This is a genomic window from Paracoccus sp. (in: a-proteobacteria) (genome assembly GCF_047605025.1).
Taxonomy (GTDB): domain Bacteria; phylum Pseudomonadota; class Alphaproteobacteria; order Rhodobacterales; family Rhodobacteraceae; genus Paracoccus.
In genome coordinates, this window is sequence record NZ_JASGGO010000001.1 from 172,526 (window position 1) to 227,930 (window position 55,405).

A 55,405-nucleotide genomic window follows, 5' to 3' on the forward strand; every position below is an offset into this window, starting at 1 on the left:
ATTCGAACACCGCTTTCCGCTCTGGCCGCCTTGCTTGAAACCGGCATAGCCGCCAGATTGATGGCACAAGCATTTCCCGCCCGGCCATGGGCGGCCGGATCAAGGATGCAATCATGACCAAACCGAATATCGCCATCATCATCGGCTCGACCCGCGCCACGCGCTTCGCCGACAAGCCCGCCGCCTGGCTGCTGGAAAACGCGCAAAAGCGCGACGACATGCGCTTTGAACTGGTCGACCTGCGCGATTACGACCTGCCGCTGTTCAATGAGGCCGCCTCGAACCTGTGGATGCCGTCCTCGGATCCGCGCGCGGTGAAATGGCAGCAGAAGCTGGCCGAGTTCGACGGCTATATCTTCCTGACCGCCGAATACAACCACTCGATCACCGGCGCGCTGAAAAACGCGCTGGACCAGGCCTACAAGGAATGGAACCGCAAGCCGGCGGCGGCCATGGGCTATGGCGGCGTGGGCGCCGCCCGCGCCATCGAGCATCTGCGCGGCATCGCGGTCGAATTGCAGATGGTGCCCCTGCGAAATGCGGTGCATCTGGGGGGCGGCGATTTCTTCAAGGTCTCGCCTCTGGGCGGGAATGGCGAGATGGCCGAGGTTCAGGCGAACTTGATCTCCTCGCTGAACGCCATGCTGGACGAATTGCTTTGGTGGGCACAGGCGACCGTGGCGCAGCGCGCCAAGACCGCCTGATCCCGGTCGGTGACCCGCAGCCGGGCGGTCCCGCAGGGCCGCCCTTTTCCCGTCAATAGGTTGCCCGTCCGCCCGAAATGTCGAAGACCGCCCCGGTCGAGAAGGCGCAGTCCTCGGAGGCCAGCCACGCGACCAGCGCCGCCGCCTCGGCGGGTTCCAGGAAGCGGTTCATCGGGATCTTGGCCAGCATATAGTCGATATGCTCCTGGGACATCTGGTCGAAGATTGGCGTGCGCGCCGCCGCCGGAGTGATCGCATTGACCAGCACGCCGGTCCCGGCCAGTTCCTTGCCCAGCGATTTCGTCAGCGCGATCAACCCGGCCTTGGACGCCGAGTAATGCGCCGCATTGGGATTGCCTTCCTTGGCCGCGATTGAGGCCACGTTGATGATGCGGCCATAGCCGCGCGCGATCATGCCCGGCACCAGCGCGCGGCAGATCACATAGGGCGCGTTCAGATTGACCTCGATGACCTCGCGCCAGGTGGCGGGGTCCAGATCCCAGGTCTTGCCATTGCCGCCGGTGATGCCGGCATTGTTGACCAGGATATCGACCGGCCCGGCCGCATCGGCCGCCTGCCTGATCTGGGCATCGTCGGCCAGTTCGACCGCGCGGCTGCGGGCCGCGTCGCCCAGCGAGGCCGCCGCCCTGGCCGCCCCATCGCCGTCGCGGTCCCAGATGACGACCCGCGCGCCGCTTTCCACGAAGCGTTTCGCGATGGCGAGGCCAAGGCCCTGCGCGCCGCCGGTGACCACGGCCAGGCGGCCGTTCAGATCGATCTGGTTCATCTCTGCCCCTCCTCCAAGGCGCCTCGGCCGGGTCGCCTAGACCAGGCCGCCATGGCCCAATGACCGGGCCAGCAATTCCAGCTGCTGCGCATCGGCGCGGTCGCGATGGGCGGTGTGGCGTATCCGGGCCAGATGCCGATCCCCCGCAAGCACCGCCTCAAGGATGCCGCGATGCTCGCGATCGGAATCCACGGGCAGGGGGCGCAGCGGCAGGATCATCATGCGGGCGCGATATTGCTGGCCCCAGAAGGCGCTGATCGCATCCTGCAAGCGGCTATTGCCGCAATGCAGGACGATGCGAGAGTGGAATTCGTCGTCCAGGTCCGACCAACGGGCGATGTCGCCCGCCGCCGTCGCGGCCTCCATCTCATCGGGCATGCGGATCAGCGCGGGAATCTCGGCCTGGGGGATGCCGCGCGCGGCGGCCAGTTCCACGGCACGCACCTCAAGCGCCGAGAACACGTCCAGGATATTGCCGAAATCCTGCAAGGACAGCGGCTTGACGGTGACGCCATGACGGGGACGAACCTCGACCAGGCCCTCTTCCTCCAGCTTGATCACGGCCTCGCGGACGGGGGTGCGGGACAGGGACAGAAGCCCGGCAAGCTCGGTTTCCAGCAGCGTGGTGCCGGGCGCAAGCCGCCCGGTCAGGATGCGGTAGCGCAGGTCGTGATAGGCGCGGTCGCGCGCGGGCATCTCGGCCAGGCCATGCAGGCTTGGGGCGGGACGCGCCGCGCGCTGGCGTCTGGGGGGAACCGGATCACGCGGCCGCATCTTCGCTGTCGCGGATATGGGCGCGGATGATCGACTGGAAATCCGGGTCCGCGGCGAAGCCCGCCGCCAGTGCGCGCTCGGGCGCGAAATCCTGCGGCCAGCCCGCGACAATGGTGCGGATGGTCTGGTCGGGTTCGCGCCTGATGCGGGCGACGGCGGCATCGCCCGCCACCGCGCGCAGCGCCTCGATCATGTCGGTGATGCTGACGCACAGCCCCGGCATGGTCAGGCAGCGCCGCACGCCAAGCTGGCCGGTTTCCATGGTCGCTGCGTGCAGCAGGAAGCCCACCGCCGCGTCGGGGCTGGCGACCCAGTGGCGCACGTCGTCGTCAACCGGAAGCACGGCGTCGAGGCCGGCCAGCGGTTCGCGGATGATCCCCGAGAAGAAGCCGGAAGCGGCCTTGTTCGGTTTGCCGGGCCTGACCACGATGGTCGGCAGGCGGATGCCCACGCCGTCGAGGAAGCCCTTGCGCGAATAGTCGTTCAGCAGCAGTTCGCCGATCATCTTCTGCGCGCCGTAGCTGGTCATCGGCGCGGTGATGAAGGTGTCGGTGATCTTGTCCTCGAACGGGGCGCCGAAGACGGCGATGGACGAGGTATAGACCACGCGCGGATGATAATCCGCGCCCTGCGCCCGGATCGCCTCGAACAGGTGGCGGGTGCCGTCCAGGTTGATGGCATAACCCTTGTCGAAATCGGCTTCGGCCTCGCCCGAGACGATGGCGGCGAGGTGAAAGATCACGTCGGGCCGGTCCGCCACCAGGCTTTCGACCGTCGCGCGATCAGAGATGTCGCCCGCGATCTCGGTGACCCTCACGCCCCTGGTCGTGTCCAGCCCGGCCTTCACCACGTCGAAGGCGGTCAGTGCATCCACAGGCTTCCCGCCAAGGGCGCCGTCCCGCAGGATGGATAGCGCCAGCCTGCGGCCCACCATGCCCGCAGCGCCGATGATCAACAGCTTCATGTCCGAACCTTCCTCCTTCGCTCCGATGCTTTATGTATACATTGTTCCATCCGGCGGCGCCAGAGGCTCGATCAGCCCGCGCCCCGCCAGATTGCGCATCAGGGCCGAGGTGCCGAAGCGCCATTCCGGGCATTCGGTCGAAAGCCGCACGGTGTTTTCCAGCACGCCCAGATGCGGCTCACTGATGATCACGCGGTCGCCCGGCTTGTGGGTAAAACCCTGGCCCGGCGCGCCGCGGTCCTTGGTCGGGGCGAAGAGAGTGCCCAGAAACAGCAGGACCCCGTCCGGGTATTGGTGGTGCCGGCCTATCATCTGGCCGACCAGATCCGCCGGATCGCGGCTGATCTGGGACATGGAACTGGCGCCGTCCAGCACGAAACCGTCCTGCCCCTCGACGCGCAGGGTCAGTTCGGCCCGGCGCACGTCGTCCAGGCCGTAGCCCGCATCGAACAGCCGGATCATCGGCCCGATGGCGCATGAGGCGTTGTTGTCCTTGGCCTTGCCCAGCAGCAGCGCCGAGCGCCCCTCGACATCGCGCAGGTTCACGTCATTGCCCAGGGTGGCGCCCTTGATCCGGCCCCGGCTGTCCACGGCCAGCACGATCTCGGGCTCGGGGTTGTTCCAGCGGCTGATCGGGTGCAGGCCCACATCGGCGCCATGACCGACGGCGGCCATGGGCTGGCACTTGGTGAAGATCTCGGCATCGGGGCCGATGCCCACCTCAAGATATTGCGACCAAAGGCCCTCGGTCAGCAGCGTCTCCTTGACGCGGGCGGCCTCGGGCGAGCCGGGCCTGATGCCGCGCAGACTGGCGCCGATGGCCGCACCGATGCGGGCGCGGATCGCCTCGGCGGCATCGGGATCGCCAGCGGCCTGCTCTTCGATCACGCGCTCGACCATCGAGGCGGCGAAGGTCACGCCGCTGGCCTTGATCGCTTGCAGGTCGGGCGGCGCCAGCAGGGTGAAATCGCCGACCGCCTCGCCCGGTATGGCCGCCACATGCGCCGCCGGGTCGTCCAGTTCGATCAGGTCGCGCATGGTCGGCACGGCGCGGGTGGTGATGTCGAAAAGCCCCCCGTCGCGCCGGACGACAAGGCAAGGCCCGATGCCGGGGCGCCAGACGCGGCCGACGAAAAGCCCGGTCGCGGGCAGGTTCGCGAATGCCATCATTTCCCCCAATTCAGCGCCACCGGCTCCAGAGGGCGCACAAGGTCCAGAAGCATCGCCCGCGTCGCCGGGTGCAGCGCCGGAATCGGATGGCGGCTGAAGTCGGAACGGATGACGCCGCCTTCTTTCATCACCGCCTTGGCCGAACGGAAGCCGCATTGCCGGTTCTCGTGGTTCACGGCGGGCAGGATCCGGGCATAGGCCGCCGTCGCCGCCGCCCGGTCGCCCGCCGCCCAATGGGTCAGCACGGGCTTGATCTGGTCGGGGATCATCGCGCTGGTCATGCTGCCCGTCGCGCCCGCGTCCAGATCGGCCAGAAGCGTGATCGCCTCTTCGCCGTCGAACGGGCCTTCGATGGCATCGCCCCCCGCCGCGATCAGCGCGCGCAGTTTCGCCGCGGCCTGAGGGCATTCGATCTTGAACAGCTTCACCTGCTCGATTTCCCGTGCCATGCGGACCAGAAGCGGCACCGGCAGGTCCACGCCCGACAGGGGCGCGTCCTGGACCATGATCGGGATCCCGACCTTCGAGGCTTCGGCGAACTGCTCGAATGTCTGCTCGGCCGTGCCCTTCAGCAGCGCGCCGTGATAGGGCGGCATCAGCATCACCATGGCCGCGCCCAGATCCTTGGCCAGCCGTGCGCGCTGGACCACCAGCGGCGTCGAGTAATGGCTGATCGTGACGATCACCGGCACGCGGCCGGCCACATGCTCCAGCGACAGCCGCGTCAGCGCCTCGCGTTCCGCGTCCGAGATCAGGAACTGCTCCGAGAAATTCGCCAGGATGCAGATGCCGTCGACGCCCTGATCGACCATGCAGTCCAGGATGCGGCGGTTGCCTTCGTCATCCACGGCGCCGCCGTCGTGAAACGCAACCGGCGCGACAGGCCAGATGCCCGAATATCTTGCCATTGCGGCCCCCCCTCCAAACCTGCTGGAACGGTATACCAAAATTCGCGCGGCGCAAGCAGCCCCCTTTCCCAATCGAGAAATCCGGTATACCAAATTCCCGACCCAGCCGACCAAAGGATGCCAGGAGAGGGGATCACGTCATGGGAAACACCCGCGCGAACAAGCGTTTCCGGTCTCAGGAATGGTTCGACAACCCGAACAATCCAGGCATGACCGCGCTTTACGTCGAACGCTACCTGAACCAGGAATACACCCGCGAGGAACTGCAATCCGCCCGCCCGATCATCGGCATCGCGCAGACCGGCAGCGATCTGTCGCCCTGCAACAAGATCCATGTCTTTCTGATGGACCGCATCAAGGCGGGCATCCGCGACGGCGGCGGCATCCCGATGGAGTTTCCCGTCCATCCGATCCAGGAAACCGGCAAGCGCCCTACCGCCGCGCTGGACCGCAACCTGGCCTATCTGGGCCTGGTCGAGGTTCTGCACGGCTATCCGCTGGACGGGGTGGTGCTGACCACCGGCTGCGACAAGACCACCCCCGCCATGCTGATGGGCGCGGCCACGGTGGACATTCCGGCGATCACGCTGAACGGCGGGCCGATGCTGGACGGCTGGTGGAAGGGCAGGCGCGCCGGCTCGGGCACCGTGGTCTGGGAAAGCCGCCGCCTGCTGTCGGAAGGCAAGATCGACTATGAGGAGTTCATGTCCCGCGTCTGTGCCAGCGCGCCCAGCCTTGGCCATTGCAACACCATGGGCACCGCCAGCACCATGAATGCCATGGCCGAGGCGTTGGGCATGTCGCTGACCGGCTGCTCGGCCATTCCCGCGCCCTTCCGCGAACGGATGAACATGGCGTATCTTAGCGGCAAGCGCATCGTGGACATGGTCTATGACGATCTGAAGCCCAGCGACATCATGACCCGCGCGGCCTTCGAGAACGCCATCGTGGTCAATGCGGCCATCGGCGGCTCGACCAATGCGCCGCCGCATCTTCAGGCGGTGGCGCGGCATATGGGGGTGGAACTTGACGTGACCGACTGGCAGAAGGTCGGCTATGACGTGCCGCTTCTGGTGAACATGCAGCCCGCAGGCGAATATCTGGGCGAAAGCTTCTTTCACGCGGGCGGCGTGCCCGCGGTGATGGGCGAGCTGAAAAAGGCCGGCCGCCTGCATGAGGGCTGCATGACCGTCACCGGCGCGACCATGGGCCAGAACCTGCTCGGCTGGGAAAGCCGCGACCTGACGGTGATCCGGCCCTATGACGATCCGCTGCGCGCCAATGCGGGCTTCATCGTGCTGTCGGGCAACCTGTTCGATTCGGCGCTGATGAAGACCAGCGTGATCTCGCCGGATTTCCGGCGCCGTTTCCTGTCCCATCCCGGTGCCGAGGGCGTCCACGAGGCCCGCGCGATCGTCTTCGAAGGCCCCGAGGATTACCACGCCCGGATCAACGACTCTGAGCTGGCCATCGACGAGGACTGCATCCTGTTCATTCGCGGCGTGGGCTGCGTCGGCTATCCGGGCAGTGCCGAGGTGGTGAACATGCAGCCCCCCGACGCGCTGTTGCGGGCGGGGATCAACCACCTGCCCACGGTGGGCGACGGGCGGCAGTCGGGCACCTCGGAAAGCCCCTCGATCCTGAACGCCAGTCCCGAATCGGTGGTGGGGGGCGGGCTTGCCTATCTGCGAACCGGCGACCGGGTGCGGCTGGACCTGAACGCGGGCACCCTGAACGCGCTGGTCGACGACGCCGAATGGCGGGCGCGCCGCGACGCCTGGACGCCCCCCGCGCTGGAATGCCAGACCCCCTGGGAAGAAATCTATCGCAAAGAGGTGGGGCAGCTTGCGCAGGGCGGTTGCCTGGAACTGGCCACCGCCTATCAAAAGACGCGCCGGACCCTGCCGCGCGACAACCATTGATGCCTGACAGCAAAGGAGAGGGCATGAGGAACATCCTGATCACGGGCGGCGGCAGCGGCGTGGGCCGTATCACGGCGCGCCATTTCCTGGAGAATGGCTGGCGGGTCGGGCTGATCGGCCGCCGCGCCGATGCCCTGGCCGAGACCGCCGGCGGCGATCCGAACGCGCTGGTCCTGCCCTGTGATGTGACCGACGAGGCGGCGGTCGACGCGGCCTTCGCCAAGGCGGCCCAGACCTGGGGGCGGCTTGACGTGCTGTTCAACAATGCCGGCGCGGTGCTGATGTCGCGGCTGATCGACGATATCAGCTATGACGAATGGCGCGCGGTGACGGATGTGAACATCTCGGGCATGTTCCTTTGTGCCCGCGCGGCGTTTCGCCAGATGCGCCGGCAGGACCCGATGGGCGGGCGCATCATCAACAACGGCTCGGTCTCGGCGGATGTGCCGCGTCCCGGCTCGGTGCCCTATACGGTTTCGAAGCACGCCGTCACCGGGCTGACGCGCACGCTGTCGCTGGACGGGCGGCCCTTCAACATTGCCTGCGGCCAGGTGGACATCGGCAATGCGCTGACCGATATGGCGCAGGCGATGACCAAGGGCGTGCCGCAGGCCGATGGCTCGATCCGGGTCGAGCCGGTGATGGACGCGCTGCAAGTCGCGCGCGCCGTCTATCACATGGCCGATCTGCCCGAGGGGACGAATGTGCAATGGCTGACGGTGATGGCAACCAACATGCCCTATATCGGGCGCGGATGAGAGGGAGAGGGGCATGACCCGAGTTCTGGCCGTCGGCCGCTATTCCGACCACGACGCGCAGGCCCTGGCCCAGGAATGCGGCGCGCGCCTGCTGGACGGGCTGGACCGGATCGCGGACCTGCCCGCCGACCAGCGCGAGGAAGTGCGCGGCCTGGCCTATATGGGCCACGCGCCCCTGGACGGCGCGGTCATGGACCTGCTGCCCGGCCTGCGGGTGATCGCCAATTTCGGCGTGGGCTTCGATGCCATCGACATCGCGGCGGCCTCGGCGCGGGGCATTGCCGTGACCAATACGCCCGACGTTCTGAACGACGACGTGGCCGACCTGGCCGTCGCGCTGCTGATCGCCCAGTCGCGCCGCATGAACGCGGCCGAGATCTGGATGCGGCAAGGCAACTGGACCCAGGGACAGGGTTTTCCCTTGGGGCGCAAGATGTCGGGCCGCAAGGTCGGCGTGCTGGGTCTGGGCCGCATCGGGCGCGAGATCGCCGACCGGCTGGCGGGCTTCAAATGCAAGATCGAATATTTCTCGCGCAGCGAGAAAAAGACGCCCGGCTGGGTCTGGCACGACGATCCCGTGGCCCTGGCCCGCGCGGTCGATGATCTGGTGATCGCCGTGGTCGGCGGCCCCGAGACCGAGGGCATCGTCTCGGCCGAGGTGATCGCCGCCCTTGGCCCGGACGGGGTGCTGGTGAATATCGCCCGCGGCTCGGTCGTGGATGAGGGGGCGCTGCTGGATGCGCTGGAAACCGGGGCGATCCGGGGCGCGGGGCTGGACGTGTTCCGCTCGGAGCCCGAAATAGACCCGCGCTTCCTGGCTTTGCGGAACGTGACCCTGCTGCCGCATGTCGGCTCGGCCACGGTCGAGACGCGGGCCAGGATGGGCGAGTTGCAGCGCCGCAACCTGATCGCGGTGCTGGACGGCCAGCCCGCCGTCACCCCGGTCAACTGAGGGAGAGCGGCGATGGCCGGGGACACGCTTGCCGAAGCCATCGCCTATGAGTTGCGGCGCGAGATCCTGCGCGGCAACCTGCCCCCCGGCGCCCCGATCAAGGAGCGCGACAATGCCGAGCGTCAGGGCGTCTCGCGCACCCCCATGCGCGAGGCGATCCGCATTCTTGCCAAAGAGGGGCTGGTCGTGCTGCGGCCCCTGCGCAGCCCGGTCGTGGCCGATCCCTCGCTGGACGAGGTGGTGGACCAGGTGCGCGTGCTGCATGCGCTTGAACTTCTGTCCGGGGAACTGGCCTGCGAAAAGGCGAGCGATGCCGAAATCGCCGCCATCGGCCTGCTGAAGGACCGGATCGAGGCGATCTATGGCCAGGCCGATCCGCTGGACGTGTTCGAGCTGGACATGCAGTTTCACGCCGCCATCGTCGCCGCCTCGCATAATACGGCGCTGGCGCAGACGCACGGTTCTTATATGGCGCGGCTATGGCGCGCGCGCTATCTGTCGGCGCGGCGCAAACTCTCGCGAGAGCGGGTGCTGGCCCAGCACCGGGCGATCCATACCGCGCTGGCGGCGCGCGACGCGACCGATATCAAGGCCCGGATCGACGGCCATCTGGGCGCGATGATCGCCAATATCCGCGATCATTTCCACGAAGAAACCGGCCCGATGAAGGATCTGCCAGAAGAATGAGGAAAAGCGGCAATCTGACCGGCATCGTGCTTTTCGCCGGGGCCGTCGCGCTGTTCGCCTCGCTGGATGCGACGGCGAAATGGCTGATGGCGGCGGGGCTTGCGACGTTGCAGGTCGTGTTCCTGCGCTACCTGGGGCATCTGGTGGCGACGCTGGCCGTGACGCTGCCGCGCACCGGGCTGGGCGTCCTGCGCTCGATCAATCCCAGGCTGCAACTCCTGCGCTCGCTTTGCCTGCTGGGCAGCACCGGGCTGAACTTCGTCGCGCTGAGCCAGTTGCCCGTCACGACCGTCACGGCGGTGATGTTCGCAAGCCCGGTCCTGGTCACGCTGCTGGCGGTGCCGCTTCTGGGAGAGCAGGTCTCGGTGCTGCAATTCGTCGCGATCCTGCTGGGCTTCTTTGGCGTGGTGATCATCGTCTCGCCCTGGGAGACGACCTTCGATCCGGCGATCTTCTTTTCGCTGGGGTCATGCGTCTGCACGTCCTGCTATTTCATCCTGACCCGGATGCTGGCGCGCGAGGCGACTGCGACCCAGCAGGTCTGGACCAGCGGCATCGCCGTGCTGTGCCTGGCGCCGCTGGCCCTGATGACCTGGCAGGCGCCGAAAGACGGGCTGACGGTGCTGATGATGTGCATGATCGGGCTTTTCGGCGTGGCCTCGCACAGCCTGGTGACGCTGGCGCATCGCATCGCCGATGCCTCGGTCCTGGCGCCGGTGGTCTATCTTCAACTTCTGTTCTCGGGCATCCTGGGCTGGCTGGTCTTTGACCAACTGCCCGGCGCCTCGACCCTGACCGGGGCGCTGGTCGTCATCGCCGGAGGGGCGCTGCTTTGGCTTTCGGGGCGCCGAAAGAGAATCGCGGCGATCAGGACTTCCGCCGTCTCGATTTCCGAGGAAAAGTCACAACCGAAATAGGAGGAGAAAGATGAAACTTCTGCGCTATGGCCCCGAGGGCCAGGAAAAGCCCGGCCTGCTGGACGGCGAGGGCCTGATCCGCGACCTGTCGGATCACGTGGCCGATATCGCCGGCGAGGCGCTGACCCCCGAGGGGCTGGCCAGGCTTGCCGCGCTGGACCCCGCGTCGCTGCCGCTGGTCCAGGGCAATCCGCGCCTGGGTGCCTGCGTCGGCGATGTGCGCAAGTTCATCGCCATCGGTCTGAACTATGCCGATCACGCCGCCGAAAGCGGCATGGCGGTTCCGTCCGAGCCGGTGGTCTTCAACAAATGGACAAGCTGCATCGTCGGGCCGGATGACGACATCGTCCTGCCCCCCGGCTCGGTCAAATCCGATTGGGAAGTCGAACTGGGTATCGTCATCGGCAAGACCGCGCGCCAGGTCGGCCAGGATCAGGCCCTGGAGCATGTCGCGGGCTATTGCGTGATCAACGACGTGTCCGAGCGCGAATGGCAGCTTGAACATGGCAGCACATGGGACAAGGGCAAGGGGTTCGACACATTCGGCCCGATCGGTCCCTGGATGGTGACCCGCGACGAGGTGCCCGATCCGCAGGATCTGGACATGTGGCTGGAGGTGGACGGCAAGCGTTATCAGGACGGCTCGACCCGGACCATGATTTTCGGCGTGGCCGAGCTTGTGGCCTATTGCTCGCGGCTGATGACGCTGCTGCCGGGGGATGTGATCACCACCGGCACGCCTCCGGGCGTGGGCATGGGGCAGAAGCCTCCGGTCTTTCTGAAGGGCGGCGAGGTGGTCCGTCTGGGCATCCAGGGCCTGGGCGAACAGCAGCAGCGCGTGCGTAAGGGTTGACGGCTGGTCGGGACGGCGGCGGGTCCGCCGTCCCCTTGCCTTTGCGGAGAGAGGGGGGAGAGATGCGGTTTTCCGCGAATCTGGGTTTTCTTTGGGCCGATCTGCCCCTGCCGCAAGCCATCGCGGCGGCTGCGGCTGCGGGGTTCGATGCCGTCGAATGCCATTGGCCCTATGCGGTTGCGCCCGCCGAGGTCGCGGCGGCGCTGTCGGCCGCCGGCCTGCCGATGCTGGGGCTGAACACCCTGCGCGGCAAGCCGGGCGAGAACGGGCTTTCAGCCCTGCCGGGCCGCGAGGCCGAGGCGCGGGCCGAGATCGACCGTGCCATCGCCTATGCCCGCGCGACCGGCTGCGGCGCGATCCATGTCATGGCGGGTTTTGCCGAAGGCCCCGCCGCCGAGGCGATCTTTCTGGCCAATCTGGACCATGCCTGCCGCGCCGCGCCGGACCTGACCATGCTGATCGAGCCGCTGAACCATTATGACGCGCCGGGCTATTTCCTGTCCCGCTCGGACCAGGCGGCGCGGCTGATCGAGCGGGCCGGGCATGAGAACCTGAAGCTGATGTTCGATTGCTATCACTTGCAGATCATGGAGGGCGATCTGACCCGGCGCTTGCGGCGGCATCTGCCGATCATCGGCCATGTCCAGATCGCCGCCGTCCCCGACCGCGGCGCGCCGGATCATGGCGAATTGGATTACCGCCATATCCATGGGGTGCTGCGGGAACTGGGCTGGGGCCGGCCCATCGGCGCGGAATACAAGCCCGCCGGCCCGACCGGCGAGAGCCTGGGCTGGTTGCCGAGTTTGCGCGGGGTTTGACCGCCTGCCCCGGCGGCGCGGCCGCATGGGTATTTGGAAAACGAAGAAGGGGAGGGGGGCGGTGCCTAGCCGGAGGTGCCGGGGAGCGGAACCCGCGCTTTCGCGGCCAGGATCTTGGCCACGGCGGCATCGGCCTCGCGGCCAAGGCCCGCTGCGGCGGCGGCCTGGAAGAGAGCGAGCGCGGCATCGGCCTGCGGCACGGGGGCGCCCAGGCTTTCGGCGGCGCCGGTGACGATGCCCAGGTCCTTGACGAAGATATCCACCGCCGAAAACGGTGTGTAATCGCCTGAGACGACCTGCGGGCCACGGTTCTGGAACATCCAGCTATTGCCCGCGCATTCGGTGATCACCTGTTGCACGCGGGCGAGGTCGAGGCCGGATTTCGCGGCAAGCACCATCGCCTCGGCCATGGCGGCGATATGGATGCCGGCGAGATGCTGGTTGATCAGCTTCATCCGGCTGCCCGCGCCGGGCTGGTCGCCCAGGCGGAAGACCTTGGCCGCGATGGCGTCGAGCGCGGGCTGGATGCGGGTGAAGGCTTCGGGCGGACCCGAGGCCATGATGCTGATCTGGCCCTCGCGCGCCTTGGCCGCGCCGCCCGAGACCGGGGCGTCGATGGCGGTCATGCCCTCTTGTGCGAGCCGGTCGGCGATGGCCTGCATGTCGTCGGGCGTCATCGTGGGGCAAAGGACGAAGACCGTGCCGGGGCGCGCCGCCGCCACCGCGCCATCCCGGCCGAAAAGCACGGCGCGGGTCTGGGCTGCGTTGACGAGGTAGAGAAAGACGGCATCGGCATCGCCCGCCGCCTCGGCCGGGCTGGCGACCGGCACGCCGCCCGCCGCCGCAAGCTCGGCCATGGGCGCGGGGTTCAGGTCCAGCCCGCGCACCGGCAGGCCGGCGCGTGCCAGCGACAGCGCGGCACCGATCCCCATCGAGCCGAGTCCGATCACCGCGGTTTCAAGTTTGTCCATCGGTCCCTCCTTTGGCCCGCTGAGGGGCAGGATCGGCAAAGGCCCCGATCTTGTCAATCGAGCCTGCCCGCCCGCCACCCGGTCGCCCATCCGCCCTGCCGTCAGACATTCACGCTGAGATCGTAATGCATCCGCGCAAGGCCCGGCTCGGTCTGCTCGAAAAGCTCGGGTGAAAGCTGGACTATGGCGGGCAGGTCCTCGAACACGCGGCGCAGGTGCAGGCGCATCAGGGCTTCGGCCTTGTCGGGATCGCGTTCAGCGATGGCCTCGACCACGTTGCGGTGCTGCTCCAGCATCACATCGGGCGGGGTCATGGCCGAGACCAGGTGCCGCACCCGGTCGAGATGGATCTTGAGGCCGTGGAGATGCGTCCAGACCAGGCTTTTTCCGGCGATCGCGGCAAGGGTCGAATGAAACTCCTCGTCCAGGGCGAAGATGGTCTGATGATCGTCCTGGCCCAGCCCCGCCTGAAGGCCCAGAATCCGGTTCAACTGGTCGATCTGCGGCGCCTGTGCCAGTCGGGCGGCGATGCGGGTGATGTCGGCCTCGACCGATTCGCGGATGAAGCGGGTGTCCAGCACCCATTCCATGTTGATCCGGGTGATGAAGGTGCCGCGCTGGGGCCGTACTTCTAGCAGGCCCTCGCCCGCCAGGCGGATGAACGCCTCGCGCACCGGCTGGCGGGACAGATCGTATTGACCGGCCACGTCCTGTTCCGACAGGCGCTGACCAGGCTGCAATTCGCCGCTGATGATGCGCTTGCGCAGCGCGGCATGCATCTGGGCCGCTGCCGGCAATTCCGATACGGCGGCAACCGGCGCGCGCGCAGGTGGCTGCTGGGGGATATTGGCGGCTTCGGAACTCATGGCATCCTCCTGCTGAGGCCATTTCGGCTTAGGCGGGGGCGGGCGTCAACCATCTGGGTTGCCGCCGAAGCTTAGCGATGTGGTCTGGCGATAGATCTGGCCCAGCGGCAACAGCGCGCTGGGATATTGCGGATGGTTCGGCGCGTCGGGCCAAAGCTGCGATTCCAGCGCGATCCCGGCATGGGGCTGATAGGGGCGGCCGGACAGACCGGAAGGGCCGGGGCGGATATGATGGCCCGCATAGACCTGCAAGCCCGGCTCGGTCGAGGCGATGTCCAGCGTCAGGCGGCGGCTGCGCAGCCGCGCGGCCGGACGCAATTCGCGCGACTTGCGCGGATGAAGGCAAAGATTGTGGTCGATGACCGGACCCGACAGCCGTTCGGCCAGAAGGGTGGGCTGGCGGAAATCCATATGGCTGCCCTGGACCGGCGCGGGCGCGCCCAGGGGGATTCCCCATTCGTCCACGGGCAGATATTGCGTCGCGGGCGAGCTAAGCCGGTGCTGGGCGACGGTTCCGGTGCCGTCCAGGTTGAAATAGCTGTGCTGGGCGAAATTGCACAGGGTGGTGTCGAGCGCGCTGGCCAGAATCTCGATTTCGAGGCGGGGGCCTGGTTGGATGCGGTAGCTCGCCCGCACCAGGAGCGCGCCGGGAAAGCCCATATGACCCTCTGGCAGCCGGTCCGAGAACGAGATATGGCCCCGGCCCAGATCCACCCGGCGCCAGTTGCGGCTGCCGCTGCCGTCGCTGCCGCCGTGAAGGGTGTTGCGCCCCGCCTCGTTGCGGTCGAACTGGTATTGCCTGCCGTCGATCCCGGCGCGGCCATGGGCGATCCGGTTCGCCATCCGCCCGACGATGGCGCCGAAATAGCGGCCATGGGCGGTCAGGTAGGGGACCAGTTCGGGAAATCCCAGCACCAGCGGATGGTCCACGCCCGCCAGCCGCAGGTCGATCAGGCTTGCTCCCAGCGTCATGACCGAGATGGTCATGCCATGGGCGCTGATCGTGCTGCTGTGCACCTCGCTTCCATCGGGAAGGGTGCCGAACAGGGTCATGGCAGGATGATCCGAGGCTCGGGCAGGCCGCGCGTGCCGGGCGGGGGCAGGATATGCCAGCTTTGGCCGTCCTGGGGGCCGTCCAGCCCCTCGGCCGCGCTGGTCAGCAGGATCTGGTCCAGCGCCTCGCCCATGAAGGCGGGGCAGGTGGCTTGTTTCGCGGGGATCGAAACCTCGGCGATCTGGCGCCCGTCCGGGGCGTGGCAGACCAGCCGGCCCGTGCTCCAGCGGGCGTTCCAGAAATTTCCCGCCGCATCGGTGACGGCGCCATCGGGAAATTCGTCGCTGCCCGAGAAGTCCAGGAACACCTGGGGATCGGCGGCGGGCCAGCCCTCGGCATCAAGGGTCTGGCGAAAGACCGCCTGGCGGGCGGTGTCGGCGAAATAGGCCAGGCTGCGATCCGGCGCGAAACAGATCGCATTGGGGATGGAGATGCGGTCGTGCAGGCGCCGCAATTCGCCGCGATGAAAGCGATAGATCGCCCCTTGCCGCGGCGCCGCGTCCAGCGCCATGGTGCCGATCCAGAAGCCGCCCCAGGGATCGGTCCGCCCGTCATTCGAGCGGGTGCGGGGATTGTCGGCCTCAAGCGGGGTCAGGACGCGGCTTTCGCCGGTTTCCAGGTTGAAATCCAGCAGGGCGGTCGCGCTGGCGATCAGCAGCCGGTGCGTGTCGATCCAGCCCGCGGCCGAAACATGGTCGTCAAAGCGCCATTCCAGTTCCCGGCCGTCATGGCGGCTAAGCAGGCGGCGGCCCAGGATGTCGAACCAGAACACCTGCCGGCGCTGAGGATGCCAGAAGGCGCCCTCGCCCAATTCGCATCTGCGCGGATCGAAGAGGCTTTGCTTCATGTCAGGTTTGCCTCATGTCAGGGCGGCGACCATCTCGCGGGCGCGGGCGCCCACGGCCTCGGCGCTGTCGCCGGGCTTGTAAAGCGCGCCGCCGATGCCGAAGCCCTGCGCCCCCGCCGCGAACCATTCGGCGAAATTCGAAGGCCCGACGCCTCCCACGGCATAGACCGGGATGTCGGGGGGCAGCACGGCACGCAGCGCCTTCAGCAAGACGGGACCGGCGGTGTCGGCGGGAAAGAGCTTCAGCCCCGTCGCGCCCGCCTCGATCGCGGCAAAGCATTCGGTGGCGGTAAAGACGCCGGGATAGCTCTCCATCCCCAGATGCCGGGCTTCGGCGATGACCTGGGGGTTCATGTTGGGCGACACGATCATGCGTCCGCCCGCGTCGGCGACCTGCACCACCTGTTCGGGGCGCAGGACCGTGCCAGCGCCGATGATGGCCTGCCCAGAGAAGCTGGTCGCCATCAGGCGGATGCTTTCCAGCGGATCGGGCGAATTCAGCGGCACCTCGATCCGGTCGATCCCCGCCTCGATCAGCGCGGCGCCGACCGGGATGGCTTCCGAGGGCGTCAATCCGCGCAGGATGGCGATGATGGGTTGGGTCATGCTGTCTCCAAGGCTAGGGCGGCGGCGGAAAGGCCCGCCAGGACCAGGGCCGCGCCATCCAGTTCGTAGGCATCGCCGCCCGCTCGGGTCAAGCCCTGGACATAAAGCCCCGCAAGTTCCGCCGCCCCGATCACCGCCACCCGGCGATCCTGCCACAGCATCCGCGCCGCCGCGATTTCGGCCCCGATCAGCAGACCCGAGAGACGCCCGGCCGCCTGTTTTGCGCCAAGCCCTTGCAGCAGCGCCGCCGCGCGCAGCGGGAACAGATGCAGGGGCAGGGTTTCGGGTTGCTCCAGCGCATGGGTCAGCGCCGCGCGGAAGGCATCCGCGTCCAGGCCGGCCGCGCCGATGGTCAGGCGTAGGACCGATTGCCGGGTCAGCAGGGCATAAAGCTCTCCGGTCATGAAGGTGTGAAAGCCCGTCACCTGGCCATTCTGGATCGCGACCCATTTGCAATGGGTGCCGGGCAGGCAGAGCGTGCCCCGGAAATCGGGGTTCAGGGCCAGGAAGCCCGCGATCTGGGTTTCCTCGCCGCGCATCACGTCGGGCGGATCGGCCTGGGACAGTCCGGGCAGGATATGGACCAGGATGCGCGGATCGCGCAGCGGTGGCCGGGTCGCGCGCAGCGGGTCCAGGGGCGGGCAGGGGATGGCGCGATATTCCGCCTCGGCCCAGCCGGTGCGGGCGCCGACCATGCCGCAGGCGACGACCGGGACCGGGGGCGCATCCGAGGGGGGCAGCCAATCCGCGATCAGGTCCAGCAGGGCTGGCTCGAACCCGTCCGGGGTCAGTCCGCCCATGCCCTGATCCGAGGCGCGGCTGTCCAGCGCCCGCGCCCCCGCCATCGCCCAGGCCCGCAGCCGGGTCGTGCCCCAGTCAACGGCGATCCAGCCGGGGGCTACCATTGGAACGGGGGCTACCATTGGAAGCCTTCGGTCTGCACGCGCCGGCCCAGCATCATCGCATCGGCGACATGGCGGAAAGGGGCCAGGTCCACATCGCTTTCGCCCCGCGCGATCAGTTGCGCGAACCGGGCATAGATGCGGTCGTATTCCCCCGAGAGCGAGCGTTCGGCCGCGATCGGCTGGCCGTCGATGACGACCGTGGCGCCGCCCTGCGACAGTTCCAGCAGGCCGCGATCCGTCTGGATGCGCATGTCCCAGGTCTGGGTGCCGGTTTCGCGAAAGTCGAAATCCAGATCGACCGGCGCGCCCTCCTCGGTCAGCATCCTCAGCCGCGCGGCGATGGGCGTGTCGCGGTTTTCGGGGAATTCCAGCACCGCCTCGGTGGTGTAAAGCGCGACCGGCAGGATATGGGTCAGGATCGAATAGGCGTTGATGCCGGGATCGAAGACGCCGGTGCCGCCGGGGGCGAAGATCCAGTCCTGGCCCGGATGCCAGCGCCGCACATCCTCGCGCCAGGTGACGGTAAGGGCGGTGACGTGCTTGTCGGCCAGCCAGGCTTTCGCGCCCGGAATGCCCGGCGCGAACTGGCTGTGCCAGGCGGCGAACAGCACCCGTCCCTGTTCGGCGGCGATGCGTCGCAGGGTCATCACCTCGGAAACGGTGGTGCCCGGCGGCTTTTCAAGCAGCACATGCTTGCCCGCCAGCAGCGCCTGCCGCGCCACGGCAAAGCGCACCTGCGGCGGCGTGCAAAGCGAGACCGCCTGAACCTCTGGCCGCTTGCGCAGGAAATCGTCCAGATCGGCGAAGCTTTCGACCCCATCGGCGCGGTTCACCGGATCGACGGTGGCCGCCAGGGTGAACACGCCCGAGCCGTCCAGCGCCGCGCGATGCTGGTCCCGCGCGATCTTGCCGAACCCGATGATGGCCAGGTCGATGCCCGTTTCCTTAATGACTGTCACGGCCCACCCCGCTTCCCCGGCAGCCCTTCAGAAAGTCGAAATCCGCCCCGGTATCCGCGCCCTCGACATGATCGTGGAACATGCGGGCATAGCCGCTGGCGGGCGGATCGGCGGGCGGGGTCCATTCGGCCAGGCGCCGGGCGATCTCGGCATCGGGCAGGTCCAGATGCAGGCGCCGCTCGGGCACGTCCAGCTCGATGAAGTCGCCGGTCCGCACGATGGCCAAAGGCCCGCCCCGCGCCGCCTCGGGCGAGGTATGCAGGACCACCGTGCCATAGGCCGTCCCGGACATGCGCGCGTCGGAAATCCGCACCATGTCGGTGATGCCCTTTTTCAGCACCTTGGGCGGCAGGCCCATATTGCCGACCTCGGCCATGCCGGGATAGCCGCGCGGGCCGCAGTATTTCATCACCATGATGCTGTTTTCGTCGATGTCTAGGCTGTCGTCGTTGATCCGCGCCTTGTAATCGTCGATGTCCTCGAAGACCACGGCGCGGCCGCGATGGCGCATCAGATGCGGGCTGGCGGCCGAGGGTTTCAGGACCGCGCCGTCCGGCGCCAGGTTCCCGCGCAGGACCGCGATCCCGCCCTGCGGCGTCAGCGCCTTTTCCACCGGCAGGATCACGTCGGGATTCCAGTTCCGCGCCTCGTTGACCTCGTTCCAGATGGTTTCGCCCGAAACGGTCAGGGCGTCGCGATGCAGCACGCCGGCCTCGCCCAGGCGCTTCAGCACCACGGGCAGGCCGCCGGCATAGAAGAACTCTTCCATCAGGTATTTGCCCGAGGGCATCAGGTTCACGATGGTCGGAATGTCGCGCCCGCAGCGGTCCCAGTCGTCCAGCGTCAGATCCACCCCGACGCGTCCGGCCAACGCCAGAAGATGGATCACGGCGTTGGTCGATCCGCCGATGGCGCCGTTGGCGCGGATCGCGTTTTCGAATGCCTGCCTGGTCAGGATGTCGCTGGGCTTCAGATCGTCCTTGACCATCTGCACGATGCGCCGGCCGGTCAGTTGCGCCATGACGCGGCGGCGGCTGTCCACCGCCGGGATCGCGGCATTGCCCGACAGCGCCATCCCCAGCGCCTCGGCCATGCTGGCCATGGTGCTGGCGGTGCCCATGGTGTTGCAGGTCCCCGACGACCGGCTCATCGCCTGTTCGGCCTCCAGGAATTCGTCCTGGGTCATCTCGCCGGCCTTCACGGCCTCCGAGAATTTCCACAGATGCGTGCCGGACCCGATCCGTTCGCCCTGGAACCAGCCGTTCAGCATCGGCCCCCCGGTCACCACGATCGAGGGGATGTCGGTCGAGGCCGCGCCCATCATCAGGCTGGGCGTGGTCTTGTCGCAGCCGACCATCAGCACCGCGCCGTCGATGGGCTGGCCGCGCATCGCCTCCTCGACCGCCATGGCGGCAAGGTTGCGATACATCATCGCGGTCGGGCGATAGGTGTTCTCGCTGGCGGAAAACACCGGCACCTCGACCGGAAAGCCGCCGGCCTCCCAGACGCCGGCCTTCACCTTCTCGGCCAGTTCGCGCAGATGGCCGTTGCAGGGCGTCAGGTCGGTCCAGGTGTTCAGGATGCCGATCACCGGGCGGCCGTCGAACAGGTCGTGCGGATGGCCCTGGTTCTTGAGCCAGCCGCGATGATAGATCGTGTCGCGCGAATTGCCGCCATACCAATGCTGCGAGCGCAGCTTGCGCGGCCATTCAGCGGGTTTGAAGGTCATGATTTGCTCTTGTTCGATACGTCGAAGATGACGGCGGCCATCAGCACCAGGCCCTTGATGACCTGCTGATAGTCGATGCCGATGCCCAGGATCGACATGCCGTTGTTCATCACCCCCATGATGAAGGCGCCGACCACGGCCCCGATCACGGTGCCGACCCCGCCCGCCATCGAGGCGCCGCCGATGAAGACCGCCGCGATCACGTCAAGCTCGAATCCGACGCCGGCCTTGGGCGTGGCCGAGTTCAGCCGCGCCGAGACGACCAGCCCGGCCAGAGCCGCCAGCATCCCCATGTTCACGAAGGTCATGAAGACCACGCGCTCGCTGTTGATGCCCGACAGCTTGGCTGCCTTGGCATTGCCGCCGATGGCATAGATGCGCCGGCCGATGGTCGTGCGTTCGGACAGGAAGGCGTAAAGGGCGACCAGCACCGCCATGACGATGAAGACGTTGGGCAGGCCGCGGAAATTCGCCAACGCCCAGGTCATCCAGGCCAGCGCGATGAAGATCAGCGCGTTCTTGGCGACGAAAAAGGGGAAGGGCTCGTCCGCGATGCCCACGGCCTCTTCGCGCTTGCGGTTGCGGATCTGGATCCACAGGATCACCAGCGCCGCCGCCCAGCCCAGGATCAGTGACAGCGTGTTGGGCTTGTCCGGCCCGAACAGGTCCGGGATGAAGCCCGAGGCGATCATCTGGAACTCGCGCGGGAAGGGGCCGATGGACTGGCCCTGCAAGACCCACATGGTCAGGCCGCGAAAGACCAGCATCCCCGCCAGGGTGACGATGAAGCTGGGGATCTTCCAATAGGCGATCCAATAGCCCTGTGCGGCACCGATCAGGCCCCCGGCGACCAGCGCCAGCACGACCACCACCGGCACCGGCAGGCCCATGCGCACGATCATCAGCGCCGCCAGCGCGCCCACGAAGGCCGCGACCGATCCGACCGACAGGTCGATATGCCCCGCCACGATGATCAGCAGCATGCCGACCGCCATGATCACGATATGGCTGTTTTGCAGGAACAGGTTGGTCAGGTTGACGGGGCGGAACAGGATGCCGCCGGTCACGACCTGGAAAAAGGCCATGATGATGATCAGCGCGAACAGGATGCCGTATTCGCGGATGTTGCGGCGGATGAAGCCAAAGGTATCGCCCCCTTTGCGGGCTTCGGTCGCGGTGTCAGACATGGGCTGCCTCGGTTTCGAGCTCTTCGGGAGAGATGTCATCCTCGGTCAGGTCGTGACCCGAATTGATGATGATCTCCATGATGCGTTCCTGCGTGGCCTGCGAGGTGGGCAGGTTGCCGACCAGCCGCCCCTCGTTCATGACCAGGATGCGGTCGGTGATGCCCAGAAGCTCGGGCATTTCCGAGGAAATCACGATGATCGACTTCCCCGCCGCCGCCAGGTCGCGGATGATGGTATAGATTTCGTATTTCGCGCCGACATCGATGCCGCGCGTCGGCTCGTCCAGGATCAGGATTTCCGGTCCCGAGAACAGCCATTTCGCCAGCACCACCTTCTGCTGGTTGCCGCCCGACAGGTTCACCGTCGCCTGGTCGACCGAGGATGAGCGGATGTTGATCTGCTTGCGATAGTCGCGCGCGACCTGGCCTTCCTTGTGGCGGTCGATCACGCCCTTGGGTGCGACGCCGGGCAGGTTCGCCAGCGGGATGTTGCGCTTGATCGTGTCGATCAGCACCAGGCCCAGCGATTTGCGGTCCTCGGTCACATAGGCCAGCCCCGCCTTGATCGCCCTGGGCACGGTCGAGACATCGACCTCGCGCCCGTGGATCTTGACGCTGCCCTTGCGGAATTCGCCCATCGAGCGGCCGAAGATCGACATCGCAAGCTCGGTCCGGCCGGCGCCCATCAGGCCCGCGATGCCCAGAACCTCGCCCCGGTGCAGATCGAAGCTGGCGCGGTCCACCATCGGGCGGCCGTCGCGGCCCGGATCGGCCACGGTCCAGTCGCGCACCTGCATCACCACCTCGCCGATCTTCGGCTCGCGCGGGGGATAGCGGTCGCTCATCGAGCGACCCACCATGTCCTTGATGATCTGGCTTTCCGGCACCATCCCCTGATGATGGGCCACGGTCGCGCCGTCGCGGATCACCGTGATGCTGTCGCAAAGCTGGCTGATCTCGTTGAGCTTGTGCGAGATCATGATGGCGGTCATGCCCTCGTCGCGGAAGCTGGCCAGAAGCCGCAGCAGCGCCGCCGAGTCGTTTTCGTTAAGCGAACTGGTCGGCTCGTCCAGGATCAGCAGATCGACCTTTTTCGACAGCGCCTTGGCGATCTCGACAAGCTGCTGCTTGCCCATGCCAAGCGCGCCGACCTTGGTTTCCGGGCTTTCGCGCAGCCCCACCTTGGCCAGAAGCTCGGCGGTGCGGCGGTTCGTCTCGTGCCGGTCGATGACCCCGCGCGAGGCGATTTCGTTGCCCAGGAAGATGTTCTCGGCAATCGACATCTGCGGCACCAGGGCAAGTTCCTGGTGGATGATGACGATGCCCTGCGCCTCGCTGTCATGGATGCCGCGAAAGGCCATGGGCTTGCCGTTGTAAAGGATTTCCCCCCGATAGTCGCCATGCGGATAGACGCCTGAAAGCACCTTCATCAGTGTGGACTTGCCGGCGCCGTTCTCGCCGCAAAGGGCGCGGATCTCGCCCCGGCGGACCACCATGTTCACATTGTCGAGGGCTTTCACCCCGGGGAATTCCTTGGTGATGCCTCGCATTTCCAGAATGGCATCCATGGTTGCGCCTCCCTCGCGTTCCGTGGAAACACGCCGCCGGATCGGCTCCGGCGGCGCAAATGGCTTACTTGAGCTGTTCGGCCTTGTAATAGCCCGAGCCGACCAGAATCTCCTCCACATTGGTCTTGGTCACGGCCACCGGCTCAAGCAGATATGACGGGACGACCTTGACGCCGTTGTTATAGGTTTTGGTGTCGTTCACCTGCGGCTCTTCGCCCTTGATCATGGCGTTGACCATGCCGACGGTGACTTTCGCCAATTCGCGGGTGTCCTTGAAGATGGTCGAATACTGCTCATCCGCCAGGATCGACTTGACCGATTGCAACTCGGCGTCCTGGCCGGTGACGATGGGCATCTTCAGATCGCCCGAGCCGTAGCCCACGCCCTTGAGCGAGGACAGGATCCCGATCGACAGCCCGTCATAGGGTGAAAGCACGCCATTCACCTGCTTGTCGGTATAGTTCGCGGACAGGATGTTATCCATGCGCGACTGCGCGGTCGCCGGATCCCAGCGCAGCGTGCCGACCTTGTCCATGCCCGACTGGCCCGAGGGAATCACGATTTCGCCGGAATCGACCAGCGGCTGGATCACCGACATGGCGCCGTCATAGAAGAAATAGGCGTTGTTGTCGTCCGGGCTGCCGCCGAACAGTTCGACATTCCAAGGCTTGGTGTCGGGGAAACGTTCTTTCAGGCCGTTGACCAGGGTGGTCGCCTGCTCGACGCCCACCTTGAAGTTGTCGAAGGTGGCGTAATAGTCGATGTCGGGCGTGTCGCGGATCAGCCGGTCATAGGCGATGATCTTGACATCCGACGCCTTGGCGTTGGCCAGCGCGTTCGACAGCGTGGTGCCGTCGATGGCCGCGATCACCAGCACGTTCACGCCCTTGGTGATCATGTTCTCGATCTGGGCAAGCTGGTTGGGGATGTCGTCATCGGCATATTGCAGGTCCGTCGTATAGCCGGCGTCCTGGAACTGCTTGACCATGTTGTTGCCGTCGTCGATCCAGCGGGCCGAGGTTTTGGTCGGCATCGAGATCCCGACCATGCCTTCGGCCGCGGCGATTCCCGGCACCGAAAGCGCCGCGACCGAAGCGGCCGCCAGCGCGAATTTGCGAAGACTGAACATTGTTTCCTCCCGTTCACGGGCACGGCGGAATGCGGCGCTGTCGGCGCCTTGTCATCCTGACCGTGCTTTCCCCCCTTCAGGCGGGCAGAATCTGATCTTGCCCGCAGCGACGGCTTGCGCCGCCCGCATGGCCCCAAGCTAGACCGCCGGTGTGAGGACAGTCAATTTTGCTTTGCGCGGTCGGTAAATCTTTTACGATTCGCGGCGGACGTGTCTTGCGTCACGGGAAAACGCCCCGCCCTGGGGCGGGGAAAACGGTCGGCCAGGCCGCCGCGCATTCAGGCGCGCAGGTCCGCCCAGTCGGGATGCCGGTCGAACTGGGCGCGCACATAGGAACAGGCCGGGACGATTCGCAGCCCTTTGCGCCGGGCATCGGCGATCAGCCGCTCGACCAGCGCGCTGGCGATGCCCGAGCCGCGCAGGCTGGCCGGCACATAGGTGTGATCCGCCACGATGGTGCCCGGCCCGGCGGCGCGCCAGGTCAGTTCCGCCTCGTCCCGGCCCGGACCCAGGGTCGCGAAATAGCGCCCGGATCGGCCGTCATCCTGGTGAAGAACGGTAAGGTTCGGCTGCGACATGGATCAATCCGGATTGCCGTCTGGTGGCGTCTTGTCCTGCCGCTGATTATCGGCGAGCGGGGGCCGCCAGCCGTCAGGCCATTGTGCCTTGAGCGGCGGGGTGCCGGAAAACGGCGGCTGGAGCATCTCGCGCATCATTTCGAGCGCCGCCAGTTCCAGATTTCGCAACCGCTCCATCTTAAGAGCGATCCGCCGCTGGGCGATGGCCCTGTGCATCTTTCCCGAAGCTGAGGCTGGCACGGGCTGGCCCTCATTGTTTTCAACTCGGGTCAAACGCGGCTCTTGTGGGCAGGGTTCCCGCGCCCGAGGCGGGTTCTCAAGATTATTTCGGCCCGGCGCGGAATGGTGCGCCGGGCCGGGTGTTCAGGCCAGGAGTTCAGGCCCGTTCGGAATATTCGAAAAGCTCGGTATTGACGACGATGCGTTCATCCGTGCCGACGAAGGGCGGGATCATCACGCGCACGCCATTGTCCAGGATCGCGGGCTTGAAGCTTTTCGCGGCCGTCTGTCCGTTCAGCACGGGCTCGGTCTCGACCACCTTGCAGACGACCTTCTGCGGGATGCGGACGGAAAGCGCCTCGTCGCCGTAATATTCCACGGCGGCCATCATGCCGTCCTGAAGGAAGGGCCGGCGGTCGCCCAGCAGGTCGGCGTCCAGTTCGGTCTGCTCGAAGGTCTCGCTGTCCATGAACACCAGCTTGCCGTCGGTCTCATACAGGAATTGCTGGTCCTTGAACTCCAGATGCACCTGTTCGACCTTGTCCTCGGAACGGAAGCGCTCGTTCAGCTTGCGGCCGTCGCGCAGGTTCTTCAACTCGACCTGGGCGAAGGCGCCGCCCTTGCCGGGCTTGACATGGTTCACCTTGACCGCGCCCCAAAGTCCGCCGTCATGTTCCAGAACGATGCCCGGCTTGATTTCATTGCCGTTGATCTTGGCCATTTTTCAACCTTGTGTTTGATGCAATCCGGCGGGCCTAAGCCTTGAACCGCGATTTTGCGCACCTATATCCACCCACGCGGTCCAAGGCAACGCAGGCACTGTTGCGATATTGTCAAGGGGGCGGGTGGGGCCACGGTCGGCTTGACGCTGATGCTTTTCGTGGGCTAACCGTGGAATCTTGGAGGGGTTGCATGGAACGCATGGCTGTCATGAGGCAGGGCCCATACCGAATCAGAGCCGGGATCGGATAAGCCGACCGGACACACCGTATTGGCGACCAAAAAGACAGGGCAGGGGCCTTGTCCTATGCGGACTGCAAGAAAAACAGGATTAAGAAGAAAATGCGCGATTTCGTGGATGGCTCGGCTTTCAATTTCGAACAGGGGCAACGTGCCCGCAAGCTTTTTGCCGCCGTTGTGCTGGCTGCTCTGGACGATGCCATCGCGGATGACAAAAAATATGGCAACGGGCCTGATCAGATTGCACGTTGGGCACGCTCGCGCGACGGTCGCGAGGTTCTGTCCTGCGCGGGAATCGATCCCAATGAGCGTGTGGTCAAGGGCCTGATGGAGTTCGTGGCCAAGGGCGTGCGCACCTCGGTCGCGCTGTCGCGCGAGGAATCCGAGCGCCGCCATGCCGCCGAAGAGGCCGACGCCGCATAAGCGCAGCGGTGTCGCGTGGGTTGGGCCGTCCTTCGGGGCGGCCTTTTTTGTTGGGGCGGCCTTTTTGCTTGGGGTCGGCGCGGATGCTTGTCGTTCTCCCGGATCAATCCCTTGGGATTATGGTAACCACGCATTCATCGTTCGTGCCGAGGCCCGCCTTGCTGCATTGAGGTGCGGTCAGGTTGAAGAAAAATACGTCCGAACCCTTGCCCCAAGGGCGGATGCTTCGCCTGAATGGCCCCGTGTCGTTCAGCCTGACATCGGCCGGAAAGGTCACCGTCCTGCCCCGCATGTATTCCGATCTTACGACGACATACCGAGGAAGAAACTCTTCCTTGCGGAGAATCCTTGCCAAGAAGGAGATGTGCGCCTCGTCCATCCGGTCACCTTCTTGCGCAAGGGCCCCGCCTGGCACTTTATCGTAAACCAGAACCATATGACGGAAAATGATTAAAAGCGCGACCGTTACTGGAACAGATGCAGGATCAGCGGCGCGATGATCGCGGTCAGCACGGCGTTCAACCCCATGCCGATGCTGGCGAAGGCGCCAGCGGTGTCATTGACCTGAAACGCCCGCGCGGTGCCGATGCCATGGGCGGCGACGCCCACCGCAAGACCCCGCGCCCGCCAGTCGCGCACACCCAGCAGGTTCAGCAGGGGCGTCGCGATGACGGCGCCGAAGATGCCGGTCAGCAGCACCAGGACGGCGGTGATCGTCGGCTCTCCGCCCAGGCTTTCGGCGATGCCGATGGCCACCGGCGCCGTGGTCGATTTCGGTGCCAGGCTGGCCAGCATCATGTCGGACAGGCCGAACGCCTTGGCAATCGCCAGGACGGAGATGACGGCGGTCAGCGACCCCGCCACCAGCGCCGCGATCAGCGGCAGCGCCGCCTGCCGCAGCCGGGGCAGGTTGTCGTAAAGCGGCATTCCCAGCGCGACCGTGGCCGGGCCCAGCATGAAGTGGACGAATTGCGCGCCCTCGAAATAGGTGGCGTAGCTGGTGCCCGTGATCCCCAGCCCCAGCGCCAGCAGGATCACCGCGACCAGCACCGGATTGGCCCAGCTTTGCCGCCCCATGGCGCGAAAGAAGCGGTCGCCCGCCCAATAGGCCAGCAGGGTCGCCGTCAGCCACAGCAGCGGTCCCTGCGTCAGATAGGACCAGATCAGGACCGGATCCGTCATTCCTCGGTCCGCCCGGTCAGGCGTGCGACCCAGGCAAAGACCAGCGCCCCGGCCCCGATGGCCAGCGCGGTCGAGAGGGTCAGCGCCACGGCGATCGCCAGCCCGTCGCTGCGGAACTGGCCCAGATGCGCGACGATGCCCACGCCCGCCGGCACGAAGAACAGCGACAGGTTCCCCAGCAGCCCGCGCACGACCGGGCGCAGCATCGTGGCCAGCGCGGGCCGCAGGTGGCAGGCCGCGACCAGCAGCACCAGCCCGATCACCGGCCCCGGCAGTGGCAGGCCAAGCCCGCGCGCGGCGATTTCGCCGATCAGTTGGAAGCACAGAAGGATGGCCAGCGCGGGGATCATGGCCGCAGGTTAGCATTTGCCCCGCCCCCTTTTGAACCCTTAAACCTTGTGGATAAGCCCGCGCCTTGGCCAAGATATGGGGTTGCGGTTGACTTGCCGGGCCGGATCGCCGAAAAATTCGGCGGAATTTGCACGATCCTGGACACCGATGCGTTTCGACCGGCTGCGCCTCAATGGCTTCAAAAGCTTCGTGGACCCGACCGATCTGGTCATCCGCGAGGGGCTGACCGGCGTGGTCGGACCCAATGGCTGCGGCAAGTCGAACCTGTTGGAGGCCCTGCGCTGGGTCATGGGCGAGAACCGTCCCACCGCCATGCGCGGCGAGGGGATGGAGGATGTGATCTTCGCGGGCACCACCCGCCGTTCGGCCCGCGCCCATGCCGAGGTGGCGCTGACCATCGACAACAGCGACCGCCTGGCGCCCGCCGGGGTGAATGACAGCGACGCGCTGGAGATTTCGCGCCGGATCACCCGCGATGCGGGCAGCGCCTATCGCATCAACGGGCGTGAGGTGCGGGCGCGGGATGTGCAGATGCTGTTCGCCGATGCCTCGACCGGGGCGCATTCGCCGGCGCTTGTGCGGCAGGGGCAGATCTCGGAGCTGATCAACGCCAAGCCCAAGGCGCGGCGGCGGGTGCTGGAAGAGGCGGCGGGGATCAGCGGCCTTTACCAGCGCCGCCACGAGGCGGAGTTGAGGCTGAACGCCGCCGAGGCGAACCTGACCCGCGTGGACGACACGCTGGATCAGCTATCGACCCAGGCCGCCAGCCTTGCCCGCCAGGCCCGCGCCGCCGCCCGCTATCGCGAGATCGGCGCCGCGCTGCGCCGGGCCGAGGGCGTGCTGCTGTATCGCCGCTGGGCCGAGGCCGACCAGGCCAGGGCCGGCGCGGCCGAGGCTTTGGCCCAGGCCCTGCGCGCGGCATCCGAGGCCGAGACCCAGGCTCGCCGCGCCATCGCCGCGCGCGAGCAGGCGGATGCCGTCCTGCCCCCCCTTCGCGAAGAGGAACAGGTCGCCGCCGCGATCCTGTCGCGCGCCACGGTCGAGCGTGAGGCCCTTGACGAGGCCGAGGCCCGTGCCGCCCAGGCGATCCAGACCCTGCTGGCCCGCATCTCGCAACTGGACCGCGACATCGAGCGCGAGACCGCGCTGAACCGCGACGCGGGCGAGGTCATCGCGCGGCTGGAATGGGAGCGGACCGAACTGGAAAAGGCCGGCGCCGGCCAGTCCGGGCGCCAGGACCTGGCGCGCGAGACCTCCGAGGAAGCCGCCGAGGCACTGCGCGAGGTGGAGACCCGCCTTGCCGAACTGACCGACGAATCCGCCCGCCTTGCCGCCCGCCACCAATCCGCCGAACGTCTGGCCCATGACCTGCGCCAGATGCTGGACCGGGCCGAGCGCGCGGCGGCGCAGGCCGGGCAGGCGGTCGAGGCCGCCGCCACCACCGGCGCCGAGGCCCATTCCGCCCGCGAAACCGCTGAAGAGGCGATGGAATTTGCCCGCGAGCGGGTCGAGGCGACCGAGGAGGCGCTGGCCGACGCCGAGGAAAGCCGCGCCGCCCTGGAGGCCGAGGAATCCGAAGCCCGTGCCGCTCGGGCCGAAGCCGAGGGCGAGCTTTCGGCCCTGAACGCCGAGATGGCGGCGCTGAAGCGGCTGGTCGAGCGCGGGCTTGGCAACGGCGCGATCCTGGATCTGGTGCGGGTGGCACGGGGCCATGAGGCGGCTTTCGGTGCGGCCCTGGGCGACGATCTGAACGCGGGGCTGGTGCGGGACGGCTCGGGTTGGCACGCGCTGCCCGACTATGACCCCGCGCAGCCCTTGCCGCCGGGCGCTGCGCCCCTGGCCCCCCATGTCCAGGCGCCCGAGGCATTGCGTCGCCGCCTGTCCCAGGTGGGGCTGGTCGCGGATGCGGCGCGGGGGGCGGCGCTGCAAGACCGCCTTGGCCCCGGTCAGCGGCTGGTCACGCCACGGGGCGATCTGTTCCGCTGGGACGGGATGCGGGTGCTGGCGGGCGAGGCGTCGTCCTCGGCCGCGCTGCATCTGCAAAAGGTCAACCAACTGGCCGAGCTGAGCGCCCAGGCCGGGGCCGCCGAGACCCGTGCCGATCATGCACGGGAGATGCACCGGGCATGCACCGGCCGTCATGCCGCCGCGACCGAGGCCGAGAAGCGTGCCCGCGAAGCCCGGCGCGAGGCCGAGCGCGGCCTGTCCGAGGCGGCCCGTGCCGTCACCCGCGCCGAATCCGACCTGTCGCTGGCGCAAAGCCGCGCCGAATCCGCCCGCGCGGAACTGGCCCGTCACCGCGCCGATGCCGAGGATGCCCGGACCCGTCTGCTGGAAGCCACCCGCGCTCTGGACGGTCTGCCCGACCGTGCCGCTGCCGCCGAGGCGGTCGAGCATGCCCGCATGGGGGTCGAGGCCGCGCGCATCGCCACCATGACCCGCCGCGCCGCCTTGGAGGAGCTTCGCCGCGAGGCGACCGCGCGCACCAGGCGCCTGCAAGAGATCGCCAAGGAGGAATCCGGCTGGCGCCTGCGCCTGGACCAGGCCGGCGGCCGCGCCGCCGAACTGACCGCCCGGCGCGAGGATGCGGGCGCGCAACTGGACGAGGCCGAGGCCCAGCCCGAGATCCTGGCCGAGCGGCGCACGGCCCTGACCGAGGCCGAGGCCCAGGCCGCCGCCCGGCTGACCCGCGCCCGCGCCGCGCTGTCGGCGGCCGAGCAGGCCCTGCGCCTTGCCGCCGAGACCGAGCGCGAGGCCGAGCGCCTGGCCTCGGACGCGCGTGAGGCCCGCGCCGCCCGCGAAGCCCGCGCCGAGGCCGCGACCGAGGCAGAGGCGGGTGCCCGCGCCCGTATCCAGGAGGATGCCGAGACCACGCCCGAGGCCCTGCGAGACGCCCTGGGCCAGGTCGAAGACACCCCCTCGGATGCGCTTGAGGACCAGATCGCGCGGCTGCGCCAAAGCCGCGACGCGCTGGGCGCGGTCAACCTGCGCGCCGATGAGGATAAGGCCGAACTGGAAACCGAACGCGACCGCCTGGCCGCCGAAAAGGCCGATCTGGCCGAGGCGATCCGCAAGCTGCGCCAGGGCATCGGCAGCCTGAACCGCGAGGGGCGCGAGCGCCTTCTGGCCGCTTTCGACACGGTGAACCGCAATTTCACCACGCTGTTCACGCATCTGTTCGGCGGCGGCGAGGCGCGGCTGGTGCTGGTCGAATCCGACGATCCGCTTGAGGCCGGGCTGGAGATCATGTGCCAGCCTCCGGGCAAGAAGCTTTCGGTCCTGAGCCTGCTTTCGGGGGGCGAGCAGACCCTGACCGCGCTGGCGCTGATCTTCGCGGTGTTCCTGGCCAATCCCGCCCCGATCTGCGTCCTGGACGAGGTGGACGCGCCCCTGGACGACGCCAACGTCACCCGCTTCTGCGACCTGATGGACGAGATGACGCGCCGCACCGACACGCGCTTCCTGGTGATCACGCACCATGCCGTGACCATGGCGCGGATGGACCGGCTTTTCGGCGTCACCATGGTCGAACAGGGCGTGAGCCAGCTTGTCAGCGTCGATCTGAAACGGGCCGAGGCGCTGGTCGCCTAGGGGCTTGCGCCGCGCCGCCAGGGGGGCAACAGTCCCCGCATCACCTGAAAGGAGCTTTCCATGAGCATCGAGACCAGACTTTCCGAACTGGGCATCACGCTTCCCGACGCGCCGGCGCCTGCGGCGAATTATGTGCCCTATGTGATCTCGGGGAACATGCTGTTCATCTCGGGGCAGATCTCGGCGGCCAAGGGCAAGCTGGGGGCCGACCTGACGGTCGAGGCCGGGGCCGAGGCGGCACGGGGTTGCGGCCTGTCGATCCTGGCGCAGGCAAAAGCGGCGCTGGGATCGCTGGACCGCGTGAAGCGCGTGGTCAAGCTGGGCGGTTTCGTCAACTCGACCCCGGATTTCACCGATCAGCCCGAGGTGATCAACGGCTGCTCGAACCTGATGGCCGAGGTGTTTGGCGAAAGGGGCCAGCATGCCCGCGCCGCCGTCTCGTGCCCTGCTTTGCCGCGCGGCGTCGCGGTCGAGGTCGAGGCGATCCTGGAAATCGAATGACCCTTCTGCACCCGGATTTCCTGCGCCGCCCGATCGCGCATCGGGGTCTGCATTCGCCGGGGGTGCCGGAAAACAGCATGGCGGCGTTTCGTGCCGCCATCGCGGCGGGCTATGGCATCGAATGCGATATCCAGCCTGCTTCGGATGGCACGGCCATGGTGTTTCACGACCATGACCTGCCGCGCCTGACCGGGACTCAGGGGCTGATCCGCGACATGGGCGCCGACGCGCTGTCGAGGCTGCGCCTGATGGGGACCGACGAGCCGATCCCGACCCTGGAGGGGCTGCTGGCCGAGGTCGCGGGCCGGGTGCCGCTGCTGATCGAGATCAAGGACCAGAGCCTGCGCGCGGCGCCCGATACGGGCGAACTGTCCCGGCGCGCGGCCGAACTGGTCGCGGCCTATCGCGGCGCGGTCGCGGTCATGTCCTTCAACCCCGATGGCGTCGCGGCTTTTCATCGGGCCGCGCCCGGCGTGGCGGTCGGGCTGACCACCTGCGGCTATCAGGCGCGCGACTGGCCGATGCTGGACGCGCCCACCCGCGCGCGTCTGGCGCGGATCGCGGATTTCGGGCGGGTGGGGGCCAGCTTCATCTCGCATGACCGCCAGGATCTGCGGAACCCGGCGGTGCTGGCGCTGAAGGAAAGGGGCGTGCCGGTGCTGACCTGGACGGTCGGCTCGGCGCGGCAGGCAAGGGCCGCGCGGCGCGTGGCCGACAACATCACATTCGAGGGGTATCTGCCATGACCGACCAGTCCGCGCCCGGCGCGGGGCGCATGCTTGTCACCGGAGGTTCGCGCGGGATCGGCCGGGCGGTGGCGCTGCTGGCCGCCGCGCGCGGCTGGGACGTGGCGCTGAACTGGCGCGGCGACGAGGCTGCCGCCGAAACCGTCGCCCAGGCCATCCGCGACATGGGCCGCAAAGCGGTGACGGTGCGGGGCGATGTCGCCCATGAGGACGACGTGATCCGCATCTTCGACGCCGCCGAGGCCGGGCTGGGCGGGCTGGATGCCGTCATCGTGAACGCGGGCATCGCGGCCCAGACCTCGCGCCTGGCCGATATGGACCTTGCCCGGATCGAGCGGGTGATCCGCGTCAACGTCATCGGCGCGCTGCTGACCTGCCGCGAGGCCGCGCGCCGCCTGCGTCCCGGCACGGCGCCGGGGGCCAGCATCACGCTGATCGGCTCGGCTGCCTCGCGGTTGGGCGGGGGCGGGCAATATGTGGACTACTCGGCTTCGAAAGCCGCGCTTGAGGCGTTGAACAACGGGCTGTCCAAGGAGCTTGCCCGCGACGGCATCCGCGTCAACCTGATCCGCCCCGGCCTGATCGAGACCGATATCCATGCCGAGATCGGCGACCCCGACCGTCCCCGCCGCCTGGCCGACACCGTGCCCATGGGCCGCCCCGGCAGCGCCGAGGAAGTGGCGGAAAGCGTGCTGTGGCTGTCCTCGCCTCGGGCGAGCTATGTCACGGGCGCGGTTCTGGATGTCACCGGCGGGCGCTGACAAAGCGCCCCGCCGGACCTATCCTGCACCGCATGAGCGAAGTGACCGTCTCCGTCCTGCCCGCGATCTCTGGCATCGACGCCGCCCTTTGGGATGGCTGCGGCGCCGGGGCGAACCCCTTTACCACCCACCGCTTCCTGGCCGCGCTTGAGGATTCCGGCTCGGTCGGCGAAGGCACGGGCTGGCATCCCAGCCATCTGGTCGCGCGCCGGGGCGGCCGGGTCGCGGGCGTCGCGCCCTGCTATCTGAAGACCCACAGCCAGGGCGAATATATCTTCGATCACGCCTGGGCGCAGGGTTATGAGCGTGCGGGCGGGCGCTATTACCCCAAGCTGCAATGCGCGGTGCCCTTTACCCCGGTGACGGGGCGGCGGCTGATCGCGACCGATCCGGCGGTGCAGGCGGCGCTTTTGCAGGCCATGGCGCAGGTGGCCGGGCAATCGGGCCTTTCGGGCGCGCATGTCACCTTCTGCACCGAGGCCGAGGCCGGAATCGGCGCCGCGCAGGGCTTCCTGCCCCGCGTAAGCGAGCAGTTCCACTGGCTGAACCAGGGCTATGCCAGCTTCGAGGATTTCCTGGCGCGGCTCAGTTCCCGCAAGCGCAAGGCCATCCGCAAGGAGCGCGAGCGGGCGCAGGCTTTCGGCGGCGGCATCGTCGCCCTGACCGGCGACCAGATCCGCCCCGCGCATTGGGACGCCTTTTGGGAGTTTTACCAGGACACCGGCAGCCGCAAATGGGGCCGGCCCTATCTGACGCGGGATTTCTTCGACCGGCTGCACCGCACCATGCGCGGCGACTGCCTGCTGATCCTGGCCGAGCGCGAGGGGCGCGCCATCGCCGGCGCGCTGAACCTGATCGGTCCCGACGCGCTTTATGGCCGCTATTGGGGCTGCGTCGAGGATCATCCCTGCCTGCATTTCGAGCTTTGCTATCACCAGGCCGTCGACTGGGCCATCGCCCATGGGCTTTCCAGGGTAGAGGCCGGGGCACAGGGCGAGCACAAGCTGGCGCGGGGCTATCTGCCCAGCCGGACCCATTCGCTGCATTGGCTGCGCGATCCGGGCTTTCAGCGCGCCGTGGCCGACTACCTTGGCCGTGAAGCCCAGGCAGTGGACGAAGAAATGGCCTATCTGGAGCAGCTTGGCCCCTTTCGGCGCGGCCCGGTCAGCCAGGGGCCGGCTGCGGATTAGGTGGCGGCGGACTAGCTAGCCCCGCCGCAGCAGCCGGAAGCCCGCCGAGGCGGCCCAGCCCGCGAAGACCGCGATGGCCAGCGACATGAAGCCGTAAAGGAAGGGCTGTCCCAGCGCCAGGCGGTGCAGCCATCGCTCCAGCCCGACCTTGCGCACCTCGATGGGGGCGCGGAAGGTATTGATCACCTTGCCGTCGCGCACCAGAAGGATGCGGGTGCCGTAATAGCCCTCGATCAGGTTGGCGGGCAGGCTGACATCGGCGCGAAACAGGGTCTGCTGCGCCAGCAGGACCGCGCCCTCGTCCAGGCGGTAAAGGTCGGCATCCTCGCGCATGCGGACCAGCGCCTCGGTATAGGGCACCACATCGGGCACGTTCGGGGTGCCCGCCAGGGCGCGGATCGCCAGCGGGACCGAGATGCGGAAACGCTGATCCTGGTCGGGATCGAGGATCTGGTCCAAGGGGCGGGTGGTCGCCACGACATAGAAGATCGGCGCCGAGGCGACGCTGACCTTGCCGGTATTGACCCAGATGCCCAGGCGGCGCTCTTTGTGGCGGATGGTGACGGGGCGGGGCGGCCCCTCGACCGTGACGATCACGTCCAGGGGCGGTTTGGGGATCGGCGCCTCGCGCTTGATCGCGCCATAGATGATGATGTCCGAGCCGTCGAAATTGGTGGTGATGTCCACATCGTCGCGCGACAGGCCCGCGACGATCTGTTCCTCGGGGGGCGGCGGGGCGGGGGTCTGGGACGCGGATGCCAGCGGGCCGCGGCCAAGGCCGCTTTGCGCCGCGACGATCTGCGGCAGCAGCGCCAGGAACAGGGCAAGGACCGGCGCGCGGATCATTTCAGGATCCCCGGCGTCAGGGTGTAAAGCTCATCCGGGCGCAGGAACAGGTCCAGGGCCAGCTTGCCGCAGACCGCCAGCACCAGAAGCGCCAGCAGGATGCGCAACTGCTCGGCGCGCAGCTTCGCGCCCAGGGTGGTGCCGATCTGCGCCCCCACCACGCCGCCGATGATCAGCAAAAGCGCCAGCATCACGTCCACCGTGTTCGACGAGACGGCATGCATCAGCGTCGTATAGGCCGACAGGAACGTGATCTGGAAAAGCGAGGTGCCGATCACGACCTTGGTGGGCATGCCCAGCAGATAGATCATCGCCGGCACCATGATGAAGCCGCCGCCGACCCCCATCAGCGCCCCCAGAACGCCGACGCAGGCGCCCACCAGCAGCACCGGAATGGCGCTGATATACAGGCCCGAGGCGCGGAACTTGACCTTCAGGGGCCAGCGATGCACCCAGCCATGGCTATGGCGCCGCATGGGCTGGATCGGCCCGCTGCGCTGGCTGCGGCGCAGCGCGCGCAGGCTTTCTTGCAGCATCATGCCGCCGATCAGGCCCAGAAAGATCACATAGCAAAGCTGCACGACCAGATCGACCTGGCCGATCCGTTGCAACAGATTGAACAGGATCACCCCCAGGGACGAGCCGACCAGCCCGCCCGCCAGCAGCATCCAGCCCATGCGGAAATCGACGGATTTGCGCTTTACATGCGCCAGCAGCGCCGAGAAGGACGAGGCAACGACCTGGTTCGCCCCGGTCGCCACCGCGATGGCCGGGGGAATGCCGATGAAAAACAGAAGCGGCGTGATCAGGAAGCCCCCGCCCACGCCGAACAGGCCCGACATCAGGCCCACGACGCCCCCCAGCCCCACCAGGGTCAGGCCATTCACCACCACTTCGGCGATCGGAAGGTAGATCTGCATGTCTTATCCGGTTGGGCTTTCGCCTGATTCTGCCTGCGCGGCGAAGGCACGTCAAACGCCATACGCATCGCGCGGCGGGTTGTCGTGAACCTGTGGCCCGGCTAAGCATGGTTCTGACGCGGATGTGATGGCGGTAAGCAGTCTCGGCCAAGGTTGGGCGGGCCGCGGCCCGGCATATGGGACAACGGAGAGACGAGGCGACATGCGGATCCTCTTGACGAATGACGATGGCATCAATGCGCCGGGCCTTGAGGCACTGACCCATATCGCCCATGAACTTGCCGGCCCCCAGGGCGAGGTCTGGACCGTCGCCCCCGCCTTCGAGCAGTCGGGCGTCGGCCATTGCATCAGCTATGTCCATCCGACCCTGATCGCCGAACTGGGACCGCGCCGTTTCGCCGCCGAGGGTTCGCCCGCCGATTGCGTGCTGGCGGCCCTGGCCGACGTGATGCGCGACGCGCCGCCGGATCTGGTCCTGTCGGGGGTCAATCGCGGCAACAACTCGGGCGAGAACGTGATGTATTCCGGCACGATCGGCGGCGCGATGGAAGCGGCGCTGCAAGGGCTGCCGGCCATCGCGCTTTCGCAATACATGGGGGCGGGAACCTCGGGGTTGAAGGATCCGTTCGAGGCCGCGCGGGTGCATGCGCCCCGGCTGATCCGGCAGCTTCTGGACCAGGGCGACTGGAATGCGGACGCGGATTTCCGGCTGTTCTACAACCTGAACTTTCCGCCCTGCGACGCGGCCTCGGTCAAGGGCGTGCGGGTCGCGGCGCAGGGCCGCCGGCGCGGCACCCGCTTCGAGGCCGAGCCGTATCACGCCCCGAACGGGCGCCGCTTCCTGTGGATCCTGGGCGGCTCGCAGGTCGCCGAGGCGACGCCGGGAAGCGATGTCGATGCCAATATGCGGGGCTATGTCTCGATCACGCCGATGCGGCCGGACCTGACCTGCCATGCCAGTCTGGACGCGCTGCGCGTGCTGGAGGACGGCTGACATATGAGCGACGAGCGGCCCGATCAAGATCCCGATCATGAGGCTGCCGAGCGCAAGATGCGTTTCCTGTTCGCGCTGCGCCAGCGCGGTGTGACGGATCCGCGCGTGCTGCACGCGATGGAGCGGATCGACCGGGGCGCCTTCGTGCGCGGGCTGTTCCAGGAGCGCGCCTATGAGGACACGCCCCTGCCGATCCCCTGCGGCCAGACGATCAGCCAGCCCTCGGTCGTGGCGATGATGACCCAGGCATTGCAGGTCGGGCCGCGCGACAAGGTGCTGGAGGTGGGCACCGGCTCGGGCTATCAGGCGGCGGTGCTGTCGCTGCTGTGCCGGCGGGTCTATACGGTGGACCGCCACCGCCGCCTGGTCCAGGGCGCCGAAGAGGTGTTCCGCCTGTTGGATTTGCCCAATATCACTGCTATTGTCGCGGACGGTTCGCGCGGGCTGGCCGAGCAGGCGCCCTTTGATCGCATCATGGTGACCGCCGCGGCCGAAGACCCGCCGGGGCCGCTCTTGGCCCAGTTGAAGATCGGCGGTATCATGGTCGTCCCCGTCGGCCAGTCGGATGCGGTGCAGACGCTGATCCGGGTCCGTCGGGGCGAGGCGGGCTTTGAATATGACGAATTGCGGCAGGTGCGCTTCGTGCCGCTGGTCGAGGGGTTGGGACCAACATGATCCCCGGCGACGCAGAGTGAGGGAACGGGCAAGATGACGAATTTCATTCGGCTGGCATGGGCCGCCGGGACCTTGGCCGTGCTGGCCGGTTGCAATCCGCAGGGCGGGCTGAACCTGAACAGCCTGGACCCGGACCTGCGCGGCTGGGGTCGTGGGGGCCTGGATACCGCGCCCGCCGCCGCCGCCGCCGCCGCGCGTCCGGCGCCCGACAGCCGGGGGGTGATCAGCTATCCCGGCTATCAGGTGGCGATCGCGCGGCCGGGGGATACGATGGCGACCATCGCCGCGCGCCTTGGCCTGAATGCCGGGACGCTGGCCAGCTATAATGCGATCGATCCGGCAACGCCCTTGAACCCCGGCGCGGTCGTCGCCCTGCCCAGCCGCGTTGCTTCGGGCAGCCCGGTCGCGGCCGGGCCGGGTCCGGCGGCGGGCGCGGTGTCCTCGACCGGGGCGGTGACCGATCCCTTCGCGGCCCAGGGCATGAAAAAGCCGAACGTTCCGCCGCCCGCCGCCAGCGGCAAGGTGGCCTCCAGCACGCTTCCCGCCGCCAGCCAGCCACGCCAGCATGTGGTTGCCGCCGGGGAAACCGCCTGGTCCATCGCGCGCAAATACGGCGTTTCGGTCAATGATCTGGCATCCTGGAACGGGCTGAGCGGCAATATGGCGGTGCGCAACGGCCAGCGCCTGCTGATCCCGGTCGCGGGCCAAAGTCGCAGTTCCGCGACGGTCGTGACCGCCCCCGGTATGGGAAGCCCGACGCCGCGTCCGCCTTCGGCGGCCGAGCCGCTGCCGCGCGAAACCACCCGGCCCGCCAGCGCGCCGGTCAGCAAGCCCGCGGGTCCCGATCTGGGCCGGACGCGCACGGCGGCCTCGGGCAATGGTAGCCTGCGCATGCCGGTCAACGGCTCGATCATCCGCACCTATCAGAAGGGCAAGAATGACGGCATCGACATTTCGGCTCCGCCCGGCAGCCAGGTTTCGGCCGCCGGCAGCGGGACCGTCGCCGCGATCACCCGCGATGTGGACCAGGTGCCGATCATCGTGGTGCGCCACGACAACAACCTGATGACCGTCTATGCCGGGCTGGACGATGTGGCCGTCCAGAAGGGACAGAAGGTCGGCGCGGGAACCACCTTGGGCAAGGCCCGCAATCAGGGCGTCGTCCATTTCGAGGTGCGCCAGGGCTTCGACAGCGTAGATCCCGAGAAATACCTCAACTAAAGCGTCCCGGCCTGTTCCTGGATCGCCTGGGTGCTGACCCTGATCCCACCTTCGTTTGAGGGGGCGGCTGTGATCAACACCCGACCGCCGGCGTTTCGGAGACGGTTTCGGCGATTGATCCATAAGGGCCTGATCAGCCGGGTGGTGAAGTTGCAGCCGAAACTTTCGCCCGCGATCAGGGCGCGTCGGGGCGGGCGCAACTTTCGCCGTTCCTTCCCGGGAATCATGGCCCCTTCCGGCCCGATGACCGGCGCGCTTTGGGCAGCACGGTTTTCTTCAATCGCGACTGGTTGCGGTGGCGCGGCGGCAAGGGCGCAGCCGACACCAGTTTCAGGGCCAGCCCGAGCCGGGCAGCTGACCCGCCGAAGCAGCGATGCAACCGATGGCCGGATGGGTGGCGGCCACGCCCAAGCAATGGGATGGCCTTTCCGGGCAGGGTTGTCCAGTCGGGTGCGGTTGGCCCAAGCGGCGCAGTCCCACCCGGCGGCGCTGTCCCACCTAAGTGGCGCAGTCCCACCCAGACGGCACTGTCCTACCCGACGGGCGCCGTTCTCCTCCAATGGGTGCCGCTTAACCCAACAGGCGCGTTTTTCCGCGAAGGCCGTGGAAACAGGATGCGCCCGATTCGTCTTGCGCCTGACAGGGGCGGGGAGGCGCGGCTTTTTCGGACCCGAAAGAGGGCGTGGTCCATGTGGGTCGTGACGGGGCCGGGATGGGTCAGGATTCGGCGCAGATCTCGCGGATGACGGCCTCGACTTCCTGGCGGATCATCTGGCACATGTTCCGGCTTAGGCGCTGGCCCAGTTCGCCATGCAGCTCCTGCTGGATCGCGTCGCGGATCAGCACCCGCAGGGTCGCATCCTTGGCCACGCCTCCGATCTCGCCGAACAGGTTCGGCGCGGCGCCGCCGGCGGCGGTCATGCCGCCAAGACCGATCGCCCGAGCCGAGGGGCGAAGCGCCGCGATATCCTCGATGCGTCCCATATCCGTCATCCGCATGTCTTGTGCCATCACTTCTTTCTCAACGGGGAGCGTGCCCTGGGGCGCCGTCACCTTTTCGGCGGTTCTGGACGCCTCGGCGGGGCGAGAGGCGATCATCTTGGCCAGCGCCGCCTCGGCCTCGGCGAATTCCGTCTCTTCCTCGGGGCTGAGCAGCGTTTCGTCCGAAGAAGGCGTGGCTCGGTCTTGCAGGGCTTCGGGAGAGTTGAACCAGACCTCGGCCGTAGTGGAAGGCCAAATCGCGGGCTGCGGCGCTGGATCGATTGCCGGCGGCTGAGCGGGTGCCTGCCGCGCGCCCTCCCGTTCGACGATGCCCAGGGACGGGGCATTGGCCGGATGCGGGCAGGGAATGTCGTGCGCGGCCGGTTCGGCGACGGGCATCGGGATGATGGGGGCCACCGCGTCGATCAGGTCTTCGCGGCCCAGCAACAGCGGCGCGTGGCTGTGGTCGCCGGGCGAGAGGACCTGCTGTGCCCCGGCGCGGGGCTGCGCCTCGGCCATGCCGCCTTCGCCGGGCAGCCGTGCCTGATCCTGGGAAATCAGCTTGCGGATCGAGCTAAGCACGTTGCCCGCGCTTTCCGCAGGCGCCTGCCGGTCCTGTTGCCAGATACGTTCATGCTGCATGACGGCCCCCCGGAATGGCGGGGCACAGGCGGTCAGTCCTTGCCGATCGCGCGTAGCACGCGGTCCAGGCTTTTGCCTTGTCTGCTGGTGAAGGGTGCGTCCTGCACCGAATTGTAATAGGCTGATGGGTCATAGGTGGGAATCCCAAGTTTCAGGTTTTCTACCGTCAACAAACCCATAGCCGAGAGAAGTTGATAATGTGCTAATTGCAGATTGGCTTCCGCCGTAATCTTGTTCGCCCGCGCCTCAAGCAGCGATTGCTCTGCGTCCAGAACGTCCAGGGTGGTGCGCGCGCCCAGCGTCGCCTCTTCGCGGACGCCGTTATAAGCCTGTTGCGCGGCGGTGATCTGCTGGTCGATGGCGCGAATCTGCGCGCGGGCCACGTCGATCTGCGCCCAGGCCGTGCCCACCGACTGATCCACCTGGCGCGAAACATTCACCAGCTCCGCGCGGGCCGAATCACGCTGTGCCATGGCCTTGCGATGCGCGGCGGGCAGGCGGCCGCCCGAATAGATCGTCTGCGACATGCTGAGCGAGACCGAGCCGGAATCGGTCGTCACGGGAATCCCCCCGGTGCTGATCGTCTTGTTACGCGCCCTGGCCAGCCCGGCCGAGGCGGTCAATTCGGGATTACGCTCGGCCGCGGCGGCTGCCACGCCCAGTTCGTCGGCGGCCGCCTGACGCTGGGCTTGCTGGACCAGCGGATGCATGCGGCGGCCGATATCGCGGGCCGCGCCCAGATTCGCCGGCTGCTTGGGCGAGGAGGGCGGCGGAGCAAGCTTGCCCGGCAGCTTGCCGGTCAGGGCGCGGTAATTTTCGCGCGCGATTTCCAGATCGCCCTGGGCGGTGGCCAGATCGGCCCGCGCGGCGGCCAGCGCGGCATCGGCCTGCGACACGTCCGTCTGCGTGATCTCACCCACTTCGAATCGGTCGGTGGCGGCGTTCTTTTCCTGTCCGATGACGCGGACCGAATTCGATTGCAGATCCACCTGCTCGCTGGCGCTGCGAACATTCAGATAAGCCTCGACCGCGCCCAGCAGCACGTCCTGTTCGACCCCGACCAGGGCGGCGCGGGTGGCCAGCACGGTCTCCTTGGCGATGTCGATGGCGATGGCGTTGCGGCCCCAGTCGTAAAGCGTCAGCGAGGCTTCCAGCGCGATGCTGCGGGAATTGGCGTCGAAACCTTCGATGTTCTGGTAGGTGTATTCCGCGACCCATTGCACCACCGGGCGCAGCGCGGCGATGGCCGAGGCGGCATCCTCGTCGGCGGCGCGCAGCACGGCGCGGTTCTGGTCCAGAAGCGCCGAATGACGATAGGCCGCGACCATAGCGTCGGCCAGGGTTTCGGCGGCGGCAGGCAGGGCGGTAACGCCGGCCACGAGCGCCGCAGCCAGCGGTCGCCGCAATGTCTTCAGCGTCTTGCTCAGCATGGGCCGTCCTTTTTTCCTGCGCTACAGCGTAAAGCCGCGCTCTGCCTCGAAGCCCCTCAGCAGGGGGGCGCCGGCATTGAAGCCGAAGCGCCAGTTGATCCGTCCGTCCAGTTTGCGGCCGATGCGGACCACGCCTAGATTTCCTTCGCGGAACAAAGCGATGACGCGGCCACCGTCGCGAAGCTGGTCGGCCAGGGCGGTGGGCATGACCTCGATCGCGCCCTCGATCAGCATGGCGTCATAGGGGCCTTGGGCGGCGCAGCCCTGCGACAGCGGCCCCGGCACGACGACCGCGTTGAAGACATCCTGCGCGCTCAGCCGGGCCTGGGCCTCGGCGGCCATGATCTCGTCTTCCTCGACCGAGACGACGGCCTCGGCGATGCGGGCCATGACGGCGGCGGTATAGCCGTAGCCGCAGCCGACATGCAGCGCCAGGTCGCCGGTCTGAAGGTCCAGCATCTCCATCATCTTGCCCAGGGTGCGCGGCTCAAGCAGGACGCGGCCGGGGCCGAGCGGCAGGTTTTCCCCGGCATAGGCGACATCGCGGCGCGTGTCGGGCACGAACTGCTCGCGCGGGACGTGAAGCATCGCGTCGATGACGGGATAGGAAGTCACATCGTTTGGACGAACCTGGGTGTCGACCATCATGGTGCGGCGCTGCGCGAAATCGATCATCTAGCGAACCCTGCTTGCCTTGGCTGTGAAATCCTATTGCCACGAAAATCCGGGGTGGGCAACGTCGCGCGGATCGCTTGCCGCAGCGCTGTGTCTATGTCATCCCTGTGCGCATGAGCGCCTTCGTCCTTGCCCCGCCCGTCATCCCGTCCCTGGGTGTCCACAATAGCCGGTCCCGCTTTCCGGTGAACCGAATCTTCTGTGTCGGGCGCAATTATGCGGCGCATGCGGCGGAAATGGGCAGTGAGGTGGACCGCGAGGCGCCGTTCTATTTCCTGAAATCGCCCCATGCCGTGGTGGAATCGGGGCCGGAATCGGCGGCGGTGCTGGCCTATCCACCGGGCACCTCGGACCTGCATCACGAAATCGAGATGGTCGTGGCCATCGGCCTGGCTGGATTTCGTATCGCACCGGGGGACGCGCTGGCCCATGTTTGGGGCTATGGCTCGGGTCTGGACATGACGCGGCGCGATCTTCAGGCCAAGGCCAAGGCGAAGGGCCGTCCCTGGGATCTGGCCAAGAACTTCGAGGGCGCGGCGGTGCTGTCGGATCTGCAACCGGCGCAGGGACCGCTGGGCGAGCGGGCGATCCGGCTGCGCGTCAACGGCGCGCTGCGGCAAGAGGCGGTGCTTTCGGACATGGTGTGGTCGGTCCCGGAACTGGTGGCGGACCTGTCGAAATTCTATCACCTTGCGCCCGGCGACCTGATCATGACCGGCACCCCTGCGGGCGTGGGCGCGGTGGTCGCGGGCGACCGGCTTGAAGGCGGGGTCGAGGGATTGCCGCAGATCAGGTTGGACCTGGCTCCGGCGCAATAGACTTCAGGCCGGATCGCGCCATTCCATCACCATCTGGGTCTGGGTCACGATGGCCGCGACCTTGCCGTCGCCTCGGGTGATCGTGGTCTGCCAGACCATCGTGGTGCGACCCTTGTGCAGCGGCACACATAGGCCATGCGCGGTATCGCCGACGCGAATCGGGCGCAGGAAATTCGTCTTGCTCTCGATGGTCGTGGTGGCCTGGCCGGGTTTCAGGTTGATCAGCGCCGCCGTGCCGCCCAGATTGTCGGCAAAACCCAGTATCGCGCCGCCATGAAGCACGCCGTTGCGGTTCGAAAGCTGCTCGGTGGCGGGCATTTCGGCGCGCAATTCGTCGGGCTGGGTCGAGACCATGCGAAAACCCAGCAGCAGCGAGAAGTTCGCGGGGCGGGGAAAGGCGGTATCATCGGCGGGGTTTTCGGTCATCGTGATCCTCCTGTCGCGATGCTGCGATGCGGCAGGGCGAAGGTCAAGATCGCGACCGGGGTCAGGCTTGCAGGGCGTGCCGCGTCTCAGGGATCTGACCGCCCGCCACCTGTTGCGGCGGCGCTGCGGTCGCCCCCGACGACAGCCAGCGCAGCGCGAATTTCAGCTTGTCGCGGGTCGTGTCGGTCAGCACGAACGGATAGACATCGGGATTGTCCAGCGCGCGGTTGATTTCGTTCACCGCAAGCGCCACGGCGATGGCCGCGTCCAGCAGGTGGTCGCCATCCGCATCGGCATAGGCGTCGTAACCCGGCGCGGGGATGCCCTCTCCGTTCAGGCCGGTCGCCATCAGGCTGTCGGTCATATCCACCAGATGCAGGATATGGGCCGAGGTCTCGGCCCAGTCCTCATGCGGGTGCATGGTGGCATATTCGCTGATATACTGGTCGCCCGGATCCCTGGGATTGGCGTAATGCGCGGTCAGGGCGGCGCCGTAATCGGCGCGCTCGTCGCCGAAGCGGGCGCGGAACGCGTCGACGAAGCCGGGCAGGGGCGCCAGCCGCTCGAACAGGAAATGCGCGATCTCGTGGCGCATATGGCCGATCATCGAGCGGTAAAGCTCGCCCAGTTGCTGCTGGCGCTCGACGCGGACGGCGGCGTCGGCCTCGACCACGTTGATGGTGATCACGCCGTCGGCATGACCCATCGTCACGTCCACCTCGTGCTGGCCGGCGCGCTCCGAGAGCATCTCGAAGATCGGGCGGTCGCCCCGGTCGGCATCGGTGAACCAGCGCCAGCGGGCAAGGTTCGCCAGCACCCAGCGCTTTGCCGCCTCGCTGCGAATCAGCAGATCCGTATTGCCCTCGACCGAGATGTCGGGAATCGTGGTGGTCATGGCGCAGGATCGGCATAGGCCGCTGCCCTCCTGGGCCATCCAGTTGCAGCCGATCTCGGCCTGTTTCGCGCAGGGCGCGCCGTTGGCGGCGAAACGGCCCGCCTGGGCGTCGAAAACAAGTGGCGTTCCACAGGAGCAGAAGGTGTTATGAAAGTAAACACGATGTCCACAGTTCGGGCATTCGAGGCGCTGCATAAGAAGGGCTCTTCGTTGATGGTCGGTATTCGCGCATCGGCCCCGTGCGGAGCCGGGGGGTCTGCGGCATGGGTTGGTCTGCTTACTTGGTGAGAACGGTCATGGTCCCACGCACAAACCTGCCAGACGGCGAAACGGTTCCCAGCCTGGGACAGGGGACCTGGATGATGGCCGAAAAGGGCGACCGCGCGGCCGAGCTGACCGCGCTGCGGCGCGGGCTGGACCTGGGCATGAGCCTGATCGACACGGCCGAGATGTATGGCGAGGGCGCGGCCGAGGAACTGGTCGCCGAAGCCGTCTCCGGGCGCCGGAGCGAGGTCTTTCTGGTCAGCAAGGTCTATCCCTGGAACGCCTCTGCGGTCGAACTGCCCCGCGCCTGCGCGCGCAGCCTGCGCCGGCTTTCGACCGACCGGATCGACCTTTACCTTTTGCACTGGCGCGGCGACGTGCCCCTGGCCGAGACCGTCGAGGCGATGGAGCGGCTGCGCGACGCGGGCCATATCCGCCATTGGGGGGTCAGCAATTTCTCGACCGCCGATATGGAGGAATTGCTTGCCGCCGGCGGCTGGCGCTGCGCGGCGAACCAGGTGCTTTACAACCTGACGCGGCGCGGGCCGGAATGGGACCTGCTGCCCTGGCTTGCCGCGCGGGGCATTCCCGCCATGGCCTATAGCCCGGTCGAGCAGGGGCGGCTGGCGGTGCGGCCCGAACTGTTTGCCCTGGGCGCCAAGGTGGGCCTGACCCCCGCGCAGCTTGCCCTGGCCTGGGCGCTGAACCGTCAGGGCATGATCGCGATCCCCAAGGCCGCGACGCCCGACCATGTGACCCAGAACCTGCGCGCGGTCGAGATGGGGCTGACCCCCGAAGTGGTCGCCGAGCTTGATCAGATCTTTCCTCCGCCCCTGGCCGCCCGCCCGCTTGAGACGATCTGATCGGCGGTGCCATTGACGCGGCCCGTTCCAGCGGGTTCTGTGGCGCGTCAAGGCAATGGCCCCTGGGGCCAAGGACGGAGACCTGGAATGCTCAAGGGTATCAATCCCCATATCTCGCCCGAGCTGCTTTATGTCATGGCGCAGATGGGACATGGCGACGATCTGGCCATCGTGGACGCGAACTTCCCCGCCCATGCGCTGGCCAGGCATCTGCCTCATGGCCGGGTGCTGACCATGGGCGCGCGGCTGGCGGCGACGACGCGGGCGGTGCTGACGCTGTTCCCGCTGGACGATTTCGTTCCGGCGGCGGCGACCTCGATGCAGGTGGTGGGCGATCCCGATGCCGTGCCCGATCCGATCCGCGAGATCATTCCGCTGGTCGAGGCAGCCGGCTCGGGTCTGCAATCGATCGACCGCTTCGGCTTTTACGAGTTGACCCGCAACAGTTTCGCCGTGCTGCAAACGGTCGATACGCGGCTTTACAGCAATTTGATCCTGAAGAAGGGCGTGATCTCGCCTGCGCGTGGGGCGATTCCGGGCTAGGCGGGCGGCACCAGCGGGTCAGGCCCTCGCGGCACATGGGCGGTTCCCAAGCCTTGCCTTGCCGCGTTCCTTCCGCGCTGCCGGTGCTCGGGCGCGTGTTCTTCGGGCGGTGGCGTCGCGTTGGCCGGCGGGTATCGTCCTAAGCGCCGATCCGCCAGAAGCCGGAGAGGGGCCGCCGTCATGGGCCGGTGCCCGGCCAGGCCGCGCCGGACATGGGGCACCGGCTTATGGCCGTCCCGCGCAAGCGAAGCCAGGCAAGAAGGTTCGTTTATCCTCCGCTTCTCGGCTGCGTCAGTTTGCGCAGGGCGACGTAAAAGCCCGGCACCATGAATATCCCCAGGAACGTGGCCGCGATCATCCCCCCCATGACCCCGATCCCGATCGAGTTCTGCGCCCCCGCCCCGGCGCCCTTGGCGATGGCCAGCGGCAGCACCCCCAGGATGAAGGCCAGCGAGGTCATCAGGATCGGGCGCAGCCTCTGGCGGGCGGCCTGGGCCGCCGCCTCGGTCGCGCTGCGCCCGGCTTCTTGCAGGTCGCGGGCGAATTCCACGATCAGGATGGCGTTCTTGGCGGCAAGACCGATGGTCGTCAGGATCCCCACCTTGAAATAGACATCGTTCGACTGCCCGAAGGCCAGCGCCGCCACGACCGCGCCCAGGATGCCCACCGGCGCCGCCAGCAGAACCGAGAAGGGGATCGACCAGCTTTCGTAAAGCGCCGCCAGCGACAGGAATACCACCAGCGCCGAGACCGCGAACAGGAAGGGGGCCTGATTGCCGGCCTGCCGCTCTTGATAGGAAAGCTCGGTCCAGGCCATGCCATAACCGCCGGGCAGTTGTGCCACGATCTCCTCTATGGCGTCCATCGCGCTGCCCGAACTGGCATCGGCGCCCGGCTGGCCGGTGATCTCGATGGCGTCGATGCTGTCGATGCGGGACAGGCGCGGCTCGACCGGCTCCCAGCGGATGGACATGAAGGCGCTGAAGGGAACCATTTCGCCGGTGGCATTGCGGGCATACCAGCGATCTATGTCCTCGGGCTGCATGCGGCTGGCGGCGCCGCTTTGCACGATCACCGGGCGAAGCTGGGCACCCAGCGCGAAATCGTTGACCTCGGTGCCGGCGAAGATCGTGGACAGCATCGAGTTCACCGCCGGCACCGAGACGCCCAGGCTTTCCGCCTTCTGCTGGTCGATGTCGATGCGCAGCGCCGCCTGGTCCTCGGAGCCGCCGCTTTGCGTGTTGCGCAGCCGCGCGTCACGGCCGGCCAGTTCCTCCAATTGCCGCGCCGCCTCGGTCAGCGCCTGCGCGCCATGACCGGACTGGTCGACCAGATACATCGTGAAGCCCGAGGAATTGCCCAGGCGCGGAATCGCCGGCGGCTGGCTGAAGATGATGCGCCCCGCGCGATGCCCGGCAAAGCGCGCATTGGCCCGGTCCATCACGGCGCCCGCCGAAAGCGCCGGATCGCCGCGCTGGTCAAAGGGCTTCAGCCGCACATAGACCGTGGCCTGGTTCTGCGCCGTGCTCGACCCGCCGAAACCAAGCGCCACGAAGACGGATCCGACGGCCTCGCTTTCCTCGGTCAGCATGTAATCCTCGATCTCGCGGACGACGGCGGCGGTCTGCTGCGCGGTCGAGCCTTCGGTCAGCGCGATCCGCGATTGCAGCACGCCCTGATCCTCGGTCGGGATGAAGGTCGAGGTCATGCGCCCGAAAAGATCCGCCGCTCCCCAGGCGATGGCCCCCAGCACCAGCATGACCAGCAAGGGCCGCCGCAGGGTGCGCCGCACGGTCGCGGTATAGCCCTCGGTCATCCGCTGCAATCCAAGGTCGAACCAGCGCGCGGGCGCAAAACGCGGCGCGCCATGGCCGGGGCGCAGCAGGCTTGCGCACATCGCGGGCGTCAGGATCAGCGCGACCAGCAGCGAAAGCACCATCGCCGTGATGATCGTGACCGAGAATTGCCGATAGATCACCCCGGTCGAGCCGGGCATGAACCCCATGGGCAGGAACACCGCCGACAGGACCAGCGCGATGCCGACCAGCGCGCCGCTGATCTGGCCCATGCTCTTCTCGGTCGCCTCGACGGGGCCAAGCCCGTCCTCGGCCATCACGCGCTCGACATTCTCGACCACCACGATGGCGTCGTCCACCAGCAGCCCGATGGCCAGCACCATGGCGAACATGGTGAGCGTGTTGATCGAATATCCCAGTGCCCCCAACATGCCGAAGGTGCCCAGAAGCACGACCGGAATCGCGATCAGGGGGATCAGCGTCGCGCGCCAGTTCTGCAAAAAGATCAGGATGACCAGGAAGACCAGCGCCACAGCCTCAAGCAGGGTGTGATAGACCTTCTGGATCGACAGTTCCACGAAGGGCGCGGTGTCGTAGGCGACTTGCAGATCGACCCCCTCGGGCAGCGCGCTTTTCAACCGCTCCAGCGTCGCGCGCACGCCATTGGCGGTCTCGACCGCGTTGGCGCCGCTTGCCAGGTTCACCGAGAACCCCGAGGCGTTCAGCCCGTTGAAACGCGAATCGCGGCCATAGGTGACCTGCCCGATCTCGACCTCGGCCACGTCGCCCAGGCGCACCGAGGCTCCGTCCTCGCCCGTCTTCAGCAGGATGTTGCGGAAATCCTCGACCGAGGTAAGCTGGCTTTGCGCCGTGATCGTCGCGGTGAACTGCTGGCCCGGCAGAACCGGCTGCTCGCCCAGGCTGCCCACGGAAACGGTGCTGTTCTGCTGCGCCACCGCCTGGGTGATGTCGGTGGGCGTCAACTGGAACTGCGCCAGCCGCAGCGGGTCCATCCAGATCCGCATCGCATAGCCCGAGCCGAAGACGTTGATGTCGCCCACCCCCTCGGTCCGGCGCACCGGCCCCTCGACCACCTGCTCCAGCAGGTTGCCAAGCTGGATCGTCGAATGCTGCCCCGTGGCCGAGACCAGCGCCCCCACCATCAGCGTCGAGGTCGAACTGCGCGTCACCCGCACGCCCTGGCTCTGCACCGGCGTCGGCAGCCGCCGCTCGACCGAGCGGACGCGGGTCTGGACCTCGTTCAACGCCTCGATCGGGTCCACGCTGTCACCAAAGGTCAGCACGATGGCGCTGCGCCCCTGCGAGGAAATCGAGGTCGAATAAAGCAGCCCGTCCAACCCCGTCAGCTCGTCCTCGATGGGGGCCGTGACCGAGTTCTGCACCGCCCGCGCGGTGGCGCCGCCATATTGCGCGACGATGCGGATCGTGGTCGGCGCGATGTCGGGATATTGCGAGACCGGCAGGCCCAGAAGCGACCAGCCGCCCGCCAGCATGGTGACGATGGCCAGGACCCAGGCAAAGACCGGGCGGTGGATGAAGAAGCGCGCCATCACTTCGTCCCCGGTGCCGCATCGGTCCCGGCCGGGGCGATCTCGCGCACCACGCCCTGGGCGTCCAATTCGACGGCAACGGTGACGATCTCGGCCCCGGCGCGCAGGTTGTCCAGCCCGTCCAGGATCAGTTGCTCGCCCGGATTGATGCCCTGGCTGACGATCCAGTTGTTGCGATAGCTGCCCTGTTCGCTCAGCGTGACCTCCTGCGCCCGGCCGTCGCGGGCGACGAAAGCCGTCAACGTCCCGTCCGAGGCCCGGCTGGTCGCGCGCTGCGGCACCAGGACGGCCCGCGTCATGCCGCGCGTCATCTCGACCCGCAGGAACTGGCCGGGCAGGATCAGCCGTTCGGGATTGTCGAACCGCAAGCGGATCGGCACGGTGCCGGTGGTGGCGGAAACCGCGATGCCGGGACTGACGATCCGGCCCAGGCCGTGATATTCCTCGCCCGTTTCCAGGGTCAGGCGGGTCTGGATCCCGCCGCTCTGGATCAACTGTCCGGCGCTGATCCGGGCGCGGTTGCGCAAGATCCGGGCCGAGCTTTCCGAGACATCGACATAGATCGGATCAAGCTGGGTGATCGTGGTCAGCGCCTCGGCCTGATTGGCGGTGACCAGATCGCCGACCGAGACCTGGGGCACGTCGGCCATCCCGTCCAGCGGGCTCACGATCTCGGTCCGGTCCAGCGACAGCCGCGCCGCGTCGCGCTCGGCCCTGGCCGAGGCCAGGGCCGCCTCGGCCTGCTTCAATGCCACCTCCGCATTGGCCCGGTCCACCGCCGACACGCCCGAGCCTTCCAGCCGGCGATACCGGGTCACGGTGTTTTGCGCCTGGGTCAGGCTGGCCTCGGCCCCCGCCACGCCCGCCTCTGCGGCGGCAAGGGCCGCGGCCAGCGTCTCGGGATCCAGACGGAACAGCACATCCCCGGCGCGCACCGGCTGGCCCGGATCATAAAGGATGGCCAGGATCTCGCCGCCGACCTGGGGCCGGATCGCGGTCTGCTGAAAGGCGATGGCCCGGCCGGGCAGGGTGGCGGTATAGGGCACGTCGGCCTCGGTCATGGTCATCACGCCGACCTGGCGCGGCCCCTGCGGCGCCCTGCGCTCCTGTGCCGTCGCGGCCCCGGAAAACACCAGGCCAAGCCAAAGCAGCAGCGCTGCCTGGAAAAGCTGGCCTCTGGCTGATCGCATATGCCTGTCCTTGCCGTTCGTTTTCGCCCTTTCTAGGGACAAAATCCCAATGGCAGGTAAACGCCCGCCCGGGATCACAGGATCGCAAGGGGCGCGCGGCCCGGCCTCTTCTTCGTTTTCCAAATACCCGGCGACCGTGCCCGGGGGCGCCCAGTTCGGGTTTTCAACGCCCACGGGCACCCGGCGCCGCGCGTATGGATCGGAACGCGCAAGGATCAGAAATCGATGCAAAGACCCTTCTTCTCGTAATCCCCGTAGCGCACCGGCTCGGGGCCGTCGCGCCCGCCCAGTTCCACCGGCAGCGCCGCCGGGGGCGTGCGTCGCCGTTCCTCGGCCTCGGCCAGCGCGCGCTGCGCGGCGGGGGGCAAATCCTTCCGGTCGGTCATGGCGGTTTTCCCTGCATCAGGCTACACCCGCCCAATCTTAAGGATGAGAGCAGACGTGAACAAGCCGCGCGACCGAGACCGCCAAACGCCCCGCATGGATGCCCGCGCCGCCGCCCTGCGCCTTCTGGCCGCGGTCGAGCAGGGCGCGACGCTGGACGAAGCCGCCGATCCGCTCCAGTCCCTGACCCCCTCGGACCGCGCCCGCGCGCTGCGTCTGGCGCGTGAGGTGCTGCGCCGCATCGGCCGGGCGGACGCGGCCCTTGCCCCTTTCCTCGTCCGCCGTCCCCGGCCCGAGATCCTGCGCATCCTGCGCCTCGCCACCACCGAATTGCTGGCGCTGGGCGAGGCGCCGCATGGCGTCGTCAACGCGGCGGTCGGGCTGTGCCGGGGTGCGGGCGGCAAGGGGCAGGCCGCCTCGGGCATGGTCAATGCGGTGCTGCGCAAGGTGGCGGCGACGGGCGGCGATGGCTGGAATGCTCTGCCGCCCCAGCGCCTGCCCGACTGGCTGCGCCAGCCGCTTGTGCAAAGCTATGGCCCCCGGATCACCCAGGTCATCGAGGCCGCGCATGAGGCCGGCGCACCCCTCGACCTGACCCCGAGGACCCCGCGCGACGACCTGCCCGGAGAGGCCCTGCCCACCGGCTCGCGCCGCCTGCCTTCGGGCACCCAGGTCAGCGCGCTGCCGGGCTATGCAAGCGGCGACTGGTGGGTGCAGGACGCGGCGGCGGCGCTGGCGGTGCGGGTGCTTGATCCCCAGCCGGGCGAGGCCATTGCCGATCTTTGCGCTGCGCCGGGCGGCAAGACGCTGCAACTGGCCGCCGCCGGGGCCGAGGTGACGGCGATCGACATCTCGGACGCGCGGCTTCAGCGCGTGGCGCAGAACCTGGACCGCTGCGGACTGCGCGCCCGCCTGATCGCCGCCGACGCGCTGGCATGGCGGCCCGACGCGCCGCTGGACGCGGTGCTGCTGGATGCGCCCTGCTCGGCCACCGGCACCATCCGCCGCCACCCCGAACTGTCGCTGATCCGCGACGGCGGGGGGCTTGCCGAACTGCTGTCGCTGCAAGCGCGGCTGATCGACCATGCGCTGGACCTGCTGCGGCCGGGCGGGCGATTGGTCTATGCCACCTGCTCGCTTCTGCCGGACGAAGGCGAGGCGCAGCTTGCGGCCGCCCTGGCCCGCCATGCCGGCATCCGGGCGGAACCCGCCATCGCGCCCGGCGTGGACCCGGCCTGGCTGACCGGCGACGGCGGGTTGCGCCTGCGCCCGGACCTGTGGCCGGAACGCGGCGGCATGGACGGGTTCTTCATCGTCCGCTTGCGGAAAACCGCTTGACGGACCTAAGCTTCGGGCGAGTTCGCCTGCCGCGATGGTCAGCCTATGAATGAAGCACACTCCCGTGGTTTCCTGCGCCGGCCCGAGCCGAAGGCCATCGGCCATGCCGGACGCGGCGAGGAGATCGCGCGGGGTCGGCTGCACCTGGGCGGCCTGACGCTGACCGGCGACATCTTCGCCGCAGAGCTTCTGGCCGACCTGCCGCCGACCCTCGCGGCGGAGCTGCATGGTTTCGGCTGGCTCGACGATCTGGCGGCGGTCGGCTCGCCCAAGGCCCGCGCGGTGGCCCAGCAGCATGTGCTGCGCTGGCTGCGCGCCCATCCCGCGCCCCAGCCCGCGTCCCAGCCTGCGCGGCCCGAATGGCTTTCCGCCATCGCCGGGCGGCGGGTGCTGCGCTGGATCTTTCACGCCGGGATGATCCTGCCCGGCCTGGACCGCGACCGGGCCGAGCCTTACTTCCGCGCGCTTGACCGCCATCTGGATCACCTGCGCGCGCATTGGCACGAAGGCCCGGACGGCCTGCCGCGCCTTGAGGCGCTGGCGGGCCTTGCCATCGGCGCGATGTCCTTGCGCGACCGCCAGAACATCGCCCAGCCCGCCCTGATCGCCTTGGCCCAGGAAGCCGAGGCGATGGGGGTGGACCTTCTGTCGGAAAGCCGCGCCCCCGAGGCGCTGCTGGAAGCCATGGCGCTTCTGGTCTGGGCCGAGGAGGTGGCCGAGGAAACCGGCCATCCCGCCCCCCCCGAGCTTGCCCCCGTCATCGCCCAGATCGCGCCGGTCCTGCGCGCCTTGCGCCATGCGGACGGCGCCTTGCCCTGTTTTCATGGCGGCGGCCGGGGCGCCGCGGGGCGGCTGGATCGCTGCCTGCGCGCGGCCCAGGGCGCGGCGCTGCCCGGCTCCGGCCTTGCCATGGGCTTTGCCCGCATGGCGCGGGCGCGCTCGACCCTGATCCTGGATGCCGCCGCGCCGCCTGCGGGACCGGCGGCGATTCGCGCCCATGCCTCGACGCTGGCCATCGAATTCACCGTGGCGCGCCAGCCGATCCTGGTCAATTGCGGCCCCGGCGACGGTTTCGGCCCGCTTTGGGCCAGGGCCAGCCGCGCCACGGCCAGCCATTCGGCGCTGTGCCTGGAAGGGCTTTCCTCGTCCCGGCTGGCCCCCGCCGAGGCCGAATCGGCCCCCGAGATCCTGACCGAACGCCCCAGCCTTGTCTGGGCCGGGGATTGCGATGCCCTGGGCAACCTTACCGCCCCCGATTGCGGCCCGCCCCATGCGCCCGAGCCGGCGCATCTGCTGGCAGGGCATGACGGCTGGCTGGACAGCCACGGGCTGACCCATCTGCGCGAGCTTTGGCTTTCGCCCGACGGCGCCAACCTTCAGGGCGAGGATTCGCTGGCGGCGCTGGATGCCAGCGCCCAGGCCAGGCTGGAACAGATCCGTCCCGATCAGGGCCTGGCCTTCGCCATCCGCTTTCACCTGCATCCCCAGATCCAGGCAGTCCATGATGGCGAGGAAATCCGCCTGACCCTGCCCGGAGGCGAGGAATGGCGCTTTGCCCATGACGGCGTGGGCGCGCTCGCCCTTGAGGCGAGCTGTTTTCTGGACCACAATCTTGCCGAGCCGATCCCCTCGCAACAGATCGTGCTTTCCGCGCTTTTGCAGGGGCGGGCGATCCAGATCGGCTGGACCTTGGCGCGTGCCTTCGCTAGGTGACGGGCCAAATCCGCCAATGACGCAGGGGGGCCTTGACCCATGACCGACCGCATTCCGCTGAAGCGCGCGCTGATTTCCGTTTCCGACAAGACCGGGCTTCTGGACTTTGCCCGCGCCCTTGACGCCCGCGGGGTCGAGATCCTGTCCACCGGCGGCACCGCCAAGACGCTGCGCGAGGCCGGGCTGACCGTTCGCGACGTGGCCGACGCCACCGGCTTTCCCGAGATGATGGACGGCCGCGTCAAGACGCTTCATCCCGCCGTGCATGGCGGCCTGCTGGCACTGCGCGACAACGAGGAACACATGGCCGCCGCCGCTTCGCATGGGATCGACATGATCGACCTGCTGGTGGTGAACCTTTACCCGTTCGAGGAAACCGTCGCCAAGGGCGCCGCCTATGACGATTGCATCGAGAATATCGACATCGGCGGCCCGGCGATGATCCGCGCGGCCTCCAAGAACCACGCCTTCGTCACCGTGGTCGTGGACGTTCAGGACTATGCCGCCGTGCTGGCGGAACTGGACGCCCATGACGATATGACCAGCTATGCCTTCCGCCAGCGCCAGGCCCAGATCGCCTATGCCCGGACGGCGGCCTATGACGCGGCGGTCAGCGCCTGGATGGCGCGGGCGATCGGCGATGACACGCCGCGCCGCCGCAGCTTCTCGGGGGTGCTGGCCCAG

The 55,405-nt window shown here is 67.8% G+C and carries 56 protein-coding genes (2 of these 56 cut by a window edge); 24 read left to right on the forward strand and 32 right to left on the reverse strand.

The window, feature by feature from the left end; translation table 11 throughout:
* Positions 1-49, forward strand: the 3' end of a protein-coding gene (locus QM682_RS00760) for an IS66 family transposase (protein ID WP_415126090.1). Its footprint begins 410 nt before the window's first position; only the last 49 of its 459 coding nucleotides appear in the window; its start codon lies beyond the left edge, outside the window; its stop codon occupies positions 47-49.
* 61 nt (positions 50-110) lie between these two features.
* Entirely contained in the window at positions 111-704 is a 594-nt protein-coding gene (locus QM682_RS00765) for an NADPH-dependent FMN reductase (protein ID WP_415126527.1), read from the forward strand.
* Positions 705-756: 52 nt separating this feature from the next.
* Here the strand turns inward: QM682_RS00765 and QM682_RS00770 are convergent, their stop codons facing one another.
* From QM682_RS00770 to QM682_RS00790, 5 genes are read right to left on the reverse strand one after another with little or no spacing between them, the layout of a single operon-like run.
* A complete protein-coding gene (locus tag QM682_RS00770; protein ID WP_415126092.1) occupies positions 757-1,491 on the reverse strand; it encodes an SDR family oxidoreductase in 735 nt (244 codons plus the stop codon).
* 36 nt (positions 1,492-1,527) lie between these two features.
* Complete coding sequence (locus QM682_RS00775) at positions 1,528-2,265, reverse strand: GntR family transcriptional regulator (RefSeq protein WP_415126094.1); 738 nt, start codon at positions 2,263-2,265, stop codon at positions 1,528-1,530.
* Positions 2,252-3,229: a D-erythronate dehydrogenase gene (denD, locus tag QM682_RS00780; protein ID WP_415126096.1), complete on the reverse strand. Its 978-nt coding sequence runs from the start codon at positions 3,227-3,229 to the stop codon at positions 2,252-2,254. The genes QM682_RS00775 and denD overlap by 14 nt, the downstream gene beginning before the upstream one ends.
* Before the next feature lie 30 nt (positions 3,230-3,259).
* Complete coding sequence (locus tag QM682_RS00785; RefSeq protein WP_415126098.1) at positions 3,260-4,396, reverse strand: fumarylacetoacetate hydrolase family protein; 1,137 nt, start codon at positions 4,394-4,396, stop codon at positions 3,260-3,262.
* Positions 4,396-5,307: a dihydrodipicolinate synthase family protein gene (locus QM682_RS00790; RefSeq protein WP_415126100.1), complete on the reverse strand. Its 912-nt coding sequence runs from the start codon at positions 5,305-5,307 to the stop codon at positions 4,396-4,398. Before QM682_RS00790 ends, QM682_RS00785 begins: the two co-directional genes overlap by 1 nt.
* A 140-nt stretch (positions 5,308-5,447) precedes the next feature.
* Between QM682_RS00790 and QM682_RS00795 the strand changes: the two genes are divergently transcribed.
* The 7 genes from QM682_RS00795 to QM682_RS00825 all read left to right on the forward strand — a co-directional run bounded on the left by QM682_RS00795 (position 5,448) and on the right by QM682_RS00825 (position 12,214).
* A complete protein-coding gene (locus tag QM682_RS00795) occupies positions 5,448-7,229 on the forward strand; it encodes an IlvD/Edd family dehydratase (protein ID WP_415126102.1) in 1,782 nt (593 codons plus the stop codon).
* A gap of 23 nt (positions 7,230-7,252) precedes the next feature.
* On the forward strand, positions 7,253-7,987 hold the full coding sequence (locus QM682_RS00800) for an SDR family oxidoreductase (protein ID WP_415126104.1): 735 nt from the start codon (positions 7,253-7,255) through the stop codon (positions 7,985-7,987).
* A 13-nt stretch (positions 7,988-8,000) separates the two neighbouring features.
* Positions 8,001-8,939, forward strand: coding sequence for a 2-hydroxyacid dehydrogenase (locus QM682_RS00805; protein ID WP_415126106.1), 939 nt, complete (start codon positions 8,001-8,003; stop codon positions 8,937-8,939).
* Between the two features lie 12 nt (positions 8,940-8,951).
* Positions 8,952-9,626, forward strand: coding sequence for a GntR family transcriptional regulator (locus tag QM682_RS00810; RefSeq protein ID WP_415126108.1), 675 nt, complete (start codon positions 8,952-8,954; stop codon positions 9,624-9,626).
* Entirely contained in the window at positions 9,623-10,543 is a 921-nt protein-coding gene (locus QM682_RS00815; protein WP_415126110.1) for a DMT family transporter, read from the forward strand. Before QM682_RS00810 ends, QM682_RS00815 begins: the two co-directional genes overlap by 4 nt.
* Positions 10,544-10,553: 10 nt before the next feature.
* Positions 10,554-11,396, forward strand: a complete 843-nt coding sequence (locus QM682_RS00820) for an ureidoglycolate lyase (RefSeq protein ID WP_415126112.1) — start codon at positions 10,554-10,556, stop codon at positions 11,394-11,396.
* A 62-nt stretch (positions 11,397-11,458) separates the two neighbouring features.
* Positions 11,459-12,214 (forward strand): hydroxypyruvate isomerase family protein, encoded by a 756-nt coding sequence (locus QM682_RS00825; RefSeq protein ID WP_415126114.1) that lies wholly within the window; start codon positions 11,459-11,461, stop codon positions 12,212-12,214.
* A gap of 65 nt (positions 12,215-12,279) precedes the next feature.
* Here the strand turns inward: QM682_RS00825 and ltnD are convergent, their stop codons facing one another.
* The 14 genes from ltnD to efp all read right to left on the reverse strand — a co-directional run bounded on the left by ltnD (position 12,280) and on the right by efp (position 25,552).
* A complete protein-coding gene (gene ltnD, locus QM682_RS00830; RefSeq protein ID WP_415126116.1) occupies positions 12,280-13,185 on the reverse strand; it encodes an L-threonate dehydrogenase in 906 nt (301 codons plus the stop codon).
* A 101-nt stretch (positions 13,186-13,286) separates the two neighbouring features.
* Positions 13,287-14,051 (reverse strand): GntR family transcriptional regulator, encoded by a 765-nt coding sequence (locus tag QM682_RS00835; protein WP_415126118.1) that lies wholly within the window; start codon positions 14,049-14,051, stop codon positions 13,287-13,289.
* Positions 14,052-14,096: 45 nt separating this feature from the next.
* Positions 14,097-15,104 (reverse strand): aldose epimerase family protein, encoded by a 1,008-nt coding sequence (locus QM682_RS00840; protein ID WP_415126120.1) that lies wholly within the window; start codon positions 15,102-15,104, stop codon positions 14,097-14,099.
* The gene (locus QM682_RS00845) at positions 15,101-15,952 is read right to left on the reverse strand and encodes an SMP-30/gluconolactonase/LRE family protein (RefSeq protein WP_415126122.1); all 852 of its coding nucleotides are present in this window, start codon (positions 15,950-15,952) and stop codon (positions 15,101-15,103) included. Before QM682_RS00845 ends, QM682_RS00840 begins: the two co-directional genes overlap by 4 nt.
* A gap of 12 nt (positions 15,953-15,964) precedes the next feature.
* A complete protein-coding gene (locus tag QM682_RS00850) occupies positions 15,965-16,558 on the reverse strand; it encodes a 2-dehydro-3-deoxy-6-phosphogalactonate aldolase (RefSeq protein WP_415126124.1) in 594 nt (197 codons plus the stop codon).
* Entirely contained in the window at positions 16,555-17,481 is a 927-nt protein-coding gene (locus QM682_RS00855) for a 2-dehydro-3-deoxygalactonokinase (protein WP_415126126.1), read from the reverse strand. The genes QM682_RS00850 and QM682_RS00855 overlap by 4 nt, the downstream gene beginning before the upstream one ends.
* Complete coding sequence (locus tag QM682_RS00860) at positions 17,475-18,422, reverse strand: Gfo/Idh/MocA family protein (RefSeq protein WP_415126128.1); 948 nt, start codon at positions 18,420-18,422, stop codon at positions 17,475-17,477. Before QM682_RS00860 ends, QM682_RS00855 begins: the two co-directional genes overlap by 7 nt.
* On the reverse strand, positions 18,409-20,151 hold the full coding sequence (gene araD, locus QM682_RS00865) for an L-arabinonate dehydratase (RefSeq protein WP_415126130.1): 1,743 nt from the start codon (positions 20,149-20,151) through the stop codon (positions 18,409-18,411). Before araD ends, QM682_RS00860 begins: the two co-directional genes overlap by 14 nt.
* Entirely contained in the window at positions 20,148-21,338 is a 1,191-nt protein-coding gene (gene mmsB, locus QM682_RS00870) for a multiple monosaccharide ABC transporter permease (protein WP_415126132.1), read from the reverse strand. The genes araD and mmsB overlap by 4 nt, the downstream gene beginning before the upstream one ends.
* Positions 21,331-22,905, reverse strand: coding sequence for a multiple monosaccharide ABC transporter ATP-binding protein (gene mmsA, locus QM682_RS00875; protein ID WP_415126134.1), 1,575 nt, complete (start codon positions 22,903-22,905; stop codon positions 21,331-21,333). Before mmsA ends, mmsB begins: the two co-directional genes overlap by 8 nt.
* Before the next feature lie 64 nt (positions 22,906-22,969).
* Positions 22,970-24,034 carry a multiple monosaccharide ABC transporter substrate-binding protein gene (chvE, locus tag QM682_RS00880; protein ID WP_415126136.1) on the reverse strand — a complete coding sequence of 355 codons (1,065 nt, stop codon included), beginning with the start codon at positions 24,032-24,034 and terminating at the stop codon, positions 22,970-22,972.
* Positions 24,035-24,312: 278 nt separating this feature from the next.
* Positions 24,313-24,612, reverse strand: a complete 300-nt coding sequence (locus QM682_RS00885; protein WP_415126138.1) for a GNAT family N-acetyltransferase — start codon at positions 24,610-24,612, stop codon at positions 24,313-24,315.
* 3 nt (positions 24,613-24,615) lie between these two features.
* On the reverse strand, positions 24,616-24,885 hold the full coding sequence (locus QM682_RS00890; protein WP_415126140.1) for a hypothetical protein: 270 nt from the start codon (positions 24,883-24,885) through the stop codon (positions 24,616-24,618).
* Positions 24,886-24,988: 103 nt separating this feature from the next.
* Complete coding sequence (gene efp / locus QM682_RS00895; RefSeq protein ID WP_415126142.1) at positions 24,989-25,552, reverse strand: elongation factor P; 564 nt, start codon at positions 25,550-25,552, stop codon at positions 24,989-24,991.
* A 341-nt stretch (positions 25,553-25,893) separates the two neighbouring features.
* On the opposite strand from efp, the gene QM682_RS00900 reads away from it, so the two are divergent.
* On the forward strand, positions 25,894-26,214 hold the full coding sequence (locus QM682_RS00900; protein ID WP_024842734.1) for a DUF6280 family protein: 321 nt from the start codon (positions 25,894-25,896) through the stop codon (positions 26,212-26,214).
* A 103-nt stretch (positions 26,215-26,317) separates the two neighbouring features.
* On the opposite strand, the gene QM682_RS00905 is transcribed toward QM682_RS00900, so the two are convergent.
* From QM682_RS00905 to QM682_RS00915, 3 genes are all read right to left on the reverse strand, one after another.
* The gene (locus QM682_RS00905) at positions 26,318-26,593 is read right to left on the reverse strand and encodes a hypothetical protein (RefSeq protein WP_415126145.1); all 276 of its coding nucleotides are present in this window, start codon (positions 26,591-26,593) and stop codon (positions 26,318-26,320) included.
* Between the two features lie 86 nt (positions 26,594-26,679).
* Positions 26,680-27,396, reverse strand: coding sequence for an LrgB family protein (locus QM682_RS00910; protein ID WP_415126147.1), 717 nt, complete (start codon positions 27,394-27,396; stop codon positions 26,680-26,682).
* Positions 27,393-27,746: a CidA/LrgA family protein gene (locus QM682_RS00915; protein WP_415126149.1), complete on the reverse strand. Its 354-nt coding sequence runs from the start codon at positions 27,744-27,746 to the stop codon at positions 27,393-27,395. The genes QM682_RS00910 and QM682_RS00915 overlap by 4 nt, the downstream gene beginning before the upstream one ends.
* Before the next feature lie 148 nt (positions 27,747-27,894).
* On the opposite strand from QM682_RS00915, the gene QM682_RS00920 reads away from it, so the two are divergent.
* The 5 genes from QM682_RS00920 to QM682_RS00940 are packed head-to-tail and all read left to right on the forward strand — an operon-like array spanning position 27,895 to position 34,536.
* Positions 27,895-31,338 (forward strand): chromosome segregation SMC family protein, encoded by a 3,444-nt coding sequence (locus QM682_RS00920; RefSeq protein ID WP_415126151.1) that lies wholly within the window; start codon positions 27,895-27,897, stop codon positions 31,336-31,338.
* 60 nt (positions 31,339-31,398) lie between these two features.
* Positions 31,399-31,839: a RidA family protein gene (locus QM682_RS00925; protein WP_415126153.1), complete on the forward strand. Its 441-nt coding sequence runs from the start codon at positions 31,399-31,401 to the stop codon at positions 31,837-31,839.
* Positions 31,836-32,585 (forward strand): glycerophosphodiester phosphodiesterase family protein, encoded by a 750-nt coding sequence (locus QM682_RS00930; RefSeq protein ID WP_415126155.1) that lies wholly within the window; start codon positions 31,836-31,838, stop codon positions 32,583-32,585. The genes QM682_RS00925 and QM682_RS00930 overlap by 4 nt, the downstream gene beginning before the upstream one ends.
* Complete coding sequence (locus QM682_RS00935) at positions 32,582-33,346, forward strand: SDR family oxidoreductase (protein ID WP_415126157.1); 765 nt, start codon at positions 32,582-32,584, stop codon at positions 33,344-33,346. Before QM682_RS00930 ends, QM682_RS00935 begins: the two co-directional genes overlap by 4 nt.
* 32 nt (positions 33,347-33,378) lie before the next feature.
* The gene (locus tag QM682_RS00940; RefSeq protein WP_415126159.1) at positions 33,379-34,536 is read left to right on the forward strand and encodes a GNAT family N-acetyltransferase; all 1,158 of its coding nucleotides are present in this window, start codon (positions 33,379-33,381) and stop codon (positions 34,534-34,536) included.
* Positions 34,537-34,551: 15 nt separating this feature from the next.
* Here QM682_RS00940 and QM682_RS00945 read toward each other — a convergent pair whose 3' ends face one another.
* Positions 34,552-35,382, reverse strand: coding sequence for a TIGR02186 family protein (locus tag QM682_RS00945; protein ID WP_415126160.1), 831 nt, complete (start codon positions 35,380-35,382; stop codon positions 34,552-34,554).
* Entirely contained in the window at positions 35,379-36,302 is a 924-nt protein-coding gene (locus QM682_RS00950) for a sulfite exporter TauE/SafE family protein (RefSeq protein WP_415126162.1), read from the reverse strand. The genes QM682_RS00945 and QM682_RS00950 overlap by 4 nt, the downstream gene beginning before the upstream one ends.
* A gap of 202 nt (positions 36,303-36,504) precedes the next feature.
* Here QM682_RS00950 and surE point away from each other — a divergent pair, with 202 nt between their 5' ends.
* The 3 genes from surE to QM682_RS00965 are packed head-to-tail and all read left to right on the forward strand — an operon-like array spanning position 36,505 to position 39,192.
* Positions 36,505-37,296, forward strand: a complete 792-nt coding sequence (gene surE / locus QM682_RS00955) for a 5'/3'-nucleotidase SurE (RefSeq protein ID WP_415126164.1) — start codon at positions 36,505-36,507, stop codon at positions 37,294-37,296.
* Positions 37,297-37,299: 3 nt separating this feature from the next.
* Positions 37,300-37,971: a protein-L-isoaspartate(D-aspartate) O-methyltransferase gene (locus tag QM682_RS00960; RefSeq protein WP_415126166.1), complete on the forward strand. Its 672-nt coding sequence runs from the start codon at positions 37,300-37,302 to the stop codon at positions 37,969-37,971.
* A gap of 33 nt (positions 37,972-38,004) precedes the next feature.
* A complete protein-coding gene (locus QM682_RS00965) occupies positions 38,005-39,192 on the forward strand; it encodes a LysM peptidoglycan-binding domain-containing protein (RefSeq protein ID WP_415126168.1) in 1,188 nt (395 codons plus the stop codon).
* Positions 39,193-39,909: 717 nt separating this feature from the next.
* On the opposite strand, the gene QM682_RS00970 is transcribed toward QM682_RS00965, so the two are convergent.
* The 3 genes from QM682_RS00970 to QM682_RS00980 are packed head-to-tail and all read right to left on the reverse strand — an operon-like array spanning position 39,910 to position 42,920.
* Positions 39,910-40,815: a hypothetical protein gene (locus QM682_RS00970; protein ID WP_415126170.1), complete on the reverse strand. Its 906-nt coding sequence runs from the start codon at positions 40,813-40,815 to the stop codon at positions 39,910-39,912.
* 32 nt (positions 40,816-40,847) lie between these two features.
* Positions 40,848-42,245 (reverse strand): TolC family outer membrane protein, encoded by a 1,398-nt coding sequence (locus tag QM682_RS00975; RefSeq protein WP_415126172.1) that lies wholly within the window; start codon positions 42,243-42,245, stop codon positions 40,848-40,850.
* Between the two features lie 21 nt (positions 42,246-42,266).
* Positions 42,267-42,920, reverse strand: coding sequence for a protein-L-isoaspartate O-methyltransferase family protein (locus QM682_RS00980; protein ID WP_415126174.1), 654 nt, complete (start codon positions 42,918-42,920; stop codon positions 42,267-42,269).
* A gap of 113 nt (positions 42,921-43,033) precedes the next feature.
* Here QM682_RS00980 and QM682_RS00985 point away from each other — a divergent pair, with 113 nt between their 5' ends.
* Positions 43,034-43,738, forward strand: a complete 705-nt coding sequence (locus tag QM682_RS00985; protein WP_415126176.1) for a fumarylacetoacetate hydrolase family protein — start codon at positions 43,034-43,036, stop codon at positions 43,736-43,738.
* 3 nt (positions 43,739-43,741) lie between these two features.
* Here the strand turns inward: QM682_RS00985 and QM682_RS00990 are convergent, their stop codons facing one another.
* Positions 43,742-44,164 (reverse strand): PaaI family thioesterase, encoded by a 423-nt coding sequence (locus QM682_RS00990; protein ID WP_415126178.1) that lies wholly within the window; start codon positions 44,162-44,164, stop codon positions 43,742-43,744.
* Positions 44,165-44,225: 61 nt separating this feature from the next.
* A complete protein-coding gene (locus QM682_RS00995) occupies positions 44,226-45,059 on the reverse strand; it encodes a putative zinc-binding metallopeptidase (protein WP_415126180.1) in 834 nt (277 codons plus the stop codon).
* 296 nt (positions 45,060-45,355) lie between these two features.
* Between QM682_RS00995 and QM682_RS01000 the strand changes: the two genes are divergently transcribed.
* Both QM682_RS01000 and QM682_RS01005 read left to right on the forward strand, forming a co-directional pair.
* Positions 45,356-46,186 (forward strand): aldo/keto reductase, encoded by an 831-nt coding sequence (locus QM682_RS01000; RefSeq protein WP_415126182.1) that lies wholly within the window; start codon positions 45,356-45,358, stop codon positions 46,184-46,186.
* Positions 46,187-46,273: 87 nt separating this feature from the next.
* Entirely contained in the window at positions 46,274-46,729 is a 456-nt protein-coding gene (locus QM682_RS01005; RefSeq protein ID WP_415126184.1) for an RbsD/FucU family protein, read from the forward strand.
* A gap of 268 nt (positions 46,730-46,997) precedes the next feature.
* On the opposite strand, the gene QM682_RS01010 is transcribed toward QM682_RS01005, so the two are convergent.
* From QM682_RS01010 to QM682_RS01020, 3 genes are all read right to left on the reverse strand, one after another.
* Positions 46,998-50,096, reverse strand: coding sequence for an efflux RND transporter permease subunit (locus QM682_RS01010; protein ID WP_415126186.1), 3,099 nt, complete (start codon positions 50,094-50,096; stop codon positions 46,998-47,000).
* Positions 50,096-51,286 (reverse strand): efflux RND transporter periplasmic adaptor subunit, encoded by a 1,191-nt coding sequence (locus QM682_RS01015; RefSeq protein WP_415126188.1) that lies wholly within the window; start codon positions 51,284-51,286, stop codon positions 50,096-50,098. The genes QM682_RS01010 and QM682_RS01015 overlap by 1 nt, the downstream gene beginning before the upstream one ends.
* Before the next feature lie 215 nt (positions 51,287-51,501).
* Entirely contained in the window at positions 51,502-51,672 is a 171-nt protein-coding gene (locus tag QM682_RS01020) for a DUF1674 domain-containing protein (protein ID WP_415126190.1), read from the reverse strand.
* A gap of 43 nt (positions 51,673-51,715) precedes the next feature.
* Between QM682_RS01020 and QM682_RS01025 the strand changes: the two genes are divergently transcribed.
* The 3 genes in view from QM682_RS01025 to purH are tightly spaced (at most 45 nt apart) and all read left to right on the forward strand, a layout consistent with a single transcriptional unit that may run on beyond the window.
* Positions 51,716-53,008: an RsmB/NOP family class I SAM-dependent RNA methyltransferase gene (locus QM682_RS01025; RefSeq protein WP_415126192.1), complete on the forward strand. Its 1,293-nt coding sequence runs from the start codon at positions 51,716-51,718 to the stop codon at positions 53,006-53,008.
* Between the two features lie 45 nt (positions 53,009-53,053).
* Positions 53,054-54,721 (forward strand): heparinase II/III family protein, encoded by a 1,668-nt coding sequence (locus QM682_RS01030; protein WP_415126194.1) that lies wholly within the window; start codon positions 53,054-53,056, stop codon positions 54,719-54,721.
* Between the two features lie 39 nt (positions 54,722-54,760).
* Positions 54,761-55,405, forward strand: the start of a protein-coding gene (gene purH / locus QM682_RS01035) for a bifunctional phosphoribosylaminoimidazolecarboxamide formyltransferase/IMP cyclohydrolase (RefSeq protein ID WP_415126196.1). Its footprint extends 945 nt past the window's final position; 645 of the gene's 1,590 nt are visible here — the first part of the coding sequence; it begins with the start codon at positions 54,761-54,763; the stop codon falls past the right edge of the window.

Coding starts and splice junctions, on each gene's coding strand:
- QM682_RS00820 (WP_415126112.1), top strand. CDS start 10,554: ATGAAACTTCTGCGCTATGGCCCCGAGGGCCAGGAAAAGCCCGGCCTG.
- QM682_RS00885 (WP_415126138.1), bottom strand. CDS start 24,612: ATGTCGCAGCCGAACCTTACCGTTCTTCACCAGGATGACGGCCGATCC.
- QM682_RS00825 (WP_415126114.1), top strand. CDS start 11,459: ATGCGGTTTTCCGCGAATCTGGGTTTTCTTTGGGCCGATCTGCCCCTG.
- surE (WP_415126164.1), top strand. CDS start 36,505: ATGCGGATCCTCTTGACGAATGACGATGGCATCAATGCGCCGGGCCTT.
- QM682_RS00900 (WP_024842734.1), top strand. CDS start 25,894: ATGCGCGATTTCGTGGATGGCTCGGCTTTCAATTTCGAACAGGGGCAA.
- QM682_RS00810 (WP_415126108.1), top strand. CDS start 8,952: ATGGCCGGGGACACGCTTGCCGAAGCCATCGCCTATGAGTTGCGGCGC.
- QM682_RS00990 (WP_415126178.1), bottom strand. CDS start 44,164: ATGACCGAAAACCCCGCCGATGATACCGCCTTTCCCCGCCCCGCGAAC.
- QM682_RS00920 (WP_415126151.1), top strand. CDS start 27,895: ATGCGTTTCGACCGGCTGCGCCTCAATGGCTTCAAAAGCTTCGTGGAC.
- QM682_RS00840 (WP_415126120.1), bottom strand. CDS start 15,104: ATGACCCTGTTCGGCACCCTTCCCGATGGAAGCGAGGTGCACAGCAGC.
- QM682_RS00775 (WP_415126094.1), bottom strand. CDS start 2,265: ATGCGGCCGCGTGATCCGGTTCCCCCCAGACGCCAGCGCGCGGCGCGT.
- QM682_RS00790 (WP_415126100.1), bottom strand. CDS start 5,307: ATGGCAAGATATTCGGGCATCTGGCCTGTCGCGCCGGTTGCGTTTCAC.
- QM682_RS00985 (WP_415126176.1), top strand. CDS start 43,034: ATGAGCGCCTTCGTCCTTGCCCCGCCCGTCATCCCGTCCCTGGGTGTC.
- QM682_RS01015 (WP_415126188.1), bottom strand. CDS start 51,286: ATGCGATCAGCCAGAGGCCAGCTTTTCCAGGCAGCGCTGCTGCTTTGG.
- QM682_RS01030 (WP_415126194.1), top strand. CDS start 53,054: ATGAATGAAGCACACTCCCGTGGTTTCCTGCGCCGGCCCGAGCCGAAG.
- QM682_RS00965 (WP_415126168.1), top strand. CDS start 38,005: ATGACGAATTTCATTCGGCTGGCATGGGCCGCCGGGACCTTGGCCGTG.
- QM682_RS01000 (WP_415126182.1), top strand. CDS start 45,356: ATGGTCCCACGCACAAACCTGCCAGACGGCGAAACGGTTCCCAGCCTG.
- QM682_RS00975 (WP_415126172.1), bottom strand. CDS start 42,245: ATGCTGAGCAAGACGCTGAAGACATTGCGGCGACCGCTGGCTGCGGCG.
- QM682_RS01025 (WP_415126192.1), top strand. CDS start 51,716: ATGAGAGCAGACGTGAACAAGCCGCGCGACCGAGACCGCCAAACGCCC.
- QM682_RS00785 (WP_415126098.1), bottom strand. CDS start 4,396: ATGGCATTCGCGAACCTGCCCGCGACCGGGCTTTTCGTCGGCCGCGTC.
- mmsA (WP_415126134.1), bottom strand. CDS start 22,905: ATGGATGCCATTCTGGAAATGCGAGGCATCACCAAGGAATTCCCCGGG.
- QM682_RS00945 (WP_415126160.1), bottom strand. CDS start 35,382: ATGATCCGCGCGCCGGTCCTTGCCCTGTTCCTGGCGCTGCTGCCGCAG.
- QM682_RS00805 (WP_415126106.1), top strand. CDS start 8,001: ATGACCCGAGTTCTGGCCGTCGGCCGCTATTCCGACCACGACGCGCAG.
- QM682_RS00905 (WP_415126145.1), bottom strand. CDS start 26,593: ATGGACGAGGCGCACATCTCCTTCTTGGCAAGGATTCTCCGCAAGGAA.
- chvE (WP_415126136.1), bottom strand. CDS start 24,034: ATGTTCAGTCTTCGCAAATTCGCGCTGGCGGCCGCTTCGGTCGCGGCG.
- QM682_RS00960 (WP_415126166.1), top strand. CDS start 37,300: ATGAGCGACGAGCGGCCCGATCAAGATCCCGATCATGAGGCTGCCGAG.
- mmsB (WP_415126132.1), bottom strand. CDS start 21,338: ATGTCTGACACCGCGACCGAAGCCCGCAAAGGGGGCGATACCTTTGGC.
- QM682_RS00855 (WP_415126126.1), bottom strand. CDS start 17,481: ATGGTAGCCCCCGTTCCAATGGTAGCCCCCGGCTGGATCGCCGTTGAC.
- QM682_RS00815 (WP_415126110.1), top strand. CDS start 9,623: ATGAGGAAAAGCGGCAATCTGACCGGCATCGTGCTTTTCGCCGGGGCC.
- QM682_RS00930 (WP_415126155.1), top strand. CDS start 31,836: ATGACCCTTCTGCACCCGGATTTCCTGCGCCGCCCGATCGCGCATCGG.
- QM682_RS00970 (WP_415126170.1), bottom strand. CDS start 40,815: ATGCAGCATGAACGTATCTGGCAACAGGACCGGCAGGCGCCTGCGGAA.
- QM682_RS00980 (WP_415126174.1), bottom strand. CDS start 42,920: ATGATCGATTTCGCGCAGCGCCGCACCATGATGGTCGACACCCAGGTT.
- QM682_RS00915 (WP_415126149.1), bottom strand. CDS start 27,746: ATGATCCCCGCGCTGGCCATCCTTCTGTGCTTCCAACTGATCGGCGAA.
- ltnD (WP_415126116.1), bottom strand. CDS start 13,185: ATGGACAAACTTGAAACCGCGGTGATCGGACTCGGCTCGATGGGGATC.
- QM682_RS00770 (WP_415126092.1), bottom strand. CDS start 1,491: ATGAACCAGATCGATCTGAACGGCCGCCTGGCCGTGGTCACCGGCGGC.
- araD (WP_415126130.1), bottom strand. CDS start 20,151: ATGACCTTCAAACCCGCTGAATGGCCGCGCAAGCTGCGCTCGCAGCAT.
- denD (WP_415126096.1), bottom strand. CDS start 3,229: ATGAAGCTGTTGATCATCGGCGCTGCGGGCATGGTGGGCCGCAGGCTG.
- QM682_RS00925 (WP_415126153.1), top strand. CDS start 31,399: ATGAGCATCGAGACCAGACTTTCCGAACTGGGCATCACGCTTCCCGAC.
- efp (WP_415126142.1), bottom strand. CDS start 25,552: ATGGCCAAGATCAACGGCAATGAAATCAAGCCGGGCATCGTTCTGGAA.
- QM682_RS01010 (WP_415126186.1), bottom strand. CDS start 50,096: ATGGCGCGCTTCTTCATCCACCGCCCGGTCTTTGCCTGGGTCCTGGCC.
- QM682_RS00800 (WP_415126104.1), top strand. CDS start 7,253: ATGAGGAACATCCTGATCACGGGCGGCGGCAGCGGCGTGGGCCGTATC.
- QM682_RS01005 (WP_415126184.1), top strand. CDS start 46,274: ATGCTCAAGGGTATCAATCCCCATATCTCGCCCGAGCTGCTTTATGTC.
- QM682_RS00995 (WP_415126180.1), bottom strand. CDS start 45,059: ATGACCACCACGATTCCCGACATCTCGGTCGAGGGCAATACGGATCTG.
- QM682_RS00795 (WP_415126102.1), top strand. CDS start 5,448: ATGGGAAACACCCGCGCGAACAAGCGTTTCCGGTCTCAGGAATGGTTC.
- QM682_RS01020 (WP_415126190.1), bottom strand. CDS start 51,672: ATGACCGACCGGAAGGATTTGCCCCCCGCCGCGCAGCGCGCGCTGGCC.
- QM682_RS00845 (WP_415126122.1), bottom strand. CDS start 15,952: ATGAAGCAAAGCCTCTTCGATCCGCGCAGATGCGAATTGGGCGAGGGC.
- QM682_RS00950 (WP_415126162.1), bottom strand. CDS start 36,302: ATGCAGATCTACCTTCCGATCGCCGAAGTGGTGGTGAATGGCCTGACC.
- QM682_RS00835 (WP_415126118.1), bottom strand. CDS start 14,051: ATGAGTTCCGAAGCCGCCAATATCCCCCAGCAGCCACCTGCGCGCGCG.
- QM682_RS00850 (WP_415126124.1), bottom strand. CDS start 16,558: ATGACCCAACCCATCATCGCCATCCTGCGCGGATTGACGCCCTCGGAA.
- QM682_RS00935 (WP_415126157.1), top strand. CDS start 32,582: ATGACCGACCAGTCCGCGCCCGGCGCGGGGCGCATGCTTGTCACCGGA.
- QM682_RS00910 (WP_415126147.1), bottom strand. CDS start 27,396: ATGACGGATCCGGTCCTGATCTGGTCCTATCTGACGCAGGGACCGCTG.
- QM682_RS00940 (WP_415126159.1), top strand. CDS start 33,379: ATGAGCGAAGTGACCGTCTCCGTCCTGCCCGCGATCTCTGGCATCGAC.